We start from the raw sequence: 57,671 nt of genomic DNA on the forward strand, positions 1-57,671 counted from the left end.
TCCACATCATCTTCTAAAACCATTATAGTTTCACCCAGCCTTACACACTCTTGCCAAAGCTTATAATGACTAGCAAAACAGGCTTTTTCTCCATCACTAAGCTCTCTGCCAAATACCCAAGAACCCCACCAAACAAAATGATTTTTAAATTCCAAATGCTCCCCATTTTTAGCATCAACAGCCCTAAAAAAGATAAATTCTAAATCATCTTTCAAGCTAGGATTTTTTTCAAAAAGCTTTTGAATTTGCTCTTGCATTCGCTCTTTTCTTTCCAAAGAACGCTCTAAGTTGATAATGAAAACTTTCATTTTTCATTCCTTATTTTCTCTATAAGCTTAGTGGTGCTAAAACCTTCTTCAAAGTCGATTAATTCAACTCTCAAAACCAAATTTGAACCCACAACAAACTTATCTTTATAATCAGCGCCTTTAACCAAAACATCAGGCTTTAAAAAGCTTATAAGTTCCAAAGGCGTATCTTCATCAAAAATCACTACAAAATCCACAAAATAAAAAGCTGCCAACATACAAGCTCTTTGAAACTCTGAATTTATAGGGCGACTCTCGCCTTTTAGTCTTTTCACACTCGCATCCGAATTTAAGCCCACCACCAAAATATCGCCCAAGCTTTTAGCCTTTTGCAAATAAGAAATGTGTCCAAAATGCACTATATCAAAACAACCATTTGTAAAAACAATCTTTTTATCATTTTGTTCTAAAAGTGCCAAAAGTTCTTCTTTGCTTTTAATCTTGTTTTCAAAATCCCTTCGTTTAAAGCTTTTAATCATTTCAAAGCTCACACTAACACTGCCTATTTTACTTACAACAACCGCAGCGGCTTCATTAGCAAGCTCGCAAGCTTTAAAAATCTCAATCTCATTTGCCAAGCAAAAAGCCAAAACTGCAATCACACTATCGCCAGCTCCTGTTACATCATAAACTTCCAAAGCCTTAGCCGGAGCTATTTTTAAACTCTTATCAAAAAGGGCAATTCCTGCTTCTGAAAGCGTGATAATAGAATAACGCAATGAAAAATCTTCTTTTAATTTTTTAATGCCTTTTTCTAAATTTTCCCCCTCTAAATTTTCCAATTTCAAAGCCTCTAAAGCTTCTTTTTTGTTGGGCGTAAGCAGGGTCGCACCGCTGTATTTGCTAAAATCACTCCCTTTAGGGTCTATTAAAACAGGGATATTTAAGCTCTTAGCCTTAGAAATGATAGCCTTGCAAACCTTACGCGTTAAAACTCCTTTTGCATAATCGCTTAAAACCACAGCCTTAAAAGCTTTAATCTTTTCATCAAACAAAGCTATAAGCTCATTTTCGAGCAAAATCTCACTTGTATCTTCTTCATCCACTCTTAAAACCTGTTGATTGTGTGCCATAATGCGATTTTTAAAAGGGGTTTTGCGTCCTTTTTGGGTTAAAAACTCTCCTTGTAACTTTTCCTTTAAAAATTTTCCACCCTCATCATCGCCCACAACACCCAGTGCAAAAACATCAGAACCTAGACTTTTTAAATTCGCATAAACATTGGCAGCTCCCCCTAGTCTTTTATCTTCTTTTAGGCTTTTAGCTATCAAAACAGGAGCTTCAGGGCTTACACGCGAACACTCACACCAAGTGTAATTATCCACCATAAAATCGCCTATAACCAAAATTTTAGGCTTTTGCTGACTTAAAAACTCAAGCATTTACTTCCTTTTCAAAAAGCCTTTTTATCTCGCTCAAATAATCCCTTATCCCTTCTTCAAGGCTAAATTTGGGCTTATAAGCCCAAGTTGTATCCAAGTTTGCTTCAGTGTGAAATTGATAGGACTTCACATAAGGATTTGGGATATACTCGCAAGGTAAATTGGTCTTTAATTCTTTTTGTAAAATATCGACTATATCCTTAAAAGTCCTTGCCTTGCCACTGCCTACATTATAAACTCCACATTTTGAAGAAAGTGCTGTCAAATTGGCACTTACGACATCTTTGATATAGGTAAAATCCCTATAAATTCGCTCACTTCCTTCAAACAAACGAGGATTTTTCCCAGCTAAAATTTGATGGGCAAATTGCAAAACCATAGAAGCGGTTTTATTCTTAAAAAATTCGCCCTTACCATAGACATTAAAATATCTAAGTCCTACTAAATGGGCTTTATCATAGTATTTTTTTGCTAACTTATCCATCATCAATTTTGAAAAAGCATAAGGATTTTTAGGCTCTTCATCCTTGCCTACGCTTTGAGGGCTTTTTGCAGCTCCATAAACCGAAGCTGAACTTGCATAAACAAGCTTTGCGTGAAGTTTAATGCTTAATTGTATAAAGTCTTTAAAAGTATTTAAATTAGTCTGCAAAACTTGAGTTTGATTAAAAGCCGTTGTATCCGAAATGGCTGCTTGATGAAAAATCACTTCAGGCTTAAAATTCTCAATCTTTTTTAAAACTTTCTCATCGTTAATATCGCCTACAAAAAGCTCTCCATCAAATTCGAGTAAATTTTTAAAATGTCCAAAACTTTGCAAATTTCCATTCTCAAAAGTCGCACTGCTACGCATTTTATCGATGATTAAAATTTCATTTTCTTCTTGTAAATTTAAAGCCAGTTGCGAACCTATAAATCCCGCACCGCCTGTGATTACTATTCTCATTTAAATGTCCTTTTCTTTAAAAAAGTCTAGAATTTCTTTTAAATTTTTAAACTGAGTAAAAAAATCGCCTTCTTTTTTTTCTTCATCTACTAAAATTAAAGTGCCAATGTGAGCCTTCAAACCCGCTTGCATATCGCTTAGATTATCTCCAATAAAAATAGAATTTTTCATATCCAAATCAAACTCATCTTTGGCTTTTAAAAGCATACCCGCTTTAGGTTTGCGGCACTGGCAACCCTCTAAGTGCGGACAATGATAAATTTTATCAATCTTTATGCTTTGTTTTACAAATTCTTTAAGCATAAAATCGCAAAGTTTTAAAAAATCACTCTCTTTATAATAAGCCCTTGCTATGCCTGATTGATTAGTCGCTATAAAAAGTAAATAATCCTTAGCTAAAAAATATCTACAAAGCTCGAAAATTCCATCACAAAATTCAAAATCTTCTATTTTATAGACATATTTTTTATCTATATTAATCACCCCGTCCCTGTCTAAAAATAATGCTTGTCTTTTCATAGAAACATTATAATATAGCTTTTTTAAAAAGAAAATAAACATCAGCTGGGTCTTTAAGAATTTTATTAAAAATAAAAATATATAATACCTAGTAATCTAAATTTTTACTTAAGGAGAAATCAAAATGAAAAAATTACTTGCAGTTTCAGCTTTAGCATGTCTTGGCGTTTCAGCTTTCGCCGCAGATGGTGCTACACTTTTTAAAAAATGTGCAGTGTGCCACGGTGCAAATGCTGATAAAGTTTATCTAAATAAAGTTCCAGCTTTAAAGAGTATTTCTTCTACTGAAAGACTTCAATACATGAAAGAATACTCAGAAGGCAAAAGAAATGCTTATGGTCAAGGTGCCATTATGAAGCTTAATCTTAAGGGTCTAACAGAAGAAGACTTTAAAGCCATTGAAGCTTATATTGAAACTTTAAAATAATTTCAGGCTTTCTTAAGAAAGCCTTTTTTTATCCAAAGCTTCTTTTTTACGCCTCTCAAGCTTAATAGCATCAACAAGACTTTCTTCATCATCATTTAAAATTGTAAATTTATAATCATCGTCAAATTGCTTGTTTTTAATCCCCCAAAGCAGGGTCGCTAAAATAATAAAAAAGGCTAAAATAGAAACCCCTATCATCATCATAATCACAGCATTCATTCTTTAATCCTTAAAGCGTTTAAAACGACTATAATACTACTAAAAGACATAGAAATAGCCGCAAATAAAGGATTTATCATACCCAAAAAAGCTAAAGGTAGGGTAAGGGCATTATAAAGCAAAGAAAAAGCCAAATTTTGCTTGATGATTTTAAAAGTATTTTTAGCTAAGATTATCGCCCTTTTTAAAGAAAATAAATCATTTTTCAAAAGCAAAACATCGCTACTTTCTATGGCTAAATCACTCCCTTCTTTTAAGCTCATAGAAACACTGGCGTATTTTAAAGCCAAAGCATCATTAACCCCATCGCCCACAAATAAGACCCTATGATTTTTGCTTAAATCTTCTACAAAACGCATTTTATCCTCAGGCAAACAAGAGGCTTTGAAATTAGGGATTTTTAGTTCTTTAGCGATTTTTTCCACCGCTTTTTGATTATCGCCACTTAGTATTATAAGCTCTTTTTTTTCCTTTTTAAGATAAGCTATAAGCTCTTTTGCACCTTCTCTTAAAACACTATCAAATTCAAAAAAGGCTAAAATTTTGCCCTTTTTAGCAAAAACAAAATGCGTATGGTTAAATTCCTTAGTCAAAATGCCATTTTCTTGCAAAAACCTTGAACTTCCACCCAATAATAACTCTCCTTTAAAAAAAGCACTCAAACCTTTAGCCTGAATGCTTGAAAGTTTTTCAAAGCTTAAATTTAAATCCTTAGCCCCCTTTTCTTTCAAATACAAAGCTATATTTTGAGAAATGGGGTGTTTAGAAAGTTTAACAAAATTATAAAGCTCGTCTAAATTTAAGCTTTTATCTAAAAAAACTTCCTTAAGTTCTAATTGCACCTTAGTTAAAATACCCGTTTTATCAAATGCCACACAATCACACTTGCTTAAATCTTCTATCACGCTAGAGCTTTTAAATAAAATATGTTTTTTCAAAGCCCTGCCTAAAGCCACGAGATTGCTTACGGGCGTGGCTAAAGCCAAAGCACAAGGACAAGCGATAATTAAAACAGAAATAGCATTAACCAAAGAAAGCTCAAAACTAGCTTCTTTATAAAAAAACCAAAAGGCAAAACAAACAAAAGCCACACACAAAACAGCCCTTGAAAAATAAGCCGCAAGAGAATTAACCAAGCTTTCAAGTTTTGCTTTTTTGGCACTAGCAAGTTCTAAAAGCCCAATGATTTGACTGAGTTTTGAGTCTTTATAAAGCTTTGTTGCTTCGTATTCCACGCTTCCATCAAGCACTATACAAGCTGAAAAAATCGCACCCCCTTTTTGCACAAGCTGGGGAGTGTTCTCGCCATTTAAAGATGAGCTATCTATGCTCGCCTCGCCCCTTAAACAAAGCCCATCAATGAGAATTTTATCCCCCGTTTTAAGCAAAATTCTATCACCCACACAAACCTTTTGCACCTGTTTGGGAGCAAATTCCTTACCATTAAAAACCAAAACTTCATTCTGCAAAAAATCATTCAGTCCATCTAGGGTATCTAAGGCACGCTTTTTGCTAAACATTTCAAGGTATTTGCCTATGAAAACAAAGCAAATTATCATCGCTACTGAGTCAAAATACACCTCACCTACCCTAAAAAACATCGCCCACAAAGAATAAATATAAGCCAAACTCGCCCCGCTAATGACTAGCACATCCATATTTAAACTACGCATTTTTAAGGTTTTAAAAGCACTTTTATAAAAATGAGAACCCGTATAAAAAAGCACAGGAGAACAAAGAATAAATTCAGCAAAGTTTAAAATATCCTTAGTATCCTTATCCATACCGCTAAAAAATCCTGCATATTTTGCCACAGCTATCCACATAATATTCATCACACAAGCTATGGCTACTACAAGCTTAGAATAAAATTCCCTTTTTAGCAAATCCGCTTTTTTAGAAGCCCTACTCGCATCATAAGCACTGGCTTTATAACCTATGCTTTCAATGAGCTTTAAAATTTGCGTCAAGGAAATACTTTGCCCATCAAAAACAATGCGTGCTTTGTGGCTAAGATGATTAATATCAAGCTCTAAAATTCCTTCTTGCTGGGTTAGAATTTTTTCATTAAGCCAAATACAAGCGGCACATTCTATGCCGTGAATCATAAGATAAATTTCACTAAAGCCTTCTTTGGTTTGAGTGATAAATTCATCATAATTTTTCATCGCCTTTTGAAAACTAATGGGATTTAAGGTTTGATTTCCAAGCTTTTCATAAAACTCATCTAATCCACTCTCGTGCAAAATTTCCCAAACACTCTCACAACCCTTACAACAAAAAAATTTTCCCTTATACTCTATCATTTGGGCTTGTTTATAGTCTAATCTGCAATGCTCACATTTCATTATCATTCTTTAAAAAATATTTTTTATAATTATAAACAAATTTGACAAAAAGTGCATTTTTTTACTAAAATCACATTTTACAAAAATATTCTGCTAAATCTTACGAGGACTTATGGAAAAAAAACAACATCAAAGAACCCACATCCCAGTGGAAGGTTATAAAATCGAAGAATTAAAACTGCTAGATTTAGAAAAGCTAGTTAAAATCGCCAATGAATGCGAAATCGAAAATCCACGCGAATTTCGCCGTCAGGAGCTTATTTTTGAAATTTTAAAGGCACAAACTAAAAAGGGTGGTTTTATACTTTTTACAGGAATTTTAGAAATTTCTTCTGAAGGCTATGGCTTTTTAAGGGGTATGGACTCTAATCTTAGCGATAGTGTCAATGACGCTTATGTTTCCAATTCGCAAATTAGAAAATTTGCTTTGCGTGTGGGCGATATTGTTACAGGACAAGTAAGAGAACCAAAAGACCAAGAAAAATACTACGCCCTTTTAAAAATCGAAGCGATTAATTATCTGCCTTTACAAGAAGCTAAAGAAAGACCGCTTTTTGATAATCTTACTCCCATTTTTCCCACAGAAAAAATCAAGCTTGAATATGATGCAATGAAGCTTACAGGACGCGTTCTTGACCTTTTTACCCCCATAGGCAAGGGTCAAAGAGGTCTTATCGTAGCACCCCCTCGCACAGGTAAAACAGAACTGATGAAAGAACTTGCTACTGCCATAGCCAAAAATCATCCCCAAATGCACTTAATCGTGCTTTTAGTTGATGAAAGACCGGAAGAAGTTACCGATATGCAACGCTGTGTAAAAGGCGAAGTTTTTAGCTCAACCTTTGATTTACCTGCTTATAATCATGTGCGTGTAGCCGAGCTTGTCATAGAAAAAGCCAAAAGAATGGTAGAAACGGGCAAAGATGTTATTATCTTGCTTGATAGCATTACAAGACTAGCTAGGGCTTATAATACCGCCACACCAAGCTCTGGCAAGGTCTTAAGCGGTGGGGTGGATGCCAACGCCTTGCATAAACCTAAACGCTTTTTTGGAGCGGCTAGAAATATAGAAAATGGAGGCTCTTTAACCATAGTTGCCACGGCTTTGATTGACACAGGCTCAAGAATGGATGATGTGATTTTTGAAGAATTTAAAGGCACAGGAAATAGCGAAATAGTCCTTGATAGAAATATTTCTGATAGGAGAATTTATCCTGCCATTAATATCATCAAATCAGGAACAAGAAAAGAAGAATTGCTTCAAGGCGTGGCAAATCTTCAAAAAATTTGGGCTCTTCGTTCAGCCATTTCTCAAATGGATGATGTTGAGGCGCTGAAATTTCTTTATTCTAAAATGCTTAAAACCAAAGACAATGAAGAACTTTTATCCATAATGAATGAGTAGAAAATGCTTCAAGCACTAGCGATTAAATACAGACCCAAAACCTTCGATGAACTCATAGGACAAAAAACCATTAGCGTAAGTTTAAAATACGCCTTAAATCATAACCGTTTAGCTCACGCTTATCTTTTTTCAGGGCTTAGAGGAAGTGGGAAAACCTCAAGTGCTAGAATTTTTTCTCGTGCTTTGGTTTGTGAGCAAGGACCAAGTGATACACCTTGTGGCACTTGCAAACACTGCCTTGCAGCCCTTGAAGGCAAACACATAGACATTATAGAAATGGACGCAGCCAGTAATAGAGGGCTTGAAGATATACAAATTTTAATCGAACAAACCAAATACTCCCCTTCTATGGCTAGATTTAAAATTTTCATCATCGATGAAGTGCATATGCTAACCCCCCAAGCTGCCAATGCACTTTTAAAAACCCTAGAAGAACCACCAAGTTATGTTAAATTTATACTGGCTACGACAGACCCTTTAAAACTTCCTGCTACCGTGCTTTCACGCACTCAGCATTTTCGTTTTAAGCAAATTCCTCAAAGTGAAATTTTAAATCATCTTAAAGCCATCTTACTTAAGGAAAATGTTAGCTTTGAAGAAGAAGCTTTGAAATTCATTTCACGCAGCGGTAATGGCTCTTTAAGAGATACTTTAACCTTGCTTGACCAAGCCATTATTTTTTGTCAAAATGAAATCAGCACAAGCAAAATCACTGATATGCTAGGTTTTTTGGACCCTGAAAAAATCAAAGCCTTTTATCAGGCTATTTTAACAAAAGACAAAGAAAAAGTCTTTGAATATTTGGAAGAATTGCAAGACTATGAAGCTTCAAGCGTGATTGATGAAATGCTTTTTTATTTAAAAGAAAGCTTTTTTGCAAAAAGCACAGAATTTTCTACTCTCATTTATGAAAGATTTTTTCGCATTTTATCTAGGGCGAAAAATATGCTCTGCGATGATGATGGTTTTACACTTTGTGTTATGGCTTTTATGATGATGGAAGCAAGTCATTTAAAAGAAATTGACACACAAATCCAAGAAATAAGCACGAGCAAAATCACACCAAAAACAAACCCCAATCCACCAAGCTCTAACTTAAGCTATTCTAAAACACCTGAGAAAAAAACAGAAAAAAATGCCTATGAAATTTTGCTTGAAAGCATTTATGATAGGGATTTTGATTTAGGAGAATGTTTTAAACAAAGCACGAACTTTATCAGCTTTGAAAATAATATTTTAAATATAAGCTCAAACGCACAAGGACAAAACCGCGATACACTCAATAAAGGCTTTAAACTCATACAAGAGCTTTTTAAGGCTAAGTTTGGAGAGTATGCTAAAATTAAAGTGCAAAAAGCACTAGAGCTTGATGAAAACAAACTCCAATCCTTAACTCAAGAACTGCCCAACAATGAAAACAAAAACATAGATATTCAAAGCTCTATTAATAGGCTTAAAGAAGGGGCTAAAAAATTTGACCCACAAGAAGAACTTAAAGAGGCTTTAAAAGATTGTTTTGGAGAACCTAGCATAGAAAAATAAATTATTTAAATATTTTTAAGTCTTAAAGAATTTAACACCACTGCAATAGAGCTAAAACACATAGCAAGTGCTGCTAGATGGGGACTTAGAGTGATAAAAGGCACAAAACCTGCTGCTATGGGAATACAAAGAGCATTATAAATAAAAGCCCAAAAAAGATTTAGTTTAATAATATAGCGTGTTTTTTTAGCGAGTTTAAAACATTTAAAAATAGCCGATAAATCATCTTTTATCAAGATAAAATCCCCTGTTTTTTTAGCCAATTCATTCGCCTTTGAAAAACTCATACTCACACTTGCAGCCGATAAAGCCGCAGCGTCATTAATCCCATCTCCTATAAAAAGAGTGTTTTTAACTTCCTTAATCCTTTGTAATTTTTCTTCACTCTTAAGTTCTGCGTAAAATTCATCTACTTGTAATTCTTTAGCGATTTTTTCTACATTTTTTTCATTATCCCCGCTTAAAATAATCGTTTTAAGATTTTGCTTTTTTAGATTTAATATAAGCTCTTTAGCCCCTTTTTTTAACACATTGCTTAACAAAACACCCCCTAAGCATTGCTTATTTTTAGCAAAATACACTCTAATATATCCCTTAAAAGAGTCAAAAAATGTATCCGTTTTTTGGGTTGTGATTTCATTTTTGTGTAAAAATTCCGCATTTCCTATTAAATACTCATCATCATTTTCTTTATAACTTATGCCTAAACCCATAATTATCTTAGCTTCGCCTTTTAAATCATAAATTTTATTTTGATTTAAGGCTTTGGCTATGGGATGAGAGCTTAAACTTTCGATTTCGCATAATTTTTTAAAATCATTTTCGCAAAGATTGTGTTTAAAAATATTTAAATTTGGGCGGGTTAATGTGCCTGTTTTATCAAAAAAAGCATAGTTGATTAGGGCTAATTTTTCTAAAGCGGCAGGGTTTTTAATCAAAATAAAATTTTTTGCCGCACTAGAGCTAGCCACCACCAAAGCAAGTGGAGTAGCAAGCCCTAAGGCACAAGGACAAGAGATTAAAAGCACCGCACAAGCGTATAAAAAAGCTGTATTTGTATCCGCTCTTATCGCCCAAAAAACAAAAACTAAAAAAGCAAAAAAAATAAGAGTGCCTACAAAGTATTTAGAAACAATATCAGTCAAATTTGCCAAAGGGCTTTTGATATTTCCTGCTTCAAAAACTAGATTTTTAATCTGCTCTAAAGTGCTATCCATAGCCTTTTTATTGGCTCTAATTTTCAAAGTGCCATTTAAAATCACAGCCCCCGCTTGCACCTCATCGCCTTCTTTTTTTAAAACAGGCAAAAACTCCCCATTTAAAAAACTCATATCAAGCTCGGCACTGCCTTTAAGCACCACTGCATCTGCGACTATGCTTTCTCCTTCTTTTACCAAAAGCACATCACCACTTTTGACAAAAGAGCTTGAAATTTCTTCAACTTTTTCATCTGCAAGTAAAATTCTTGCCTTTTTTGTATCTATTTTTTCAAGTTTTCTTTGATAAGCTTGTGCTTTAAGTTTAGCCTTGCTTTCTAAATATTTCCCCAAAAGCACAAAAGAAATAATCATCATCGCACCACTAAAATACAAATCTTCTTCTTTAAAAATTTGCATATACGCCAAAAAAGAATACACAAAAGCACTCAAAGTCCCTAAAGCGATTAGGGTATTCATATCTAAATTTTTGCTTTTAAGACCTAAAAAAGCGTGAATGAAAAAATCCCTACCACAATAAAATATCCCAAAAAAACTAAGCACCATCTGTATATTTTGCGAAAAAGAACTTTTAACAAACATTTCAAAATACATAAGCACCGCACTTAAAACTATGCTTAAAAGCAAATTTTTTCTTAATTGTAAATGTTTTTTTGCCCTGTATTCCATCAAATTTTGCTCATCTTCTAAAATTTCAAAGCCCAAATTTTGAATTTTTGTGATAATATCCTTGCGTTTTTGCATATCCTTAAGCAAAAAAACCCCACTAGAATTCACATAAGAAACACTAACATCTTCAACCCCATCAAGCTTTTTGCAAGCTCTTTCTATGGCATTAGAACAATTGACACAAGTCATTTTTCCTATTTTAAGACGAAATTCTTCCATCATAAACGCTCTACAATTTCAAAACCTAAATCCTGAAATTCTTTTGTAAAATTTGCCTTATCTTCTTCTTTTAAATCTAAGCTTAAAATTTGATTTTCCAAATCCACTTCTATTTTTCCAAATTCATCTTCCAGTGAGTTTTTAATCAGCTTCACACAACTTGCACAATTGACATTTTTCACTCTAAATTGCATTTTTTACTCCTTTAAATTAGGCTGTATGGTAATATGCCCTATATTAAAATGCTCCAAAAGCTCCTTAGAAAGCTCTTTATAAAGCACTTCAAATTCCTTAATGCTCTGTATATTTACCTCTATATGCAAGCTAGCTACAAACATTTTATTTGTAATCTCAACCACATGCAAATCTGTGATTTTTTCTACTTGCTGGTGTTTTAAAATAAGCCTTTCTACACTTTTAATATCCACAGGAGAACTCTCAAGCAAAATATTTATACTCTGTTTTAAAAGCTTTATAGACCATCTTAAGAGTAAAAGAGAGAGTATTAAAGCTAAAAGGGTATCAATATAGAAAAAATTCGTAAAATACATCACCACACCACCTACAATAACCACCAAAGAACCTAGTAAATCGCTTATCATATGTAAAAATGCGGATTTCATATTGACATTATTTAAATTCGCTCCCTTAAACATCAAAAGAGCATTAAAAGCATTGACTAAAAAGCCAATAATTGCAACTATCATCATAGTTTTTACATCAATTTGAACAGGATTAAACAATTTTTCTATGGCTTCATAAATGATAAAAAGAGCGGATAAAATAATGGTTAAAGCATTGATAAAAGCCACTAAAACTTCAAGACGAAAATATCCAAAGGTTTTTTGCTCGTCTTTGAATTTTTCAATAGCAAGTATAGCCAAAAAGCTAAGAGCCAAAGCAAAGACATCCGAAAACATATGCAAGGTATCACTTAAGAGTGCTAAAGAATTTGAAAGTATGGAGTAAATAAACTGCACCAACATCATAGAAAAAGTCATCACAAGCGAAATTTTAAGAATTTTTTTATCCATACTCCTAGCATCAGCGTGATGGTGGTGTTCGTGAGTATGAGTATGCTCGTGGGTGTGTCCGTGAGTGTGTGAATGATTACAAGCTTTGTGATAAAGGGGGGTGTGGGATAGGTATTGGCTCATTCTTATCCTTTTTAATTTTTTTGCGAAATATTAAACTAAAAAGGATAAATCTTAGTTTAAAAGTCAAAAAGCTCGCCCAACCAACTTTCTCTTTTTTTCTTTTTATAATAGCCTTCTTTATAATGACTTTCTTGGTGCTGTGGGCTATAATGATTATAATTTGAGTGTCCTCTTGGAGCTTGGTTTAAATTTGCCCCATTAGAGCGTTCTATGATTTTATCAAGCTCACCGCGGTCAAGCCACACACCACGACATTTTGGACAATAATCAATCTCCACCCCACTCCTATCACTCATAATCAAATCTACGCTACAAACAGGACATAACATACAAATACCTTTTTTTAAATTTTGATTTAAAATTATAAAAAGAAAGATTAAACAAATTTACAACAAGCTTTAATGTTTTTTCAAATGCCTAGTCATCATAAAGCTTTGCTCAAAAAAGATAAGCAAGGTAACACTCACCCCAACAGCTAAAGCTAAAGTTACCGAAAGAGTGGTAAAAAAATAATCAAAAAATTGCACCAAAAATTCAGCCTTAGCTGTCAAATCATCGCTGCGTATAAAAGAAATAAGATATAAAATCGCCTTGTAAGCATAAATTCCCGGTATCATAGGAATAAGAGCAGGAAAGGCTATAATCTCAGCAGGAGTTTTAACAAGCTTGGCTAAAGCTATGCCTAAACAACCTATGAAAAAAGAAGCTATAAAGGTCGCAATGGCTAGGGTTTGAAAATGAAAATACTCCATCAAAGCAAAGCGAAAGCCGTGAGCAATAGCCGCTAAAAGAGCTGATAAAATCAGGGTTTTTAAAGGGGGATTACAAGCATAGGCAAAGCCAAATCCCGCTAAAGCAGCAAAAAACATATCCTTTAAAATCACTTCTATCATTTTAAAATCCCAAAATCCGAAATGCTTAGCGTCATATAAATGCCTAAGGCTATACAACAAACCAAAATTCCCACACTAATAATACGACTAAGCCCCATTAAAATATAATTTTTTAATATATCAATCACGGAATTGATAAAAAATACTCCGGGTATGAGATATAAAATACTCGAACCCAAAGCCACATCAGCAGTGCTTGTATAGCCTCTATCTAGTCCAAAAAACACAAACCAAGAGGAAATAAAAGAACATAGAACATATTGAATTCTTAAATCAATCTTTACCCTAGTAAAAACAAATCTTAAAAATAGTCCTAAAAAGGTCGCAAAAAAGACCAAAATTCCCGCCCCAAAATCTCCACCAAAAAGCCTACAAAAAGCTGAATTTGCCACAGAAACAAATAAAAGATTAAACCAATAAGAATACTTTTTTTGCCTAGAAATTTGCTCAAAAACCCTTTTTGCCTTTTCAAGCTCGTATTTATGGTCATATATAGCCCAGCTTAAGGCACTAAGCTCAAAAATGAGTTTGAAATTAATATGAGCGTGATGATTAGGAATAACATAAGTTCTTTGAATGGAATTATCATTTTTATCTACGACATTTAAAGTGATATGATGAAAAAAGAAATTGATATTTATCTCATAGCCATAAACTTCGGCTATTCTTCCTACACATTTTGCCACTCTAGCTGTGTAAGTTCCAGCACTCAAAAGGGTTGTGGTGTAAAGGATTAAAAAATCAGTGAGTTCTTGTATATAGGGTTTTTGCATAATTAGCTTAAATCTTTTTTAAAAGGTTTTTTGATTTTAATATAAAGCAAACTTGCTAAAAATACAAAAATAACTATAAGGATAAGAATTTGAGTCAAATAAGTTTTAATCAATTCTTCATTTTGCCCTATATAAAAACCTAAAAATACAAGTATAGCTACCCAAATCGCACTTCCAAGAGCGGTAAAAAGTATGAAATTAAAAAGCTTCATTTTTACCAAACCCGCAGGCATAGAGATATACTGACGAATTCCGGGCAAAAGACGGCAAGTAAAGGTTGAAAATTCGCCGTGTTTATTAAAAAAATTCTCAAATTTAGCAAATTTGGCTTCATTTATACCAAAATATTTGCCCCATTTTAAGACAAAATTTTTGCCCCAAAAAAAGCAAATATAATAATTAATCAAAGCTCCCAAAACAGAACCTAAAGTCCCGCTAAGTATGCAAAGAGTCATATCAAGCTCACCTTTGTGGGCTAAATACCCAGCAGGTATCATTACCACTTCACTAGGAAAGGGTATAAAGCAACTTTCTAAGGTCATTAAAATAATAATGCCTAAGTATCCCCAAGCACTAGCACTCTCTACGGTAAAAGAAATAATCTCTTGCATATTAGCCACGACACAATGCGGCGTGAAAACCGCATTTAATGCTATTTACCCGCAACCGAAACTTGGTTTGGATTATCTGCTGCGCGTGCTATCATACACTCTTTTAAAACAGCAGCGTCAGCAGGGTCGCTTACTTTTTTATTAACCCAGCGTTCAACTTGTTTCATTGTTTTTGACTCAGGCTCCGGAGCTTCGTATTTTGCCATCAAACTTGCACAATCAGCCAAAACAAGGCTAGGTAATAAACTTGCAAAAAGTATTTTTCTCATCTTTTGCTCCTTAGAATTTCACATTATACATGAGCATAATATTGTCCGCTCTTGACTTGTCTTTTTTCGCTCCCCCAAATGGTAAGCCACGATTGCCCCAAGTATTTTGAATATTAGTATAACTAAGTCTTAAGAATTGGTATCTATCAAGCTGATAAATCACATAAATATCATGAGCTGTTCCCCTTGTCATTCTTATATTAAGCGGGTCATTGATACTTGGACGACTTAGAGTATACCAGTATCTGCTACCATAGAAAAATTCATAGCCCAATTTCAAAGCCTTAGTAAAATCATATCTAGCACCGATATGTGCAGCATAGCCGTCTTTTTCATTAAATGCCAGTTGAGATTGCACAGGAGCCATTGAGCTTAAAGTGTGAGCATTTGCTCCACTAGAATATCCTAAAGATGCAAACCAGCTTAAATTTGTTCCAAAGGTATTATAGTTTTCAAAATGGATATTGGCTAGGGTTAAGTCGCCTAGATTATAAACATCTGATGGCAATAAAACCATTCCATTCGTTGCAATTTCAGGAATTGGCAAAGAAAAATCTGTCATATGAGCCACATTGAAAATAACAAGATTTTCACCCATACCTTCAATAGGAAGCTCTCCTTCTACTGAAGCATAGTAAAGATTCGCATCGGCATCTTTTTGGTCATCCATCCAGTCTCTTACCTTGCCACTTTCGCTGTCCCATTGATAGGTTTTGCCATAAGCAGCACGAATAGCTACCTTATGCTCTTGTAAATATTCAGGCTTATAGGTTAAAACAGCTGCATCGCCTAAAACATTGATAGCTAAAGCCGGATAAGTTGATTGTCTTAGAGCGTTATTTCTAAGATTGCTTCCGGGTCCATCGGTTCCGGGTTGTCTTCCTATGGTTGCAATCCACTCAGGCGTGATGTAATAATCAAGATAGGCTCTATCCACATACAGCACAGAACCACTTGTTCTAGGATTTCTACCCGCATCCAAATCAAGCGGAGTTCCCGCCCAACCCATTTGAGACCAATTCTTAGCCATAGACAAACGACCATAGAATTTAGTTCTTTCGTTAATATCAGCGTTCATATTTAAATGAAGCTCATTCATCCATTTATTATTTGCACTATAATCAGCCCCACTAATTTTATAATTAGTATTAGAAAGTGCAGTTGAGAACTCAAGCCCAAATTTCACCTTGCTTAAAGCAGCTTGAAATTCAGTCTCATCAGCTCTATCATTAAGGTCAGCAAGCTCAGCTTTTACAGCTTCATTTTGCTTGGTTTGTGCTTCTCTTTCCTTTCTAATTTCTTTCAACTCAGCTTGAATTTGTGCAAGCTGTTTTTGTAGCTTAGTGATTTCATCATCAGTATTTTTAGCAAAAAGTGATGATGAAAGAAGACAAGCACTTAAAATAAGTGAAAACTTGGTTTTCATAGCAAAAACTCCTTGTAATTTTGTTACATTTTATTAAAATAAAAGCTTAATTATAAAGAAAAAAGTTTAAAGTAAAATTATTTGTTAATCCTATTTTGCTAGTTAAATTTATAACTAGCATTTGCAGAATTTGAGAGTTTAAAATTTAAATTTTATCGCAAATTTCAATATCTAAAATTTTATCACCCTGAGTGATGGAGTCTAAGACCTTTAAACTTTCTCTTTCTCTAGGACTGATGCGACCCAATATGGTGTGGATACCATCTAAATGAGGCTGGGGGCTATGACAGATGAAAAATTGCGAACCGCCCGTATCGCGTCCTGCGTGTGCCATAGAAAGTGTGCCTCTTTCGTGCTTTTTGCTCTGATTGTCGCATTCACAAATGATTTCATATCCGGGTCCGCCTACGCCACTGCCGTGTGGGCAGCCTCCTTGCACGACAAAATTAGGAATAACGCGGTGAAAATTCAAATCCTTGTAAAATCCTTCCTTAGCTAAATTCGCAAAATTACAAACATTCTGCGGTGCTTCATCTGCGAAAAGCTCTACCTTCATCGTGCCTTTTTCTGTTTTGATTAGGGCAAATTTATACTCATTTGCCTTGCTTGTGTCTATTGTTTTTATCATCTTTTCTCCTTAATTGATATTGGTATAAACAGCTTGAACATCATCTTCATCTTCAAGCTTATCTAAAAGTTTTTCTATATCTACAAGCTGTTCTTCGCTAAAGCTTACGGGACTGTTGGGTATATACTCAAGCCCTGCTTTTTTTAACACCAAAGCCTTAGTCTCTATCGCCACACTTAGCTCACCAAAAGCTGTATAATCCCCGCTAATTACCAATTCTTCTTCATTTTGTTCTAATTCTTCAAGCCCCGCATCAATCAAATCAAGCTCTAATTCTTCCAAATCCCCTGTGAATTTCTCAAGATGAAAAACCGCTTTTCTAGCGAACATAAAACCCAAAGAGCCATTTTGTAGCACTTCTCCGCCATTTTTACTAAAAATTGCTTTTACATTAGCTACCGTGCGTGTAGGATTATCACTCATACACTCAACTATAACCAAAGCTCCGTGCGGAGCCTTGCCTTCATAATGGATATTTTTTATTTCAAGCCCGTCCTTGCCACTTGCACGCTTGATAGCAGCGTCTATATTGTCTTTTGGCATATTATTTGCTTTGGCTGTGGCTATGGCACTTCTTAGCTTGGGATTCATATCAGGGTCGCTTCCGCCTTCTTTGGCTGCTACTTGTATGGCTTTAGCAAGTTTGGGGAAAAGTTTGCTCATTTTATCCCATCTAGCCTCCTTAGAAGCTCTGCGGTATTCAAACGCTCGTCCCATAAATTTCTCTCTTTCTGTAAATATTTTTAAAATTAAAAGTATAAAATAAAAAGACTAATTAAAGCTTTAAATGCTATGATTTTGGAATTTATTTTTAGGAGTTTTTTTGAATACCATCAAAAAAGAACTTTTTATCGCTTGGTTTTTTTTGCTTGGCGCCATAATTTTTGAAGTTTTAGGAACGAGTTTTTTAAAAATGGAAAATCTTGTTTTGGGCTATTTTTTTATGAGTATTTTCATAGCCTGTTCTTATTTTTTTATGGGTAAAGCCATTCGAAAAATTCAAGTGGGTATAGCCTATGCTGTGTGGGAGCTTTTGGGTATGATACTCATACTTTTGGTTTCTTTTATACTTTTTAAAGAGAGTTTGACTTTAACTCAAATTCTAGGCATTATCCTTTCTATCGTTGGAATTATTATGATTAATATAGGAGAAGTGAAAGAATAATGTATATATTCATCATCATACTCTCGGCTTTTTTGGATATAGTGGCGAATTTATTACTCAAAAAATCCAATGGTTTTAAAAATAAGTTCTGGGGCATAGCGGCTATTATCAATGCTGTGTTGGCTTTTTTCTTGCTTTCTTTTTCTTTGAAATATGTGCCTTTAAGCATAGCTTACTCAACTTGGGGAGCCATAGGCATACTAGGCACTTGTCTTGGGGGTTGGATTTTATATAAAGAAAAATTAAACAAAATAGGAATTTTAGGCATTGTCATTGTGATAATAGCCGTGTTTTTGCTAAATTCCTAATGTTGCATTTTATTTTTTGCTTCAATACCCATTAAATTTAATGCGGTCTTAATGCTTAAAGCCACTAGGGCAAAGAGCTTGAGTAAATCATTCTCATTAGAAGAACCCACAACCTTATTTTCATTATAGAATTTATGAAAATTGGCAGCTAAATTTTTAAGATAATCAGGGATTTTTTGCAAAGCCCTTGCTTCAAAGGCATCATTTAAAACAGCCTTTAAATTTAAAGCTTCAAAGAGCAAATTTACGCCATCTTGATTAAGACTTTGTAAATCAGCCTCAAGCACATCAGAGATTTTTTTTCCAGCCTTGGCAAAAACTTGATGGATTCTAGCGTGAGCGTAGTTGATATAATACACAGGATTAGAGCTATCTTCCTTTTGCAAATCACTCACATCAAATTCCAAATGCGTATCGCATTTTTTACTTAAAAAGATATAACGCAAAGCATCACTTCCTATCTCATCAAGCACATCACTCATTAGGATAAAATTTCCCGCTCTTTTACTCATTTTATAAGGTTCTCCATTCTTAAGCAAGGAAACCATCTGTGCCAAAATAATCTCAAGCTTATTGGGATTAAAACCTAAAAATTCCATAGCCGCCTTCATTCTAGGGATATAGCCGTGATGGTCTGCTCCCCAGATATTAATACACTTATCATAACCGCGACTCATCTTATCCTTATGATAGACAATATCCGCTGCCAAATAAGTCCCACGCCCATCTTCGCGGATAATCACGCGGTCTTTTTCATCGCCTTTTAAAGAAGAAGCAAGCCAAATTTTACCTTCTTTTTCGTAAGTGCCTTGATGCTCTTTTAAGGAGTTTAAGGTCGCATTTAAGGCATCATAATACGAGCTTTCACTGGCATAGCTGTCGATTTTAATTTTTGCTTGTTCTAAATTTTGTTTAATCAAAATAAGCATTTTATCCTTCGCCCAAGTCGCTAAGCTAGGGATATTTTCTTCATTAAAAAATTCTTTATCAAATTCCTCAAAAGCCTCTTTGGCTAAATCCGCTATATACTCGCCTTTGTAATATTGCTCTGGATATTTTACAACTTCTTTTAGGATATTTTCTTTCACACTTAGCAAAATAGAAAGCCCTAGTAAGTAGATTTGATTGCCCGCATCATTGACATAGTATTCGCTGTCGAAATTATAACCCAAATGTCTTGCAAGTCTTGTTAAAGTATCGCCAAAAACAGCACCCCTTGCGTGTCCTATGTGAAGGGGACCTGTGGGATTAGCACTGACATACTCAAGTAAAAAACTTTCTTGTTTTTTTTCTCCTTTGGTAAAATCATTTGGATTTTTCAAAGCTTGTTGTGCTAGTTCATTTAAAAAAGTTTTGGAAATTCTAAAATTTAAATACCCATTTACAGCCTCAACCCTTTCAAAATAGCTATGATTTTGGAATTTAGACGCTAATTCATTAGCTATAAGTATAGGGGATTTTTTCAACTCCTTAGCCAAAGAAAAAGCCAAAGGAGTAGCAAAATGTGCTAAATTTTTATCCTTAGGATTTTCAAGCGTAAAATCACACCCTAAAAGCTTTCTAAGCTCATCAAAAATAATACTTTTCAAAAGAGCTAACCTTAAGCTTTTTTTGTTTCGTCTATATTTGCATCGGCATTTGTGCTTTGACTTGTCTCTTGTTTGCCCTCTATTTTTTGAGCATTTTTTGCTACTTCATCTTCATTATTCATTTCATCTTTAAAGGTTTTAATGCCTTTACCTAAACCCTTTGCAAGTTCGGGAATTTTTTTTGCTCCAAAAAGTAAAACCACAATCAATAAAATAACCAACCAATGACTTGGACTTGACCAACCACCCATTTTATTCTCCTTCATTCCAAATATTTTGAATTTGCTCTAGATTTTGCCCCTTAGTTTTAAATTTATGGGCGATTAAAATCGCTCGCAAGGCTTCATAACTTTGCTCCAACTCATCATTAATGATAAGATAATCATACTCACAAAGTTCTTTCATCTCATCGCTAGCGTTTTGTAATCTTTTTTCTAGTTGCAACATTGTATCAGCATTTCGCTTAATAAGTCTTTTTTTTAGCTCATCTTTATTTTTTGTGGTGATAAAAACCGAAACAATACTATCAGCCATTTTTTCTCTGGCTATTTTAAATCCTTGCACATCAATGTCAAAAACAACTATTTTTCCATTACTCAAAGCGTCTTTAGTATGCTTAAGAGAAGTTCCGTAGAAATTTTCATGCACCCTAGCCCATTCTAAAAATTCACCCCCAGCTATGCCTTGCTGGAATTCATCTTTGCTTATAAAATGATAATGAACCCCATCTTGTTCCTTCTCTCTTGGCGGACGCGTTGTTGAAGAAATGGAAAAATAAAGCTCTTTGTTAAATTCATCAAAAAGTTTTTTTAAAAGAGTTGATTTTCCCGCTCCACTAGGACCTGAAATCAACAAAATAAAGCCTTGCAAACTCAATCCTCTTTAAAGCTAATGTTTATATTTATATTCATATTCATACCCTTAAGAGCCGCCTTTAAGGTATCATCTTTAATACTTGAAGTGATTGCTCCTGCTATGCTTTGACTAAGCTCATTAACTATCTCTTCGCTACTACTTTCATTTTGCACCCTAGTCTCAAGCTTTGGCATATCCCCATCTTCTACCAAAACCTCCTCCCCAAGAGCTTTTTGTATATCACTTTCTTGCAAAGTATCAAAATCATCTAAATTTGGAATAAGCACTTCTTCTTCATCAACTCCTAATTCTTCGTGATTAAAAACTGGCTCATCTTTAAAATCTTTTAAAACCTTGCTACTATTATCGCTATTAATACCATAATCAAGCTCATCAAGCTCTGCTAGTTCTTCCATAATCTGTTCTTGAGTGCTTAAATTAGAACTTAAATTTTCAAGCTCTTCTTGCTCATCTTCTATAATAGGAACAAAGTCTTCTAAAGGCTCTTGCTCTTCTTTTGCTTGACCTAAAAACTCCGCATCTTCGGGTATATCATCAAAATCCATTTCTTTTTCCTGCTCTTCAACCACAGGAAGTTCATCAAAGTCGCTCATCTTAGCTTGCAATTCTTTATTATCTTCCAAATCTTCATCATTATTATCTTCTAACTCATCTAAACTAGACTCAGCATTCAAAGCCGTATGCTCTTGAGTTAAGTCATCTTTTTCGTCTTCACTATTTTCTAGAGTTAAATCTAAATCAGTTTGAATATCTTCTTGAACTTGTTCTTGAGTTGCTTCTTGTTCTAAATTTTCATCTTCTAAATTTTGAGTATTTAAAGCTTCATTTGTATCATTATCATTTTGAGCTTCATCATCAAAACTTAAATCTTCCATTCCATCTGAATTTATATCCAAAGAATTCTCATTAGGCAAATCATCTAAATTTAAATTATCCAAATCTAAACTAATATCAGCATAAGGATTTTCATCATTACCTAATATTGGCGATTCAATAGGCGTATGTTCATTAACATCTTTATTGTTAAGTAAATTTAAAAAATCTGTAGGTAAAAAGGGTTTTTGTAAAATTTGCACATCTATATCTATACTTTGGTTACGTGGAGCTAAAAAAATCAATCTATCGCATTTTGTTTGAAGAATTTTTAAAGGAGCTGGAGTATCGCTATCTACAATAATCACATCATAATAGCCCAAATTTTCATCATAAGCGTTAAGTTCTTCAAATTCATAAGACATTTTTTTTGCGCTCAAGCTTACAAGCCTTGAAACTACGGGGTTTTCATTTAGAAGTAAAATTTTCATCACTTTAATCCTTGAAAAATAATTGCTATTTTATGATAATTTCATTTATCCTTTGCTTAGGTAAAAAAAAGAGTTTGCATGTGAGTAAAAACTTCTAAAATTAAATTTTTAAAATACTGCATCATCACAAGCAAAATCGCCACCAAAACTATAAAACCTAAAGCTATTTTTATAGGATAACCTATGACTAAAAGATTAAATTGAGGCATAGTTTTCATTAAAAGTCCAAAAATAACATCGGCTAAAAGCGAAATAGCCAGTATAGGAAAACTCATTGTAAAACCTATGATAAAAATATTTAGCATACCCATATTTAAATAATGCATTAAATTTTCACTAGGATAAAAGCCACCCAAACTAATATAAGTCAAAGAGTGGCTTAGAAATAAAAGCATTAAGTGATGCCCATCAAAAGCGAGAAAAAACAGCAGGGCGAGTAAATTTAAAATTTGAGAAGTAATAGGCATATTAGTGCCTGAGCTGGGGTCTAAGACACTAGCCATAGTAAAACCCATAGTAAAAGCAATCTGCTCCCCTGCCATCATCACAATAGCAAAAATAATCTGAAGCATTAATCCTGCTATCATTCCAAAAAGCACTTCACTCATAAGCTGCAAGATAAAAAAACTATCTAAATGTAAAGATTCTAGCTTAGCCAAAGGATATAAATACATAGTTAAAAATAAAACTATGGTGCTTTTTATTATCATAGGGATAGAATTATGTGAAAAAAAAGGGAAAAAAACTATAAGACCGCTCATTCTAGCAAGAAGCAACATAAAAGTTACAACATTTTTATCGCCCAAATAATTAACAAATTCCATTAGCGTCTAAAGTATAAGTTTTATCACAAAAACTAGCAAGCTTGCTGTCATGCGTAACAAAAAATAAAGCTGCGTCATTTTCTTTTGCATAAGAGATTAAAAGCTCGATGACATTTTTAGCATTATCAAAATCTAAATTTCCAGTCGCCTCATCAGCAAAAATAATTTTTGGTTTTTTACAAAGCACACGAGCTATACTAACTCTTTGTTGCTGTCCGCCACTTAATTTGCCTATTTTTTGATTTAAAAGTATATCAATACCTAAGCTTTTTAAAATTTTCTCATCCAAATCCTGACCCGATAAAACACTAGCAAGTTCGATATTTTCTAAAGCTGAAAAACCTTTAAAAAGATAATGTGTCTGAAAAATAATACCAAAGTCATAACGGCGCATTTTAAGTCTTTGATTTTCATTAAGCTGATAAAGACTAGAACCTTTAAAAAAAACTTCACCTTTTTTTGGAGCTAACAAAGAAGAAAGTATATGCAAAAGAGTAGATTTACCACAACCGCTACTGCCTTCAATTGCAATGCAGTCTTTTGCCTTTAAAATAAGATTTAAACCCTCAAAAAGCGGATAATCAAAACTATGACTTAAATTCTCCGCTCTTAAGAGTTCCATTTTTCACCGCTTAAAGCTGTGCAGCCACTTCAGCCGCAAAATCTTCGCTTTTCTTTTCTAAACCTTCACCAACCTCAAAGCAAATGAATTCAACAATTTTAATTTTTCCACCAAATTCTTTTTCTTTCTCAGCAAGCACCTGCTCTATGGTTTTTTTATCATCCATTACATAAAACTGACCCATTAAGGTAAGCTTACTATCAAGCTGAGAATTATCCACTATAAAGCTATTCATTTTACCCGGAATAATATTAGCCCAAATTTTTTCAGGCTTGCCTTGAGCCTTAAGTTCTTCTTTGATTTTTTCTTCAGCTTCTTTTAAAATTTCCTCGCTTAATTGTTTGCGACTTGCAAATTTTGGAATTTTATGCTCGGGCTTATTAGGGTCCTTAAGTCTGCGTCTTTCTTCGTTGTCTTTTTCAAGCTCAGCAACTAAAGCTTTGTATTCATTTTCGACAAAAGCCATATCCAAATCTTCATAACTTAAATAACTAGGTCTCATTGCTGCAATATGCATACAAATTTGTCTTAACAAAGCTCTTGATTTTTCAGCCATCTCAGCACTATCACAAGCTGCAGCTATCACAACTCCTACACGACCATTTGTATGAATATAACCATTTACAACACCCTTAGCACCTGCTTTTAAAGTCGCAAATCTTCTTACAACTAAATTTTCCCCTATGGTTGCAATTTGACTTTTGAGATATTCTTCAAATTTAACCCCATTGATTGTGCTTGTATGAAGCTCTTCTACGCTTTGTAAGCTATTATTTTGGATATGAGCTGTAGTGTCTTTTGTTAAAGCGATAAATTGCTCATTTTTTGCTACAAAGTCAGTTTCGGAATTAATTTCACTCAGGGTCGCACTTGTAAAATCATCACTTATTTTTACACTTACCAAACCTTCAGCAGCTAATCTATCAGCCTTTTTAGCAGCCTTGCCTAAACCTTTTTCCCTTAAAAGTTGCACTGCTTTATCAAAATCTCCATTACTCTCGCTTAAAGCATTTTTACAATCCATCATCCCCGCACCTGTGCTTTCGCGGAGTTCTTTTACCATCGCAGCAGTGATTTCAGCCATTATTCTTGCTCCTCACCGAAGTCTTCTTCACTCATCACTTCGTCTAAAACTTCTTTTTTTTCTTCATCGCTAATTTCTTTTTCTTCGCTTGGTAAGGCTTCGCCATCTTGTTCTCTTAAAGCTTTTCCTTCATTAATCGCTTCAGCCATTTCTTGGCAGAAAAGTTGCACTGAACGAATAGCATCATCATTACCCGGAATTGGATAGCTTACCAAATCGGGGTCGCAATTGGTATCGAGTGGAGCTACGACAGGAATTTTTAATCTATTTGCCTCTTGAACAGCGATTTTTTCTTTTACCGTGTCAATAACAAAAATCATATCAGGTTGGGTTTTCATGTAACGAATTCCACCCAAATAAGCTAATAATTTTTCTTTTTTTCTTGTAAGCATTAAAGCTTCTTTTTTGGTTAAAAGCTTAATGCTTCCATCTTCTTCCATTTTTTCAATTACTTCTAATTTTCTAATGGATTGACGAATGGTTCCAAAATTCGTCATCATGCCTCCTAGCCATCTGTGATTAACATAAGGCATACCACATTTTTCAGCAAATTCTTGTATGGCTCCACCGGCTTGTTTTTTTGTTCCAACAAAAAGTATAGTTTTTCCTTCAGCAGCAGCGTCACGGACTATATTATAGGTATATCTAAAATATCTTAAGGTTTTTTGTAAGTCAATAACATAAATGCCTTTTCTTTCGCCAAAAATGAATTTTTTCATCTTCGGATTCCAGCGTCTTGTTTGATGCCCAAAATGCACACCACATTCTAGCAAATCTCTCATACTAACCATGAGTCTCTCCTTGTAAATTTAGCTTTATTCCTCCACATCCCTTAATTTACACAAGCTAAAAAGGATTGATGTGTGTGAAATGAAGCTAGGATTCTATCAAATTTAAGTTTAGTTTTTACTTATACAGAGTTGAAATATAGCTATAAAACTTTTAAGAGAGATTAAGATTTTGCCACTTTGCAGTGGCAAAAATTAATGCAGTTTAGACCAAATAGAACGCTTCCAAGCTATAGCAAAAACACTTAAAATTACAAAGAATATCATCACATAAATTCCTGTGCTTTCTCTTTCTTCTTTTTTGCTATCGCCCACCTTACTTATATAAGAAACCACCTTAGCTTGAGCTTCTTCTGTAAGACCCACTCTTGGCATAGCCGTTCCTTGAAGTAATTTTTGGGTATTGTTGATAAAATCGTGAAGATACTGCTCACCACGAGAGCGAATCATCATAGATAAATCAGGCGGAGTTGAACCCAAGTAAGTAAGTAAATCATTATGGTTTGAAGGGGTGAAAAAGCTATCGTATTTCATATCATGACAACGACCACAAGCTTCGATAAAAGTGGCCTTATTTTTAGCAAAAGCTATATCTTTTTCCATCAAAGCTGTTTTTTGTGTGCTATCTTCCATATTGGCATATTTAGCTTCAACTTCTTTTTTAATAGCGGCGTCTTCATTGGCTTCAAATTTAACGCTCACATCTTTAAGATAAGCAATCACATTGGCTATATTTGCATTTGTAATCTCTTCACTTTCTCCGGAAGTTTCACTATTATAAGCTGTCATAATGAAAGCATCGCCAAATTTATGATCTACTTTCAAAGCAAGTGCAGGATGCATAATCAAAGCGGCTAAAAACTTCTCATCATAAATCGCACCCGCTGAACTAAGGTCAGGTGGAATTACCCCCAAAGAAGAATCCGTAATATTAGCCGCAATTCCATCTTCTTTTACCCCGTGACACGCAAAACAATTATTTTCAAAAAATTCCTTGCCTTTTAAGGCGTCGCCTTTGGTAAAATCTATTTTCGCAACATCTGCCCAAAGGCTTTCAACTTTGCTTAAATTTTCTTTAGCCATATCTAAAGCCTTAGTTGCATTTTGAATTTGAACCTCATTGCCTGCTTTTTGTGCTTCGTTTAAAAGTGCTTCTTTTTCGCTAATCACACTCTTAGCAAAATCCACATCTTCCTTAGCAAAATCAAAATTCGCTGGAGCCACATGAGGTTTCATCACTGAATGCGCATAAGGCTCTACACCCCAATACACAAGTGCAGTAAAAACTGCAACGACTAAAAATATTTTTAATTCTCTCATTGTTTAGCTCCTTTTCTTTCCATAATTGTAATAACAGGTAAAACGACAATAAGTAAAAGTAAAAATATAATAGAAGCATAAAATCCAACCCAAGCATTTACGCCAGTTGGTGGCAATTTTCCATAAATGGTTAAAACAATTAAATCCACAAGCAATACCCAAAACCAAATGAAAAATAAAGGTCTTTCATGAGCTGGTTTTACAACATCACTTCTATCTAGCCAAGGAAGTAAAAAGAAAATCACTTGAGCAATTCCAAAAGCTACCAAACCTATATCAAAGGCTTTAATGCCCGCAATATCAAAGAAAAAGCCCCTTAAAACTTCATAACTCCATAAAAAATACCACTCAGGATAAATATGTGCTGGGGTTTTAAGAGCATTAGCGGGGTCAAAATTGATAGGGTCCATTGCAAAATCAAATTTAAAACATACCAAATAGAAAAAGAATATCATAAAAAAGCTTATATACATAAAATCTTTTGATAAAAATCCCGGCCAAAAAGGAATGACCTTAGAACCTTTAGTATCACCTGCCATATATTTTTCAGATTCCAAATCAAAATCCAACTCTTCAGCAATCTCGTTATTAACATGAGGAATTCTTAAAGAATAAAAATGAAAGGCTATAATAGCAATAATCACAATAGGAAGCAAACATACATGAAGCATAAAAAATCTTGTTAAAGTCGGATCAGAAACCGCATAATCTCCACGAATCCAAATCACAAGCTCAGGACCGATAAAGGGAATTCCACCAAAAAGATTGGTAATCACTTGAGCCGCCCAATAACTCATTTGCCCCCAAGGAAGCATATAGCCACTAAAAGCTTCAGCAGAAAATACAACAAATAAAAGCATACCACTAACCCAAATCATCTCACGACCCTTTTTATAAGAACCATAATAAATTCCCGTTAGCATATGGATATAAATAATCAAAAACACAACAGAAGCAGCAACGCCGTGCATATGACGCCAAAGCCAACCATAATCGACTTCTTGCATAATAGTTTTATTCACACTATCAAAAGCAAGAGCAGTGTCTGGTTTATAATACATCACAAGCAAAAGCCCTGTAACAAAAAGCACCGCAAAAAGAGTTGTTAAAATAACCCCCATCGCCCAAAGAAAATTAATCTGCTTTGGTATCCAATACTTCACCATCAAAACATCAAGTAATTTATGAACCGCAAGCCTTTGGTCAAGCCAATCCACTATGCCATTAGCTTTTCTAATCTGTGCCATCTTAAGCCTCCGCTATCATTTTTTGATATTCAGGACCTTCTTCGCCTAAAACAAGCTTGGTTCCATCGATTTTAAAAGGGGGAATTTCAAGGGGTGTTGGAGGAGGTCCAAAGACATTTTTTCCACTCGCGTCAAATTCCCCGCCATGACAGGCACATTTAAACAATTGCTCACTTGCTTGATAAGCAGGTATGCAACCTAAATGTGTGCAAAGTCCTATGACCACGGTGTAAGCGGCATTGGCTACCACAACATCGCGTTTTTCATCTTTTGACATACTCGCATCTTTTTTTAATATAAAAATAGGCTTCTTACGCCATTCTATGGTTCTAAGCTCTCCATCTTGCATTCCTGTTAAATCCACTGTAGTAAAGCCCGCAGCCTTGACACTTGGAAGCGGGTCCCAAGTTTTTTTCATTGCAACAAGCGAAAAAACACCACCTACAGCAGCTACGCTTCCAAATGCAAAACCCATAAAGCTTCGTCTACTTTCAGATGTAGCCATAACTTGTCCTTTCGATAAATTTATTTTTAACCAAAGCAAAAGTTTATCTAAATTAAAATAAATTTTTTCTTTGTTTTATTAAGTTTTGTTTTAGAGACACAGCAAAACTTAAAAAGGATTACTTCAGCCTTAAGGCTTTGTAATAACAGGAGTAGCTGGAACGCTTTTTGCTTACTAAATTTAAAAAGGAGTAAAAATGTATATTGATAATAATACCAATGCAATTCATCCACTAAGCACTAAAGCAGAAAAAAATGGCTATACTCACTTCCAAAAAACCTTAGATAAAGTGCAAAATTCCAAACAAGAAATAAAAGCAGACACAACACCTTATTCCAAACTAAAGCCCGAAGCTATGGCACAAAGTGATTTTGAAATGGCTCTTAAAGCTTTGGATAAGCTTGTAGATTATAAGACGGGTGAAAGCGTTGATTTTGATAGTCTTAATGAAAAGCAACAAAAGCATTTACTAGAACATTTAGCTTCTAATCTAAATTTCGCTCAACACTATTATGATGATAGATTAGAGTATTCTAAAATCTACATTGCAAGAGAAGAAAAATACATATGGGCTTATTTTGATTATCAAAATTCCAAAGGCGAAGCTGTGGATGTGGGCAAAGATATTTTTAAGCTTGAAGATTGTCAGCTTGGCACTTTACCTTTAGGCGATGATGACGCTAGAAGGGAGTTGTGGGACTTGGCTAAGGATTATGTAGATGGCAATACGGATAATTATTTTGGCTTTTTGAAAAGAACAAGGGGTGAAAATGATACGGGATTAAATTTAAAAGATTTGCGTGATTTAGAGCAAACTATAAGGGATATGAAAAAAGAAGCACAAGAGAAAGGCTTAGACGAGAAAAGCTACCTAGCCCTGCCTTTTATCAGGCTAGAACCTAGTGCTAGTGGGGTGCTTTATCATAAGGCTTTAGATACACTTATAGAACGCTTTTTTGAGCAAAAAAAGCTTTTAAGAGAAAATTTACTCCTAAATAATTATGAAAGAGAGCTTAAAAACCAAAATCCTAAAAAGACAAATGAAATTATCAACGAAGCTTTAAATGCTGTGTGAAAAATAATTTAATGGGTCTTTGTTTGTATAAAAATTTAGCGACTATAAAGGGAATGGAAAAGCTTCTTTTTGAAAAAGAATTTGCAAAATAAAAGCGTGGATATAAGAGTGTGAGAATTATGGTGTCATTACGAGCTTGCGCCCTAAAGCGTGGTAAGCTTCGTTATCATAAAGAATGCTCATTTTCGTCATTGCGAGAAGCTGTCAAGCTTTGTGGCATTGCGTCTGCTCTTAAATTTAAAGAGATTGCTTCAATTTGATTAACCAAATTTCGGGGTGACAATGCTATCCGTTATTACCAGTGAAACGAAACAAACTATACTAAAAATTAAAGCAGATTACTTCTTTTTAATAACGAGAGCAGTTGGAATACTTTTTGCTTGTTAAATTAAAATTTCAAAAAAGGAGTAAAAATGTATGTGAGCAATAATACCAATGCAATTCATCCACTAGGCACCAAAACAGAAAAAAGTGCCAATACCGACTTCCAAAAAACCTTAGATGAAGTGCAAAATTCTAACTGGGATATAGATAAGCTTAATCCCAAAAACTTAGCCAATGATAATTTTTCTAAAATTAGCAAGGCACTAGATAATATCATCAATCCCAAAACAGGCGAAAAGGTGTCTTTAGACCTTTTAAGTGAAAACGAGCAAAGAAATTTAGCAACTTTTGCTGCTGATTATCTTTATATGTTTCAAAATGATTTTAAAACCCAAGATATTAATGTCAAAATAGAATTAGAACCCCAAAGTATGAAAGCTCTTGTTTATTTTGAAGATAAGCAGGGCAGGGTTCTTGATTTGCTTAAAAATATGGGCTTAGAAAAAGCAGGCATTGATACCACTCAATTTTTAAAAATGGAAAGAAGTTTAAAGTCGACAAATAACGATGATGAGCCTTTGATTTCCTATGAAGGTGGGGCGATGTTTATAGACCCAAAACTCATTGACAATCCCTTCCTTGAATTTGAACTTGTTGATGGTAAATTGAGTGAGAATTTAAAAGATAAAACAAACCAAACTGAGGAGCTTGATTTGAGAAAATTAAGGTCTGATGGAGCTTCTCTACACTATAAAAATTATGTTCAAACTATGGATAGGCTTGTTGATAATTTGCTAGAAACTCAGTATAAAAATGCGGGAGTGGTTTGAATTTAAGCAGTTTGCTTCGTTTTATCCGTAATGACAACACTTTTGTCATTACGAGCTTTTATCTTGCAAAAGCGTGGTAAGTTAAATTTTAAGCCGTTTTTATAAGACTGGCTAATGCTTGTAAAAATTTAAATTTTTAAGATTTTTTTAAAATATAAATTATATAATCTTTGCATATTATAAAAATTATTTAGAAGAAGAAAATATGAAAAACTTAGTAAAGACTTTTCTTTTACTTTCTGTTTTTGCGGTGAGTGCTTTTGCCCACGATTCTTATGAGCCTTATACTTGTTCTTTGCAAAATCTTTTTAAGCCAAATAGTTGCAGACCCGATTTGGTGCCTAATGATGAGTATGGTTGCTATGCTTTGCCTAATGTTAGAGTAGGCGGCGAACCTGTTTGTGTGAAGTATTATTGATGTCTATTTTAGTAAATTCAATAGATACTTTTTATTCTACCAAAAATGAGGCTGTATTTTCAGCTTCTAAAAGTGAAAATATCAAAAGAAATATAAGTGATTTTCACCCTGATAAAAATACAAAAAATTCCATTCATTTTTTCAGTGATAATAAAGAAATTGCTTTAAATTTAAGTGATAAAAGCATAGAACTTTTAAAAAGTCATTTTAGTGAAAATGATTTTTTAAAACTTTCTAATGGCAATATAGGTTTAAGTGGAAGTGCGGCTGCCTTTGTAGAAGGCTGGTATAAGGATATTATAGTCAATAGAGATTTTTTAAATGCAGATATGGATAAAAACGGCAAAATAGAAAAAAACGAATACCTTGTCTTAAAAAATTCAGTCCAAGATGTCGCCGAAAATCAAAATTTAAGCAAGAGCTTTGGAGCAGTGGTTCTAAGAGAAGCTAAAAGCACTACAGGTTATGTGGGAAGTAAGATAAGCGATAAAAGTCTAAGCATTGAAGAGCTTATGGATGAAACCCTAAAAAGCGATAGAAATTTTGATGGAAGCATTAGTAGACTTGAGTATTCTGCCAAAGGTGGCACAGATATGCAAGGCTATACGAATTGGGCTGTAGATGCTTTAAATGATATTTTAGATGAGAGTGATAAACGCCAGAAAATTCATTTGGTTGTCGACCCTACTGGCGAAATTTGGAGTTCTTATGCTGGAAAAACCTTAAATGAAATTAAGGCTTACTATGATAGCCCTTTTAGAGCGATGAGTGGAAGTTCTGTTTCTGGTTTTAGTGATTTGGTGATTGAAAGTCCAAAAGTTTTGCCAAGCCAAGCTTCCAAAAGTCAAAAAGAACAATTGCTTGATGAATTCCCTGAATTTAGAGCCTTGATACAAAACAATCCTAATATCACAAAAGAAGAACTTCTAAGACTTAAAAACCAGCAAAGAATCACACAAAATTATCAAAACCATCAAAAACAAGATTTACAAAAAGAATTCACACAAAAATTTTTCCAAACAGACCTTAAAGTTTAAATTTTTTAAAACATTTACCAAAATCAAATATTTAACTTAAAAACAAGAGACTTTTATACCCTGAAATTTTGTTAAAAAATTCAATTTTAAGCTTTTTTCTTTTGCATTTTAATATAAATTTGCAAAATATCAAGTGCCGCAGGGGTAATGCCACTGATTTGACTGGCTGCAAAAATAGTAGGGGGTTTGTGATGATTAAGCTTTTCTACCACCTCATTGCTTAAACCACTCACGCTTTTAAAATCAAAATTTTCAGGGATTTTAAGCTCGCTTAGGCTCTTCATTTTTTCCACCTGAGCCTTTTGCATACTGATATAGTGATAATACTTAGCCTCGTTTAAAATTTCCCTTAAGGAATAATCATCCATATTTTCAAACATCAAATCAAGCTTTCTTAATTTTTCTATATCAAAACTTGCTCTTGCAACGATTTTTTGAAGAGAAACTATGGAAGAAATTTTATCTTCGCCTAAGTTCTCTAAAAAAGCGTTATTTTGATTATTGGGCGTGAATTCTTTAGAGAGTAAAAACTCAAGTCCCTTTTGAAGATTATTTGCGATATTTTGTATGTAAGCGAAATCTTGTTTGCTTAAAAGTCCTAAATCATAGCCATATTTTCCAAGCCTAAGTATGGCATTTTCTTCCCTTAAAAGCAGTCTAAATTCAGCCCTTGAAGTAAACATTCTATAAGGCTCTTTTGTGCCTTTGACTACCAAATCATCGATTAAAACCCCTATATAAGCCTCATCGCGTCTTAAAACCAAAGGCTCTTTTTCATCTATACTTAAACTTGCATTAACCCCAGCCATAAAACCTTGTGCCGCAGCTTCTTCATAGCCCGTTGTTCCATTAATCTGCCCCGCACAATAAAGATTTTTAATCTTTTTAAGCTCTAAAGTATGTTTAAGCTCAGTTGGCTCTATATAATCATATTCTATGGCATAACCAAAACGGGTAATTTTAGCATTTTCAAAACCTTTTACAGAACGCAACATTTGAATTTGCACCTCATAGGGCAAAGAAGTAGAAAAACCATTGATATAATACTCAGTCGCTTCAAAGGTTTGAGGCTCGATAAAAAGATGGTGGCTGTCTTTATCGCTAAAACGATTGATTTTATCCTCTATGGAAGGACAATATCTTGGTCCCACACCTTCAATCTGTCCTGTAAAAAGCGGAGCACGGTAAAAATTATTCCTAATAAGCTCATGCGTTCTAGCATTAGTGCGGGCTATATAGCAAGGAAGTTGCTTGGGCTTAAAATTTTTTGAGCGAAAGCTAAAGGCTTTAGGATTTGCGTCCCCTTCTTGAATTTCAAGCACACTAAAATCAATGCTTTTTGCATCCACTCTTGGACAAGTTCCTGTCTTTAAACGCCCCATTTTTAAACCTAAAGCTTGCAAATTATCGCCCAATTTTACCGAAGCGAGTTCGCCTACTCGTCCAGCCCTAAGTTTGTTTTCTCCTATGTGGATAAGCCCATTTAAAAAAGTTCCCGTCGTAAGAATAATTTTTTTGGCAAAATATATATTTTCTAAATTTGTTTTAACGCCTTTAACTTCATCATTTTCTATAATCAAAGCACTCACTTGTTCTTGAGAAAGTTCTAAATTGGGAAGTTTCAAAAGTCTATTGCGCGCGATAATGCGGTATTTATCCATATCAATTTGCGCCCTGCTTCCTTGAACAGCCACGCCTTTGCTTTCATTTAAAATGCGAAATTGTATCCCCGCTTCATCGCTAATTTCACCCATAAGTCCGCCCATAGCATCAAGTTCTTTTACCAAATGCCCCTTAGCGAGTCCGCCTATGGCTGGATTACAACTTGCTGCTCCTATTTGTTCTATTAGCGTGGTTAAAAGTAAGGTTTTTTTACCCATTCTAGCAGTGGCTGCACTGGCTTCAATACCCGCATGTCCCCCACCTACAACAATAACATCAAACATATTTTGCCTTGAAAAATTGTGAATTTTTAAAGATGGATTATATAATATTTAGACTTAAAACAAAGTCGCTTTAAGTCTAAACCGGTCCTATTTGGCTTCTTGGAGAGAAAAAATCAGCTCATTATAAGTTTTACCCGCACTTTTGCAAAAATTTTCTAGCGTTTCAATACCCTTATTTAAACCTTGTTGTTGCTCAACGCTTAAAATATTCTTATAGAGTTTTTCTATCGTGGAAATAGCACTTTTATTTGGCATACGGCGAACCGAATAATAGCCTATTATATTATCATTCATATCCATTGAAGGCGTTACATTGGCAAAAACCCAGTAATAATTACCTTCCTTAGTCTTGTTTTTCACATAGGCAAAAATTTCCTTACCCTCTCTCATATAATCCCACAAATACTTAAAAACGGTTTTTGGCATATCATCGTGCCTTACTATATTGTGAGACTTGTGTAAAATTTCTCCCATAGTATAACCTGCGTATTTTAAAAAATCATCATTGGCATAAACTATATGACCCTTTAAATCTGTTTTAGAAGTAATCAAACTATCCTTTTGCAAAAAAATTTCCCTTGACATTTATTGCCCCTATATTTTTAATTTGGTTAAAATTTCAGCACTTCTTTGCTCAAGCGATTTAATATCACTGACTATGGTATCGTAAGCCTTTTGGTCTATATAAGCTTGGCTTGATTCTTCTATGGCTTTTTTAGCGTTGCTTTTTATAAATTCCTTAGCCAAATCAAGCTCATCACTCGAACTTAACTCCTCAATCACGCTCTTAGCTCTTTCATCTTGGCAAAGATTAGAAATAGCATCCACACATTCAAGGTCAAAATTTTGCGCCCCATTTAAATTTAAGTAGATATTGGATTTATAAAGAATATGGTCGATTTTAACCACGGATAAAATAAGTCTTTTTGCAAAAGAACCAAAATTTACTCCTAATGTAGAGCTGTTTTCTTCCAAACGCCTAAAGGCTTGAGAGAATTTGTTAATTCTTTCTTCAGATTCACTGACTATATTAAAAACTTGCTCACTACCGCTTTGGATATTGACAAAATCTTGTTGCATAGTTTGAATGGCAACGGAAATTTCGCTGGTAGATTTTTGCGTTCTTTCGGCAAGTTTTCTAACCTCATCAGCCACCACAGCAAAGCCCCGTCCGTGTTCTCCCGCTCTTGCTGCTTCAATGGCAGCATTTAAGGCTAAAAGATTGGTTTGGTCGGCTATATCGCGTATCACTTCAACCACTGAAGTGATATTTTGAGAATTGGCTACGAAAGTTTGCACCGTTTCTTTGCTTGAATTAACCACTTCCATTAGCGAACCCATAGCGTTTTGCAAAGAATCTACTTCAGAGCCGTTTTCTGTGGCTGTATGAGTGATGGCATCGACTGTGTCATAGACATTTTTCATTACACTGATGTCTTGATTTAAGGAGTTAGAAATTTGAGACATATCTTTATTTTGATTTCCCAAGCTTAAATCCATCAAGGTTCTTGATAAAGCGTTTTTAAAAGTGGATTTTGCGGTTACTTCTATATTGGCTAGGGCTTTGTTGATAAATTCAATATTATGAGCGAAAATCCCTTTCAAGCCTTCAGGCAAAGCTTTGCGGTAAAATTCGCCCTTTTGAGAACAAGAAATAGAAGTGTTAATCTCTCTTAAATAAGCCTCAAGTCCATCAATGGTATTGTTGAGATTATCGGCTATCTCGGCTAAATTTTTACTCTTTGTTTTCACATAGATAATTCTATTGTCAAAATTGCCTTCTTTTAGCTCCCTACAAAGAATTAAAAGCTTATTTATCATTATTTGCTCATCTTTGTATTGATTTAACAAATAAATCATCAAAGCAATAGTCGCAACAAAAATAACTGCCCCGATATAACTATGGACAAGAATGGTAGTCAAAATACCAACTATACTCAAAAAAATAGCTGACAATAAACCATTTTTCATCACAAATTAACTCCTCATTTTGTCTTAAAAATTTTCAAAAACTCTTAAACAGCTCTAAAATTTTATAAAAGCGGGAATTATATAATAAATAAGGTTAAACACATCTTATTTTAGCTATTCTCTTGCAAGTTGAATATAAATTCATTGTAACTCATCTTATAAGAATCTACAATATCCATTAAAGCCAAAACTCCAGCTCCAATACCTTCTTTTTGCTCTTTTTCTAATAAAATTTTATAGACCTCTTCGATGATAGCAAGAGCTTTTCTATTAGGCGCACGACGCACGGAGTAATAATTAATAATATTACCATTAATATCAAAAGAAGCACTTACATTTGCAAAAACCCAGTAAAAACTACCATCTTTAGCCTGATTTTTTACAAAAGCAAAAATTTCATCTCCTTTTTGAATAAAATCCCAAAGACATTTAAACACCACTTTTGGCATATCTTTGTGTCTTACTATATTGTGAGGCTTGTGTAAAATTTCTCCCATAGTATAGCCTGCGTATTTTAAAAAATCATCATTAGCATAGATAATATTTCCCTTAATATCTGTTTTAGAAGTAATCAAAGCATTTTTGGATAATACTATTTCTTTCACAACTTAAAACCTCGCTAAAAAATAAACTAAAATAAAATTATTATTAATAATAAATAACAAAAAGTAAATTAAATTATAAAATATAAATTTTTTAAAAAAATATTTTAATTTTTATTAATAAATAATGAGAAATTTTGTAACATTCAAGTAAAAAATATTTTTATATCTTGGCAAGAAAATATTTTTATTATTTATTTTTTTGTTAAAATTTAGAAATATGATTATTTTATTAAAATTATATTTAAAATTAACAAAAATAAAAAGGAGCGAATCAGCTTGGAAACTTTAAGTCAAACTTTTGCTCAAAGGAAACCTCCTTTATATAAGCGTGTTATAAAGAGTCTTGGATTTTGGGTAATTATAGGCATTGTGGCAGGTATTTTGCTTGGCTGTATAGATAAAGAATTGGCCATCGCTAGTAAGCCGGGTGTTGATTATTTCATTGGAGCTTTGAAAGTTCTTATAGGTCCTATTATTTTTGTTACTTTAGTTTTAGGAATCATCAGTCTTGAAAGCTTAAAAAAAGTAGGTAGTATTGGTGCTAAAGCGGTAATTTATTTTGAAGTTGTAAGCACTTTAGCACTTGCTATAGGTATTTTTATGGCAAATGTCATGCAACCAGGTCATGGAATGAACCTTGACCCAAGTCAGCTTGATACTAAAAGCGTGCAAAAATATGTTTCTCAAACCACAGAAGTAAGTGCAAGCTCAGAAATTATGCATATTTTAAAAGACGCTATGCCTACTGATATTATTACCCCTTTTACAGAAGGAAAAACTATACAAGTTTTAGTTATTGCTATTGTTACTGCTTTGATTATTTCTTTAATGAGAGTAGAAGATAAACAGGCAATTCAAAGGGTTTTTGAAGTGGTGCAAAATTTTGTTTTCAAAATTTTACAAATTATTATGTATTTTAGTCCTATTGCCGCCTTTTCAGCAATGGCCGTGCTTATAGCTCAATACGGAATTAGCTCTTTAATCAATTTAGCCTACTTGCTTTTGGTTATGTTAATCTCGTGCCTTGTGTTTATATTTGGAATTTTAGGTCTTATTTGTTATTTTGCAAAAGTAAATATATTTAAATTTATGAGATTTATCTCAAGAGAAGTTTTGATTGTTTTTGCAACCAGCTCAAGCGAATCTGCTCTTGCCCCTTTGATGCGTAAATTAGAAAAAGCAGGGCTTTCTAAAGCAACCGTTGGACTCGTTCTACCCACAGGATATAGTTTTAATCTTGATTGCACCAATATCTATCTAGCAATGAGTCTAATCTTTCTAGCACAAGCTTTCAACGTAAATTTAAGTCTAGCCCACGAAATCAGTATTTTAATAGTGTTAATGATAGCTTCAAAAGGAGCTGTGGGTGTAACTGGTTCTGGTTTTATAGTGCTTGGAAGCACTCTAGCAGCCTTAGGCAATATGGAAATTTCTGAAGCAAATGCGACTTTAGCACAAGTTTTACCCGTAGCTGCCATAGGTGTTCTTTTAGGAGTTGATAAATTTATGTCTGAAATGAGAGCAGTTGGAAATCTTTGTGGAAATTCAGTAGCAGCTTTAATTGTTGCAATCTGGGATAAACAAATTGATTGGGAAAAATTCCGCTACGCTATGGATAATCCAGAAAAATTCCACAATGCTGGTATGAATTAATGCGTTCTTTGGAGGAAGTCGTATCGATTAACCTCCTCTAAAGTATTGTTTTTTCTTCTAAATTGCTTCAAAAAACCTTCATTAAAATTAAAACTAAATCCAACTTGGACAATGGTATCATCAATGCTCTCTCTTGTACTATAATTACGACGTAATAAATTTAAATTAAATACACTATAAGGAGAATAAGACACTTGATAATTTGTTTTCTCATCATCTTTACTAACATCAAAAACAAAAGCTGTATAGCTAGGAATTACAAAACTCATTCCAAGTTGTAAATTTCTTTCTGCTTCGTTAGGGATATAATAATTACTATAAGCCTTTATAAATTTACTATAACCAAATTCCGCACCAAAACTTTTAGTATCTTCTTGTTCTTTTTGCTTATCAACAAAACCATTAACCCCAAACAAAAAATCATCTTTTTCGTAGCGATTGATTAACCCGCCTGAGTAATTATAATTATCCTGAGCTACAAAAAGCTCCTTTTGAAAAAGCAAAGAATTATGCTCGCCTTCATAAAGAGAACTCAGACTTTTAACTTGTGCATTTTCATTTTGAAAATCTAAATTTCCATCTGTTTTATCTATGCCATTATCATTTTCTAAAGTGTTTGAAAGTAAGCTATCAAAAGTGCTTTGAAAATCCACACTTTCTTCTTGAATTTTTGGAGCTTCTTTAATGTTTTGATAGTCAAAATGGTCCCAAGAGGTTTGATTATTATTTTTTGCCAAAGCCTTGCTAAGCTCATCGGCATCGAGCAAAGAAAAAAGTATCATTATATAAAAAATACTTCTTATCATTCCTTAGTATCCTTATCTTTTATGGAATGTTTATTATAAAAAAATAATATAAATAAACCCTACCTTTAACCCATATACTTAAAAATAAAATTAGCAGATTTAAAGTATAATCAAAAGAAAAAAGGTTTATAAATGCAAAAAGACAACCTAATCGCTTTTATTATTTTCATTATCAGCACTATAGCATTTGTTATTTGGGGCTTTGGCTATATTTCACAACACCAATTAATTCTTTTTATTCTCGCTTCTATATTTGGTATTTTTATGGCATTTAATATAGGTGGAAACGATGTGGCTAATTCCTTTGGAACAAGCGTTGGAGCAAAAACAGTAACAATCAAACAAGCTTTAATCATCGCAGCTGTTTTTGAGCTAAGCGGAGCTATCTTTGCGGGTGCGGAAGTAACTAAGACCATACGCAGTGGCATTGTTATTTTTCCCAATTCTCTTGACCCTATGCTCTTTGTCATCATTATGCTTGCAGCACTTTTAAGCTCTGGGGTTTGGATTTTTATTGCAACCAAAAAAGGGTTGCCTGTATCAACAACACATAGCATTGTCGGTGGAATTGTGGGTGCTAGTATTATGATGGGACTTTTGAAATTTGATGGGGTTCAAACGCTTTCTATGGTTAAGTGGAGTGAAATTTTAAGAATAGCTATTTCTTGGGTAGCATCTCCGCTATTAGGTGGAGTTGTAGCTTATACCATTTACTCTTATATAGACAAGAAAATTTTAAAGCCATCGGAAAAACTGAGTGATGATTTAAAAAATATCAAAAAAGAAAGAAAGAAATTCAAAGAAGAGTATTTTTTAAATTTAAAAACAAAACCCCAAGAAGAACAAATCAAAGAACTTTCGGCCATAGTTTTAGACGATGAAGAACAAGAAAATAGCTCTTATAGAAATAAATTAAAAGAATTTAAAGAAAAAGAAAAAGATATAGATATTTATTCTATTTTAAAAACCCATATGCCAATCATTGCTTGTATTGCTGCTACTATCATTTCTGCGATGTTTTTATTTAAAGGTTTGAATAATGTTAGCACTTTAGACATTTTACAAAACTTTTGGATTATAGGAATTCTTGGAACCATAAGTTACGTTGTAACATTTGCCATAGTCAAAATCGTCAAAAAAACAGAACTTAACAAAACCACAGATAGGCTTTTTTCGTGGTTTCAAATCTTTACAGCTTCCAGCTTTGCCTTTTCTCACGGAGCTAATGATATTGCTAATGCTATTGGACCTTTTGCAGCTATCTTAGATGTCTTAAAAAATGGCACAATCAATGCAACTTCCCCTGTGCCTTTTGCAGCTTTGGCAATGTTTGGAGTTGCTTTAGTTGTAGGACTTTGGTTTTTAGGCAAAGAAGTGATTACCACAGTGGGTTCGAAACTTGCAACCATACGTCCTACCACTGGATTTTCAGCAGAATTAGGAGCAAGTATAGTTATACTCTTAGCTACACAATTTGGAATTCCCGTTAGCTCCACTCATATACTCATAGGTGCTATCTTAGGTATAGGAGTGTATAATAAAAACGCAAATTGGACTATGATGAAACCTATAGGATTAGCTTGGATTATCACTTTACCTGCTGCAGGAATTATGGCAGCACTTGTGTTTTTAGGATTTAAATTATCTTTAGGAATTTAGCAAATTTTTAAAACATTTCTCCCACCAATCATATGCATTTTAAGCTTTCCAAAAAGCTTATCCCTTGCATAAAGTGAGCTTTTTGGGACAAAAAGCTCTTCATTCTCATCAAAAAGCACAAGATTAGCTTCCTTGCCTACTTCTATAATTCCACTATTAAGACCTAAAAATTCGCTAGGATTTTTACTTGTAAATTGGCAAAGCTCTTGCCAAGTTAAAAATCCTTCTTTGATTAAAAAAGTATAACAAAGACTTATAAATTCACACACGCTATGAATTCCAAAAGCCGCCTCATCAAAAGCTAAATCTTTTAAGACAAGAGATTTAGGACTATGCAAAGAAGTTAAAAAGCTTATTTTACCTTCTTTTAAAGCTTGTTTTAAAGCTAAGACATCTTCTTTGCTTCTTAAAGGTGGCATAAGTTTTGCAGCGGTATTAAAGTCTTCACAAGAACTATCATCCTTGATAAGATGATGAATGCTTACAAGTTTTAAATCCTCAGCACCCAGCAATGCCAAAGAATCTTTTAAACTCAAAAGCTCAAACAGTGCTTTATTTTTATAAAATTTAACCAATTCTTTCATCTTAGCCACTTGAGTGGTCTCAGCGATTTTACTCATACCTACAAGCCCCAGCTCAAAACTCATTTGACAATCATTCATCACCCCATTATCATCAAAATCCTTATCATAACAACGCACAAAAATCGGGGAGTCTTTCATCAAAGCATATTGTAAGCTGACTTTTAAAGTATTGGCATCTAAAGAACTATCAAGCTCTAAAGCACAAGCACCCTTATTTAAAAGAGTGGCTAAATTTTTAAGTTTGCCCTCTGTATCCTTCACACGCACACTTGAAAAAATTTGCATTTTTCTTTGGGCTAAATTTTGCAAAAACAAAGCAAAGCTTTCTTCATCAAAATCCATACAATCACGCAAAACTATACTAGAAATTCCTCCTTTTAAGCACTCATTTTCTAAAAGTTCTAAATGAGCTAAAGAAAATTTATCGTTTTTCAAACTCACGCACAAATCTACAAAAGATGGAAGCAAGGTCATAGCCTTAGCATCAAAAATTTCTTCCCCTTGTAAATTAGAACCAATATGAGTGATTTTACCTTCTTTAATCTCTATATCCTGTAAAGAAGCTCCGTAAATTTTTGCATTTTTAATTATCACAATTTTTCTCCATCATTTTGCTTTAATAAATTTTGTGTGGCTTCTTGCGCACTTTTACCCTTAAAAATTGCCACCACCTCATTTACAATAGGCGTATAAATTCCCTTCATTTTGGCTAGTTTTTCAATCGCATAAGCTGTTTTTACCCCTTCGGCTACTTCTTTAAGTTCGGTTAAAATGCTATCTAATTTTTGATTTTGTGCTAGTTTTAAGCCCACTCTATAATTTCTTGATAAAACACTGCTCGCACTCAAAAACAAATCCCCTGCTCCGCTAAGTCCTAAAAAAGTTTCTTCCTTAGCTCCAAAAACCTTGCCAAAACGATGCATTTCTATAAGCCCCCTTGAAATCAACGCCGCCCTTGCATTATTGCCAAGTTCTAAACCATCGCTAATCCCACTTGCAATAGCCAAGACATTCTTATAAGCACCACAAATTTCAGCCCCACGCACATCATCATCAATATAAGTTTTAATAAAACTAGGAAAAAAGCTTGAAAATTCCTTACAAAGCTCTTGATTTATTCCACTAATCATCAAAGCAGTAGGAAGCTTTTGCATTACTTCAGCCGCAAAAGAAGGACCACTTAAAACACAAAAATTTTCCCTATCCACAAAGTTTAAAAAAATCTCATCTAAAAACTGACAAGTGCTATCTTCAATACCTTTTGAAGCGATTAAAATTTTTTGCTTTTGATAGACAAAATTTTTCTCAAGCCAAGCCCTTAAACCCTGCGAACTTAAAGCAAAAATCAAATACTCACATTCTAAAGCTTCTTTTATGCTAACAAAATCTTCTAAATCACGCTGATGGGGAGAGCTGATAAAGCAAGTATGCTTTTCTTTGAAGGCTAAGTGCAAGGCACTGCCCCATTTTCCCGCACCAATAACCGCTATACTCATTAGCCAAGCTTTGCTTTTAAAATTTCATTGACCTTTGCAGGATTAAAAGCCCCTTTGCCTTCTTTCATCACTTGTCCCACAAAGAAGCCAAAGAGCTTGTCCTTACCGCTTTTATATTCAGCGACCTTATCCGTATTTGCACTTAAAATTTGCTCAATTACCGCTTCAATAGCCGAGTCATCACTTACTTGTTTAAGTCCTAATTTTTCTATGGCTTCATCAATGCCTACGCTTGTATTTTCAAAAACAAAGGCTAAAACATCTTTAGCTGCCTTTGCACTGATAAGTCCTTCTTCTATGCGTTGAATCAAAATTCCAAGTTTTTTCGCATCCACAGGGGAATTTTCTATATTAAGCTCTCCCTTTAAAAGCCCCATCAATTCGGTATTTAGCCAATTTACGCAAAGCTTAGGGCTTAAATTTTGAGAAATAAGACTTTCAAAAAAACGACTCATTTCTAGTGAGCTAATTATCACCTCAGCATCACTTTCTTTTATACCCAACTCGCTGACAAAACGCATTTTTTTCTCATCAGGAAGTTCAGGGATTTTGATTTGCAAAAACTCATCTTTTAACAAAACAGGAAGCAAGTCAGGGTCTGGAAAATAACGATATTCAGCCGCTTCTTCTTTGCCACGCATACTTCTTGTAACTAAATTTGTAGTGTCAAAAAGTCTTGTTTCTTGCACCACTTCTTGCTCATAAGTGCCATCTTCCCAAGCTTCGCTTTGTCTTTTGACTTCAAAATCTATGGCTTTTTGAATAAAACGAAAAGAATTAAGATTTTTAATCTCCACCCTAGTGTAAAGCTTGTTATCGCCTTTTGGACGGATACTTACATTCGCATCACATCTAAAACTTCCTTCTTGCATATTGGCATCTGAAATATCTAAAAAACGAATAATAGAATGAAGCTTTTTAAGATAAGCCACCGCTTCATCGCTACTTCTAAGCTCAGGCTCACTTACTATCTCAAGCAAGGGTGTTCCTGCACGATTTAAATCCACTTTAGAAACATTATTTTCGTGGATATTTTTACCCGCATCCTCTTCTAAATGCGCCCTTGTAATGCCTATGCGTTTATTTTCGCCATTGACATTAATAAAAAGCTCACCCTTTTGCACTATGGGAATGTCAAATTGTGAAATTTGATAAGCCTTAGGCAGGTCCGGATAAAAATAATTTTTGCGGTTAAAAACACTTTTTTTATTAATTGTTGCATTCACAGCCTTTCCAAAAGCTATGGCTTTTTTTACCGCTTCTTCGTTTAAAACAGGCAAAGCACCCGGTAAGGCTAGGCAAGTGGGACAGACATTGGTATTTGCAAGTTCTCCAAAAGAAGTCGCACAAGAGCAAAAGATTTTTGTTTTGGTATTAAGCTGAGTATGAACTTCAAGCCCTATAATTACTTCAAACATTGAATTTTCCTTAAAATTTTAAAATGCTTTATTTTAGCTTTTTTTCTTTTAGAAAGGCTTTAAATATTAACTTTAAATGCTATAATCCCTAACCCAATTTCATATTTTAAGGAGTTAAAATGCCATTATTAGATAGTTTTAAAGTTGATCATACCAAAATGCCAGCTCCTGCTGTGCGTCTAGCCAAAACAATGAAAAGCCCAAAAGGCGATGATATTAGTGTGTTTGATTTGCGTTTTTGTGTGCCAAATAAAGACATTATGAGCGAAAAAGGCACGCATACCCTAGAGCATTTATTTGCGGGTTTTATGAGAGAACATTTAAACTCAAATGCCGTTGAAATCATCGATATTTCGCCTATGGGTTGTCGCACGGGTTTTTATATGAGTTTGATTGGAACACCCGATGAAAAAAGCGTGGTTAAGGCTTGGGAAAATTCTATGCAAGATGTGCTTAAGGTAAAATCCCAAGAAGACATACCCGAGCTTAATATTTATCAATGCGGCTCTTGTAAATTACACTCCCTCGATGAAGCAAAGCAAATCGCTCAAAAAGTTCTAAATTCAGGCATAGGCGTGATGAATAACGCTGAATTAAAGCTTGAAAATCTTTGAAATTCTAAAATCCTTGCTTTGTCAAGGATTTAAGTTTTATTTAATATATTTTTTTATATACTCTCGCAATTTTATTTTCAAGGAGAAAAAATGAAACTGATGTGCCAGATGTGTAGTATCTAGTGCGTCCTTTGGCTTGACTTTATGTTTCCAAAGGTCCAAAGGTGGATAAGGAGATATAAAGTGAAGTCAAACTTAAGTTAAAAAATCAAAAAATCATTTTTTCAACTTTAAAAGCTCACTAAATTTTCACAAAAAATTAAATCCAAACTTATCTTCTTATCCTTAAAATATAGTTTTAAGGAATGAAAAATGAATTTACCTATACTTGATTTGCAAGATTACGAAAAAGATAAAAAAACTTTTCTTAAAAATTTAAGAGAAATTACTTCCAAAATAGGCTTTTTTTATCTCACTAATTTTGGAGTGGATAGAAAGCTAAACAAGCATTTATTCAAACTTGGCAAGGATTTTTTTAATCTTCCTAGAAGCTCTAAAGAGCTTATTTCTATGGTGCATTCGCCCCAATTTAGAGGCTATACAAGCGAGGGTTTTGAATACACCGCAGGGGCTAAGGATTATAGAGAACAACTTGACATAGGCACAGAAGCTAATGTTTTAAAATGGGACTTAAACTCGCCCCTATGGAAAAGACTAGAGGGTCCTAATCTTTGGCCTAAAGAAATACCAGAGCTAAAAAACACCTTTCTAGCTTGGCATGAGCAAACTAAAAAAGCTTGTTTGAAGCTTTTACAAGCCTTTGCTGAGTGCCTTAGTTTGCCCAGCGATGCTTTTAACCAGCTTTATGGCGTGAATTCTTACGAGCATTGTAAAATCCTGCGTTATCCTAAAAGCTCTCCAAAAAGTAAGCAAGGAGTAGGCTCACACAAAGACGGCGGGTTGATTACCTTTGTTTTTCAAGAAGAACAAAGCGGACTTGAAGCCTTTATAGATGGCAAATGGCTTAGCATACCACCCCTTGAAGATAGTGTAGTGGTAAATATAGGGGAATTTTTAGAACTTGCCACTAATGGCTATTTAAAAGCCACTATACACCGTGTTAATTTAAGCTCAAAAGAACGCTTTAGCATAGCTTATTTTTTGGGTGTTCAGCTAGATAAGGACATACCTGTTTTTACCTTAAGCCCCGAACTAGCAAAAGAGAGCAAAGGTGTGGATACTGACCCTAAAAATCCACTTTTAAGAAATGTCGCTAGTAATTATTTTAAGAGAATGATACGCTCCCATCCTGATGTGGCACGCATTTATCATAGCGATTTAATAGAAAAATTCAGTTTTGCATAAGGAGAAACAATGACTTTATTTACCAAAGCTTTTTGTATCACTACACTTTTTACAGGTTTTGCTTGGGCAAATGAAGAGCTAAAAGTTGGCTCATCTATTATCCCACACGCAGAAATTTTAAGGTTTATCAAGCCTACGCTAGAAAAACAGGGCTATGATTTAAAGGTTTATGAATTTAATGACGGGGTTATCCCTAATGTTATGGTAGAAAATGGGGAATTAGACGCTAATTACTTCCAGCACGAGCCTTATTTAAAGGAATTCAATCAAAGAAAAGGCACGCACATAGTAAAAGCAGCTAGCATACACATTGAGCCTATGGCGGTGTATTCTAAAAAGCATAAGGATTTTAACCCCAAAGAAGGAGCTAAAATTTCCTTGCCTAATAACCCTACTAATGAAAGCCGTGCCTTGCGTATAGTGGCTAGTGCAGGGCTTATAGAAGTAAAGGATAATGAGCTTATAACCGCTGTGGATATTACCAAAAATCCACGAAAAATCGAATTTGTGGAATTAAAAGACGCCCAGCTTCCAAGAAGCTTAGATGATGTTGATTATGCTCTTATTAATAGTAATCACGCTATACTAGCAGGTCTAAACCCTGTTAAAGATGGGCTTTACACAGAAAGCAAGTATAGTCAATACGGCAATATCATAGCCGTAAAAGAAGGCAATGAGGAGCTTCCTAAAATCAAAGCTTTAATCAAGGCTTTGCAAAGCGAGGAGGTTAGGGAATTTATACAAGAAAAATATCAGGGTGCTTTAGTGCCAACATTTTAAACAAGGAGAATTTATATGCAAACTTCAATCATTTCTTACCCAAGAATAGGTGCAAATAGGGAGCTAAAATTTGCTATTGAAAAATATTTTAAAAAACAAAGCTCAAAAGAAGAGCTTTTAGAATGTGCTAAAAGCTTAAGAGCTAGACACTGGAGCGAAATCAAAGAAGCAGGTATTGACTTTATCCCAAGCAATGACTTTTCTTTTTATGATAATGTTTTAGATACAGCTGTGCTTTTTAATATCATCTCTAAGCGTTATAAGGCTTTAAATTTAGACCCGCTAGAAGAATATTTTGCCCAAAGCCGGGGCTATCAGGGCGAAAAAGGCGATACCACAGCCTTAGCTATGAAAAAATGGTTTAATACAAATTACCATTATCTAGTGCCAGAATGCGATGACGCAGAGCTTATAGCCTTAAGCGGGGATAAAATTTTCAAAGAATACCTTGAGGCAAAGGAACAAGGTATAGAGAGTAAGCCTGTTTTAATAGGGATTTTTACTCTTTTTAAACTCATAGCCTTTAAGGATGAAGCCACCCAAAAGCTGGCTCAAAAAAAGCTTTTAAAAGCCTACATAGAGCTTTTTGAGAAATTAAACTCTTTAGGGGTGAAGTGGCTAGAACTTGATGAGCCTTATTTGGTCTATGATTTAGAGCCAAAAGATTTGGAGCTTTTTGAAGAATTTTATAAAGAGCTTTTAACACACAAAAAAAATCTTAAAATTCTACTTCAAAGCTATTTTGGGGATTTAAGGGATATTTATCCTAAGCTTTTAAACTATGATTTTGATGGTTTGGGACTTGATTTTGTAGAAGGCAAACAAAGCTTGGCTTTGGTTCAAAAATATGGCTTTGCTAAAGATAAAATCCTTTTTGCAGGCTTAATCAATGGCAAAAATATTTATGCTAATGATTATGCTAAAAGTCTAAAACTTGTAAAAGAGCTTCAAAAATACACCCAAAATATCGTCTTAAACACTTCTTGTTCGCTTTTACATGTGCCTTATAGCACTGAATTTGAAAGCCGATTGGATTCAACTTATCTCAAACTTTTCGCCTTTGCAAAGCAAAAGCTAAAAGAGCTTAAGGATTTAAAAGAAATCTTAAATTCTAGTGAAGAAAATCCGCTTTTTAAAGCCAATCAAGAGCTATTTAAAAACATCCCTAATCGCTTAGATGAAAGCGTTAAAGCAAGACTTAAGTCTTTAAAAAAAGAAGATTTTGTGCGTCAGCCTGAATTTAAAGAACGCATACAAATTCAAAAAGATTTTTTAAAACTCCCTTTACTGCCTACCACAACCATAGGTTCTTTTCCGCAAAGTGCTGATGTGCGTTCAAACCGCCTAGCCTTTAAGCAGCAAAAAATTTCAGCCCAAAACTACACTGAATTTAATCAGCAAAAAATCAAAGAATGCCTACAAATTCAAGAAGAAATAGGACTTGATGTTCTAGTGCATGGGGAATTTGAAAGAAATGATATGGTGGAGTATTTTGGAGAGAATTTACAAGGCTTTTTATTTACCCAAAATGGCTGGGTGCAAAGCTATGGGACAAGATGCGTCAAACCTCCTGTAATTTGGGGCGATGTATCTCGCACTAAGCCCATCACTCTATCTTGGTCAAAATTCGCTCAAAGCCTGAGCCAAAAAATCGTAAAGGGTATGCTAACAGGTCCTGTAACCATACTCAACTGGTCCTTTCCAAGAGAAGATATTAGCCTTAAAGAAAGCACCGAACAAATCGCTTTGGCTATACGAGATGAAGTTTTGGATTTAGAAAATGCGGGTATAAAAATCATACAAATTGACGAGGCAGCCCTAAGAGAAAAATTGCCTTTAAGAAAGAGTGATTGGCATAGCGAGTATTTAGACTGGGCTATCCCTGCTTTTAATCTTGTCCATAGCGGAGTAAAAGCCACAACCCAAATTCACACCCATATGTGTTATAGTGAATTTAATGATATTTTAAAAGAAATTGATGCCTTAGATGCAGATGTGATTTCTTTTGAAGCAAGCCGTTCGAATTTAGAGCTTTTAGATACGCTTAAAGCGGTTCATTTTAAAACCCAAGTGGGACCGGGCGTTTATGATATACATAGCCCTAGAGTTCCAAGCGAAGAAGAAATTCAAGCAACCCTAGAGAAAATTCTAAGTAAATTGCCTAAGGAGCAAATTTGGATTAATCCAGACTGCGGACTTAAAACAAGGGCTTATGAAGAAGTCATAGCCTCTCTTAAAAATTTAGTGTCTGCTACGCAAAAAATTAGAGAGAAATTGTAAGGAGTTTTTATGTGCAGCTTTTCCTTTGAAGTTTTTCCACCTAGAAAAGATGAAAGTATTAAAAATCTCGGTGCTATTTTAGATGATTTAGGACAATTAAGTCCTAATTTCATCAGCGTAACCTTTGGTGCTGGGGGTTCGATTAATTCGCAAAATACCCTAGAAGTAGCAAGTCTCATTCAAGAAAAATACCAAATTCCCAGCATAGTGCATTTGCCCTGCATACACTCAAGCAAAGAAAAAATTTCATCCATACTCCAACAATGCAAAGAAAGAAAACTGGATAAAATCCTAGCTCTTAGGGGGGATTTGTGCGGGGATTTGCCAAAAAGCAAGGATTTTTCCTATGCAAGTGATTTAATCGCCTTTATCAAAGAGCAAGAAGGCTTTGAAATTTATGCGGCTTGCTATCCTGAAAAGCACAATGAGGCTAAAAATTTCATCGAAGACATCCATTATCTTAAAGATAAAGTTAATACTGGCACAGACAAACTCATCACTCAGCTTTTTTACAATAATGAAGATTTTTACACCTTTAAGCAAAATTGTGCCTTAACGGGCATAAAGGTGCCTATTTACGCAGGGATTATGCCCATTACCAACAAAAGACAAATTTTAAAAATTTCTCAACTTTGCGGAGCTAAAATCCCAAGCAAATTTAGCAAAATTTTAGAAAAATACGAGAATAATACCCTAGCCCTAGAAGACGCAGGAATAGCCTATGCCATAGACCAAATCGTTGATTTAATCACTAGTGGGGTGGATGGAATTCATCTTTATACTATGAATAAATCCAAAGCGGCTATAAGAATTTATGAAGCTGTGAAATATTTACTTAAAGAAGAACTTCAAGCTTAAAAAAATTAAGCTTGATTTTTAAGCTCATAATTTTTTATAAGCAAGATAAAAATCAAACTTAAAGCAAGACCCGGCAAACTTGCCAAGCAAAGATATAAAAGTGAATTAAATTTTAAAGAAGCCAAAAAGATTCCAAAAAACACTAGAGCCAAAGAAGCACCTTTAAAAAATTCTAAAATATAAATCAATGACCTTCCTCAACCACGGTCGCACCCGCTAAATACACATAGCTTAAAATCATAAAAATAAAAGCCTGTAAAAATGCCATAAAGGTCAAAAGCACATAAGCAGGTAGGGGTGCTATATAAGGAACCAAAGCTAAAATTACCATCAAAAATAAATCATCGCCCTTGATATTTCCAAAAAGACGAAAAGATAAAGAAATCACACGGGAAAGATGAGAAACAACTTCTATGGGAAACATTAAAGGAGCTAAAAGCTTAATAGGTCCCATAAAATGGGCAAAATACTTTACAAAACCCTGAGTTTTAATGCCTTCAAAATGATAATACACAAAAACAATAAGGGCTAAAGACAGGGTCAAATTTAAACTCGCCGTTGGGGCGTGAAAACCCGGTATAATACCTATAATATTGCTAAAAAATACTATAATCCCTAAGGTCGCAACAAGCGGAAGATACTTTCTTGCACCCTTTTCGCTTCCCATAGTATCCTTACCCATAGACAAAACCCCTTCTAAGAAAGCTTCGCCTAAATTCTGCATACCACGCGGAACAAGCTGCATAGAACGAGTAGCCATTATAGCAATAACAACGGCTATTAAAGCCACTAAAGCCAAATGAAAAAAATAAGAAAAAGTATGACTTGGGTCGATTAAAGAGCTAAATAAGAATAAATCTTTCATAATTTCCTCAAAAATTTTATTTTAAAGCCTGATTATACTCAATTCTTGCTTATACTTTAATGAAAAGCTACATCCATTCTAAAACTTGAGTGATTTCCTTTGCCACAAAGCATTTAAGCCCCATATCTTCTAAAGGTTTAGCTGGGACAATGGCATTTTTAAATTTTTGCATTTTAGCTTCTTTTAAACGCGTATCAAGGCTAAAAACTTCTCTAATTTCTCCATTTAAACTCAGCTCTCCTATAAAAATACTATCCTTACTCAAAGGGCGATTTTTAAAACTAGAAATAATAGCCGCAACCACAGCCAAATCCGCCGCTGTTTCATTGATTCTAACCCCGCCGCTAATATTTACAAACACATCATAATGTCCCAGTGGAAGCTCAAGCTTTCTCTCTAACAAAGCCAAAAGCATATCAAGGCGATTTTTCTCATAGCCTGTGGCACTGCGTTTTGGATAAGAGCTTTCACAAACTAAAGCCTGCACTTCTAAAACCAAAGCACGAGAACCTTCCATCACGACCCCCAAAGCACTTCCTGAAGTCGCTTTGGCACGCGTGAAAAAACGATTGGCTAAATCCTTAGCACTCACCAAGCCCTTAGCTGTCATTTCAAAAATTCCCACTTCACTTGTGCCGCCAAAACGATTTTTAAACCCCCTTAGAATCCTAAGCTCTTTAGTAGCATCTCCTTCAAAATAAAGCACCACATCGACCATATGCTCTAAAACCCTAGGACCTGCGATAGAGCCTTCTTTAGTGATATGTCCTATGATAAAAGTGCTGATATTAAAAGCCTTACTTAAACGCATAAGCTCAAAAGTGATTTCACGCACCTGGGTGATGCTGCCTGCGGCTGAAGTAATTTTATTTGAATATAAAGTTTGTATAGAATCAATAATAAGAATACTATAATCATTTTTATGCAATTGTCCTAAGATATTTTCAAGACAAAGCTCAGTGAGTAAAAATAAATTTGGCGTATTAGCCTCAAGGCGGTCGGCTCTTAGCTTGATTTGTGCCTTGCTCTCTTCGCCGCTTACATAAAGGACTTTTTTGCCTTGTTTGGCTAAATTTGAAGCAATTTTAAGCAAAAGAGTAGATTTACCCACACCCGGACTTCCCCCAATCAGCACCAAAGAGCCTTCAACAAGCCCACCCCCTAAAACCAAATCAAGCTCCTCATCATTCGTGCTGTTTCGCAAAAAATGTTCAAGCTCCACATCTTCAATACAAACAGCCTCGCTAGAGGGTAAGCTAGCCACTTCTTTTAAAAGCTTAATTTGCTCAGCTTTTAATTCTACAAAACTATCCCAAGAGCCACATTCTGGGCATTTTCCAAGCCATTTTCTTTGCTGATTTCCACAGGCTTGACATTCAAATAAAACTTGTTTTTTAGCCATCAAACTACCTAAATTTTTAAGAAATTATATAAGAATTAGCCTTTAATTTTCTTTTCATAAGTTCTTTTGTTAGGGGGGCTAAGTGATTTTGAATTTTTTCTTTTAATAACTTGATATTGGCTATTAAAACTTCAAACAAAAAAATATGGTCTTTAATCCAAGTTAAATTTTTATCCAACCATTCCTTTTCATTTCTAGGATTAATCACATAAATTCGGGCTAAATTAAGCTCAAATTGACTTAAAAAGGGGTTAATGCACTCATAAAATATACCAAAACAATATTTTTCTATTTGAGTTTTAAACTCATCAAGCTTTAATATAGTGTCTTTTATATCTTCTTTAGCTTTAGAAAATTCACAAGAATTTTGTATTTTTAGCAAAGCCTTAGTGAGTGTATTTAAATGCTCTGTAAAATTAAGAATAAATTCATCACAATGCGAGTTTAAAAATTCGATTTTTGCATAAACTTTTAATAATAACTCATCTTGCACATGCTTTTCTAAATTTTTTGGATATAAAAAGGGCTTAGACAAAGTCTTATCGGCTAAGTCTTCACAACACTGCTTAAAAGACTTTTCTAGGGTGCCTTTAATGAACGCTCCGCCTTCTGTGGCATTGTAAAAACAAAAATGATTTTTAGTGCTGATAAAATTTTCCATAGTAAGCCTAAAAATATTCCACAAATTATGAGTTTGAACATATTTTTTACCCCCATATCCTAAAACTTGAATTTTTTCATTGCTATATTCGCTTTCAAAATCATAGCCATAAATATAATTCTTAGCGTGAGAAGCCCCGTCCTCACTAAATGCCAAATCCTGACCTATAAAAACTATATTTTCGTGGTTTAAAGCACAAGCAAGTTCCAAAGCATTTAAGGCAACGGTGTTACCTGAGGTTAATTGCCCAAAGTCCTCCAAATTTAAATCCTTTAAAAACTCCGTAGGATAGGGAACTAAAATATATTTTCTATTTGTTTGTTCTAAACACTTTATAGCCGATGGATGCACTAAGGCAAGGAGTATAAAAACTATATCCTTATCTATATTTTCATAATTTTGCTCTATGAGTTTAGAAGTAACTTCACTCCTTTCACTCATCAAAACATAATCAGGCTTTATATTTTCCCTTGCAAGTATGCTATAAGCACTATCAGCACAGAATATACTAAAATAAGCTTGATATTTTTTAAGCAAAGGAAGCTGCTTGGTAAGAGAAGGTCCAGTTGAAACTATAATAGCCGTTTTTGATTTAAAATTTCTTTCCATCCATAGCTTTTTTAAGGGTGGATTTTCTATCATTTTAGGAAAATTATAGATAAATTGAGAAATTCCAGTCAAAGCATCTTCTAAATCATTTCCCAGACCAAAAACTATGGTTTTGATTATATTTGAAATTTTTTGATTAAGCTTTATGATATTTTCCCCATAACACTCATAATACTCACTATGCAAATGAATATCATAAACTCTTAAAAAATCATAAAAGGGTTTGGTTCGAAAAAGTGTCGTTAAATCTAAATCTGAAATTTCGCTATTTAAAATTATAATTTTACGCTCTCTTAATTCGGCTGAAAAATCTATATGATGAAGAACGCAAAATAACAATTCTATCTCATCTTCAAAGACAACTATATGCTTTAAATTTGAATTCTTAAGCAAGGCTTTATATAAAATTCCACTTCCAAAACCATAAAAATAAAGCACAGGATATAAAAAATATTGACTTTGAAAAAATTCTAATTTTTCTTGTAAATTTGCTTGTGGATTTTCATAGATACAAAGCTTATTTTTTCTATGTCTAAAATTAAATCCCCCCCCCCCATTGTCAATTTTTTCAAAGCTATTTTCTTTTAAATTTGAAAGCTTATGAGCTAGATAAGGATTATTTAAAGAATTAAGATTGTTTAAAAAGATATTCATCATTCACTCTCAAAGATAGGCTCTAGTAGAGTATCCAAATAAAGCTCTGCACTAAATTCTTGCAAATGGGTCATTTGCTCACCCACACCCACATAGAGTATAGGCAACTCAAGCTCTCTTGCTATACTAAAAAGTGCTCCACCCTTAGCCGTGCCATCAAGCTTAGTAATAATCACACCATCAAGCTTTACAAGCTCATTAAATGCTTTTGCTTGCAAAATTCCCGCATTTCCCTGAGTTCCATCTAGCACCAAAATTTTTCTATGAGGCGCACCTTCTAAAGCCTTGTTTGAAATTCTTATGATTTTTTCAAGTTCGTTGGCTAAATTTTTTTGATTTTGCAAACGCCCTGCTGTATCGATAATAACCCTATCAAAACCTTTAGCCACAGCCTTGCTAATCGTATCAAAAGCCACAGCTGAAGGGTCGTGTCCTTGTCTTGTAAGCACGGACTCTACTCCTATTTTCTCCGCCCAAAGTCTTAATTGCTCAATCGCACCCGCCCTAAAGGTATCACAAGCTCCTAAAATCACCTTTTGATTTTGGCTTTTATAAAGATAAGCGAGCTTGGCTATGCTTGTAGTTTTGCCCGCTCCATTTACTCCTAAAATAAGCTCTACAAAAGGTTTTAAAGCCCTATTTTGAGGCTTTTCATAAAGAAAATAAGAACCCATTACGCGTTTTAAATCTTCTTTTTTCACTTCATTTTGCGGGGGTAAATAATAAATAATTTCCTCCACTATCTCATAACTCACATCCGCTTCAAGCAAAAGCTCTTCAAGCAAATCTTTGCTTATTTTTTTATTTGCTCCCTTGATACTTACAATATTTTCAAGGGTTTTTGCCAGTGATTTTTTAAAAAAATTAAACATTAAAGTATAGCCTTTTGTATATCGATTTCAAGCATTTCTTCAGGGATAAGCCCAAGGTATTGATTGATGAGCTTAGAATGTTTATTGTAAAGAAACATAGTAGGAATTCCATTTACTCCACCTAAAGCCTTAGCTAGAAGATAGTTGTTTTCACCACTAGCAAGTTTATAGGATATTTTGTATTTTTCTATAAATTTTCCAAGCTCATCCTTACTCTTGTCTTCTAATAAAACCCCAATTATATTAAAATCATTTTTATATTTTTCTTGCAATTTATTAAGATGGGGAATTTCAGCAATACAAGGAGCACACCAAGTGGTAAAAAATACAAATAAAGTCGCCTTATCTTCATCATAAAAATCCATAAGCGAATTTTCCTTTTTCACAGAAAAAGAACCGCCATCTATTAAACTAAGCTTAAAATTTACATCATCACTTTGACTTATACTAGCTTGTGTGCTCAAATTGGCATCATTTTCTTGCTTTTCTTTGTCATTAGAACAAGCAAGAAATAAACAAGATAGCACAAGCAAAAGAAATATTTTTTTAATCCACATAATTCTTATCCTTTTTTGCAAAAAATGCTAAAATTATACCACAACTAAGCTAATTAAAGGCATATAAATGAAAAAAACAGATTTTAGGACCTTACAAAAAATACGCCTCTTAAAACATTCAAAACTCAATTTCAAACAAGATTTTAAAGTATTTAAAGAATGTTTAAAAATAATAAAACAACTCAAGGCTAAAAATATTTTAATTTTCATTCCCTTATCTTACGAGCCTAATTTAGTGAAATTTCGCCCTATTCTTAATAGAAATTGCAAACTTTTTGTTCCATTTATGCAAGATAAAAGTTTAAAAATTGTAAAATTAAGATTGCCTTTTGTTAAAAAAAGCTTTGGGGTTTTAGAGCCTAAGAATTCTTTTTTTAAAGCAAAAATTGATTTAGCTATTGTGCCTGTAATAGGTGTCGATAAAAATTTAAAAAGAATAGGACACGGGCAGGGTTTTTATGATAGATTTTTTGAAAATTTATCTTACAAACCTTATATAGTATTTGTCCAAAGTATAGATGCTTTAAGCTTGGAAAATTTAACGCAAAAGCACGATATTTCAGGAAAAATATATTTAAACCCTTATAAAAAATATTACAAGAAAGAAAGAAAAAATGATAGAAGCACTTATCGCACTTATAGCCGCTATAATGGGGCTGGGTATAGGGTATTTAGTCGCAAAAAAAATCAATGATGCCAAATATGAAATTTTCGTAGAACAAGCCAAAGCTAAGGCTAAAGCCATAGAATACGAAGCTGAGCTTATTTTAAAGGATGCAAAAAATTCCATTCTCAATGCAGAATTAGAAGTCAAAAAAAAATACGAAGAAAAAAGTCATAAAATTCAAAAAGATTTTAATCAAAAACTTGATGAATTTTCTAAAAAAGAACAAAAACTAAAGCAAGAACAAGAAAAATTAGAAAATGACAAAGAGCAGGTTTTTAAATCCCAAAAACACATTCAAGATTTGCAAGCAGATGTGGATAAATTGCAAGTGCGTTATCAAGAAAAACTTAATGACACTTTGAAAATTTTAGAGCATACTGCTGGACTTACCCAAGATGAAGCCAAAGAGCTTATCCTTAAAAAAGTAGAAGAAAATTCTCGCAAACAAATCGCACATATAGTAAGAAAATACGAAGAAGAAGCCAAAAACGAAGCTAAAAGAAAGGCTAATTTTATCCTAGCTCAGGCTACTTCTCGTTTTGCAGGGGAATTTGCAGCTGAAAGGCTTATTAATGTCGTTAATATCAAAAGCGATGAGCTTAAAGGGCGTATCATAGGCAAAGAAGGGCGTAATGTCAAAACCCTAGAAATGGTTTTAGGCGTGGATATTATCATCGATGATACTCCGGGTGCTATTATAGTCAGTTGCTTTAATCTTTATCGCCGTGCTATTGCGACTAAGGTTATAGAACTTTTAGTTGAAGACGGTCGAATTCAACCTGCGCGCATAGAAGAAATTTATGAAAAAGTTTGTAAAGAATTTGATAGTGCTATTTTAGAAGAAGGACAAACCATAGCAATGGATTTGGGACTAAGCAAAATACATCCTGAAATCATCAAACTCATAGGAAAGCTAAAATACAGAGCTAGTTACGGACAAAATGCCCTAGCACACTCTTTAGAAGTGGCACACTTAGCAGGAATTATCGCAGCTGAGTGCGGCGGGGATGAAAATTTAGCCCGTCGGGCAGGGATTTTGCACGATATAGGAAAGGCACTTACTCATGATTTTGAAGGCTCTCATGTGGATTTAGGTGCAGAACTTTGCAAAAGATATAAAGAACATCCCGTTGTG

59 protein-coding genes and 1 pseudogene (2 of these 60 cut by a window edge) are annotated in these 57,671 nt (G+C 34.1%); 18 read left to right on the top strand and 42 right to left on the bottom strand.

All coding sequences use genetic code 11. The features are described from left to right. The 4 genes in view from ACLL8X_RS01135 to ACLL8X_RS01150 are tightly spaced (each overlapping or abutting the next) and all read right to left on the bottom strand, a layout consistent with a single transcriptional unit that may run on beyond the window. A protein-coding gene (locus ACLL8X_RS01135; RefSeq protein ID WP_411989113.1) for a glycosyltransferase family 25 protein crosses the window boundary here: on the bottom strand, positions 1-308 show its start. Its footprint begins 448 nt before the window's first position; 308 of the gene's 756 nt are visible here — the first part of the coding sequence; the start codon lies at positions 306-308; its stop codon lies off the left edge, out of view. Further along, complete coding sequence (gene rfaE1 / locus ACLL8X_RS01140) at positions 305-1,690, bottom strand: D-glycero-beta-D-manno-heptose-7-phosphate kinase (RefSeq protein WP_411989114.1); 1,386 nt, start codon at positions 1,688-1,690, stop codon at positions 305-307. Before rfaE1 ends, ACLL8X_RS01135 begins: the two co-directional genes overlap by 4 nt. Continuing rightward, on the bottom strand, positions 1,683-2,636 hold the full coding sequence (rfaD, locus tag ACLL8X_RS01145) for an ADP-glyceromanno-heptose 6-epimerase (protein WP_411989115.1): 954 nt from the start codon (positions 2,634-2,636) through the stop codon (positions 1,683-1,685). The genes rfaE1 and rfaD overlap by 8 nt, the downstream gene beginning before the upstream one ends. Further along, a complete protein-coding gene (locus ACLL8X_RS01150) occupies positions 2,637-3,197 on the bottom strand; it encodes a D-glycero-alpha-D-manno-heptose-1,7-bisphosphate 7-phosphatase (RefSeq protein WP_411989116.1) in 561 nt (186 codons plus the stop codon). A gap of 82 nt (positions 3,198-3,279) precedes the next feature. Between ACLL8X_RS01150 and ACLL8X_RS01155 the strand changes: the two genes are divergently transcribed. Next, positions 3,280-3,582 carry a c-type cytochrome gene (locus ACLL8X_RS01155; protein WP_411989117.1) on the top strand — a complete coding sequence of 101 codons (303 nt, stop codon included), beginning with the start codon at positions 3,280-3,282 and terminating at the stop codon, positions 3,580-3,582. 12 nt (positions 3,583-3,594) lie between these two features. Here the strand turns inward: ACLL8X_RS01155 and ccoS are convergent, their stop codons facing one another. Together ccoS and ACLL8X_RS01165 are read right to left on the bottom strand one after the other, a co-directional pair. Next, positions 3,595-3,801 (bottom strand): cbb3-type cytochrome oxidase assembly protein CcoS, encoded by a 207-nt coding sequence (gene ccoS, locus ACLL8X_RS01160; protein WP_411989118.1) that lies wholly within the window; start codon positions 3,799-3,801, stop codon positions 3,595-3,597. Next, complete coding sequence (locus ACLL8X_RS01165) at positions 3,798-6,155, bottom strand: heavy metal translocating P-type ATPase (RefSeq protein WP_411989119.1); 2,358 nt, start codon at positions 6,153-6,155, stop codon at positions 3,798-3,800. The genes ccoS and ACLL8X_RS01165 overlap by 4 nt, the downstream gene beginning before the upstream one ends. A gap of 106 nt (positions 6,156-6,261) precedes the next feature. Between ACLL8X_RS01165 and rho the strand changes: the two genes are divergently transcribed. Both rho and ACLL8X_RS01175 read left to right on the top strand, forming a co-directional pair. Next, entirely contained in the window at positions 6,262-7,554 is a 1,293-nt protein-coding gene (gene rho / locus ACLL8X_RS01170) for a transcription termination factor Rho (protein ID WP_411989120.1), read from the top strand. Positions 7,555-7,557: 3 nt separating this feature from the next. Continuing rightward, a complete protein-coding gene (locus tag ACLL8X_RS01175) occupies positions 7,558-9,096 on the top strand; it encodes a DNA polymerase III subunit gamma/tau (RefSeq protein ID WP_411989121.1) in 1,539 nt (512 codons plus the stop codon). A gap of 5 nt (positions 9,097-9,101) precedes the next feature. Here ACLL8X_RS01175 and ACLL8X_RS01180 read toward each other — a convergent pair whose 3' ends face one another. The 11 genes from ACLL8X_RS01180 to ACLL8X_RS01230 all read right to left on the bottom strand — a co-directional run bounded on the left by ACLL8X_RS01180 (position 9,102) and on the right by ACLL8X_RS01230 (position 17,675). Beyond that, positions 9,102-11,201 (bottom strand): heavy metal translocating P-type ATPase, encoded by a 2,100-nt coding sequence (locus ACLL8X_RS01180; protein ID WP_411989227.1) that lies wholly within the window; start codon positions 11,199-11,201, stop codon positions 9,102-9,104. Continuing rightward, positions 11,201-11,395: a heavy-metal-associated domain-containing protein gene (locus ACLL8X_RS01185; RefSeq protein ID WP_411989122.1), complete on the bottom strand. Its 195-nt coding sequence runs from the start codon at positions 11,393-11,395 to the stop codon at positions 11,201-11,203. The genes ACLL8X_RS01180 and ACLL8X_RS01185 overlap by 1 nt, the downstream gene beginning before the upstream one ends. Before the next feature lie 3 nt (positions 11,396-11,398). After that, positions 11,399-12,358, bottom strand: a complete 960-nt coding sequence (locus ACLL8X_RS01190) for a cation diffusion facilitator family transporter (RefSeq protein ID WP_411989123.1) — start codon at positions 12,356-12,358, stop codon at positions 11,399-11,401. A 56-nt stretch (positions 12,359-12,414) separates the two neighbouring features. Continuing rightward, on the bottom strand, positions 12,415-12,687 hold the full coding sequence (locus ACLL8X_RS01195) for a TFIIB-type zinc ribbon-containing protein (RefSeq protein ID WP_411989124.1): 273 nt from the start codon (positions 12,685-12,687) through the stop codon (positions 12,415-12,417). A 69-nt stretch (positions 12,688-12,756) separates the two neighbouring features. Further along, entirely contained in the window at positions 12,757-13,251 is a 495-nt protein-coding gene (locus tag ACLL8X_RS01200) for a threonine/serine exporter family protein (protein ID WP_411989125.1), read from the bottom strand. Beyond that, positions 13,248-14,024 (bottom strand): threonine/serine exporter family protein, encoded by a 777-nt coding sequence (locus ACLL8X_RS01205; protein WP_411989126.1) that lies wholly within the window; start codon positions 14,022-14,024, stop codon positions 13,248-13,250. Before ACLL8X_RS01205 ends, ACLL8X_RS01200 begins: the two co-directional genes overlap by 4 nt. A 2-nt stretch (positions 14,025-14,026) precedes the next feature. Beyond that, the gene (locus ACLL8X_RS01210; RefSeq protein ID WP_411989127.1) at positions 14,027-14,635 is read right to left on the bottom strand and encodes a DedA family protein; all 609 of its coding nucleotides are present in this window, start codon (positions 14,633-14,635) and stop codon (positions 14,027-14,029) included. 41 nt (positions 14,636-14,676) lie between these two features. Beyond that, positions 14,677-14,904, bottom strand: a complete 228-nt coding sequence (locus tag ACLL8X_RS01215) for a hypothetical protein (protein ID WP_411989128.1) — start codon at positions 14,902-14,904, stop codon at positions 14,677-14,679. A 10-nt stretch (positions 14,905-14,914) separates the two neighbouring features. Then, positions 14,915-16,330, bottom strand: a complete 1,416-nt coding sequence (omp50, locus tag ACLL8X_RS01220; RefSeq protein WP_411989129.1) for an outer membrane tyrosine kinase — start codon at positions 16,328-16,330, stop codon at positions 14,915-14,917. A gap of 145 nt (positions 16,331-16,475) precedes the next feature. Then, positions 16,476-16,958 carry a peptidylprolyl isomerase gene (locus tag ACLL8X_RS01225; protein WP_411989130.1) on the bottom strand — a complete coding sequence of 161 codons (483 nt, stop codon included), beginning with the start codon at positions 16,956-16,958 and terminating at the stop codon, positions 16,476-16,478. Positions 16,959-16,967: 9 nt separating this feature from the next. Further along, a complete protein-coding gene (locus ACLL8X_RS01230; protein ID WP_411989131.1) occupies positions 16,968-17,675 on the bottom strand; it encodes a YebC/PmpR family DNA-binding transcriptional regulator in 708 nt (235 codons plus the stop codon). A gap of 106 nt (positions 17,676-17,781) precedes the next feature. Between ACLL8X_RS01230 and ACLL8X_RS01235 the strand changes: the two genes are divergently transcribed. Together ACLL8X_RS01235 and ACLL8X_RS01240 are read left to right on the top strand one after the other, a co-directional pair. Continuing rightward, positions 17,782-18,123: a DMT family transporter gene (locus tag ACLL8X_RS01235; RefSeq protein WP_489671742.1), complete on the top strand. Its 342-nt coding sequence runs from the start codon at positions 17,782-17,784 to the stop codon at positions 18,121-18,123. Next, a complete protein-coding gene (locus ACLL8X_RS01240) occupies positions 18,123-18,431 on the top strand; it encodes a DMT family transporter (protein WP_411989132.1) in 309 nt (102 codons plus the stop codon). Before ACLL8X_RS01235 ends, ACLL8X_RS01240 begins: the two co-directional genes overlap by 1 nt. Here ACLL8X_RS01240 and argS read toward each other — a convergent pair. The 11 genes from argS to petA all read right to left on the bottom strand — a co-directional run bounded on the left by argS (position 18,428) and on the right by petA (position 28,590). Then, complete coding sequence (gene argS, locus ACLL8X_RS01245) at positions 18,428-20,020, bottom strand: arginine--tRNA ligase (protein ID WP_411989133.1); 1,593 nt, start codon at positions 20,018-20,020, stop codon at positions 18,428-18,430. The two genes, ACLL8X_RS01240 and argS, sit on opposite strands and share 4 nt — an antisense overlap. Before the next feature lie 11 nt (positions 20,021-20,031). Further along, positions 20,032-20,271 (bottom strand): Sec-independent protein translocase subunit TatA/TatB, encoded by a 240-nt coding sequence (locus tag ACLL8X_RS01250; RefSeq protein WP_411989134.1) that lies wholly within the window; start codon positions 20,269-20,271, stop codon positions 20,032-20,034. Position 20,272: 1 nt separating this feature from the next. Beyond that, positions 20,273-20,896 carry a guanylate kinase gene (gene gmk / locus ACLL8X_RS01255; protein ID WP_411989135.1) on the bottom strand — a complete coding sequence of 208 codons (624 nt, stop codon included), beginning with the start codon at positions 20,894-20,896 and terminating at the stop codon, positions 20,273-20,275. Further along, positions 20,893-22,200, bottom strand: a complete 1,308-nt coding sequence (locus ACLL8X_RS01260; RefSeq protein ID WP_411989136.1) for a coiled-coil domain-containing 22 family protein — start codon at positions 22,198-22,200, stop codon at positions 20,893-20,895. Before ACLL8X_RS01260 ends, gmk begins: the two co-directional genes overlap by 4 nt. 56 nt (positions 22,201-22,256) lie before the next feature. Beyond that, positions 22,257-23,024, bottom strand: coding sequence for a flagellar biosynthetic protein FliR (gene fliR / locus ACLL8X_RS01265; protein ID WP_411989137.1), 768 nt, complete (start codon positions 23,022-23,024; stop codon positions 22,257-22,259). Further along, positions 23,011-23,646 (bottom strand): ABC transporter ATP-binding protein, encoded by a 636-nt coding sequence (locus tag ACLL8X_RS01270; protein WP_411989138.1) that lies wholly within the window; start codon positions 23,644-23,646, stop codon positions 23,011-23,013. The genes fliR and ACLL8X_RS01270 overlap by 14 nt, the downstream gene beginning before the upstream one ends. Before the next feature lie 10 nt (positions 23,647-23,656). Next, positions 23,657-24,730 carry a translation elongation factor Ts gene (gene tsf / locus ACLL8X_RS01275; RefSeq protein WP_411989139.1) on the bottom strand — a complete coding sequence of 358 codons (1,074 nt, stop codon included), beginning with the start codon at positions 24,728-24,730 and terminating at the stop codon, positions 23,657-23,659. Further along, on the bottom strand, positions 24,730-25,521 hold the full coding sequence (gene rpsB / locus ACLL8X_RS01280; protein ID WP_411989140.1) for a 30S ribosomal protein S2: 792 nt from the start codon (positions 25,519-25,521) through the stop codon (positions 24,730-24,732). Before rpsB ends, tsf begins: the two co-directional genes overlap by 1 nt. Positions 25,522-25,713: 192 nt before the next feature. Next, positions 25,714-26,838: a c-type cytochrome gene (locus tag ACLL8X_RS01285; protein WP_411989141.1), complete on the bottom strand. Its 1,125-nt coding sequence runs from the start codon at positions 26,836-26,838 to the stop codon at positions 25,714-25,716. After that, positions 26,835-28,085 carry a cytochrome b gene (locus ACLL8X_RS01290; protein ID WP_411989142.1) on the bottom strand — a complete coding sequence of 417 codons (1,251 nt, stop codon included), beginning with the start codon at positions 28,083-28,085 and terminating at the stop codon, positions 26,835-26,837. Before ACLL8X_RS01290 ends, ACLL8X_RS01285 begins: the two co-directional genes overlap by 4 nt. A gap of 1 nt (position 28,086) precedes the next feature. Beyond that, positions 28,087-28,590 carry a ubiquinol-cytochrome c reductase iron-sulfur subunit gene (gene petA, locus ACLL8X_RS01295; protein WP_411989143.1) on the bottom strand — a complete coding sequence of 168 codons (504 nt, stop codon included), beginning with the start codon at positions 28,588-28,590 and terminating at the stop codon, positions 28,087-28,089. A 196-nt stretch (positions 28,591-28,786) separates the two neighbouring features. Here petA and ACLL8X_RS01300 point away from each other — a divergent pair, with 196 nt between their 5' ends. From ACLL8X_RS01300 to ACLL8X_RS01315, 4 genes and pseudogenes are all read left to right on the top strand, one after another. Beyond that, positions 28,787-29,665, top strand: coding sequence for a hypothetical protein (locus ACLL8X_RS01300; RefSeq protein ID WP_411989144.1), 879 nt, complete (start codon positions 28,787-28,789; stop codon positions 29,663-29,665). A 413-nt stretch (positions 29,666-30,078) separates the two neighbouring features. Next, a complete protein-coding gene (locus tag ACLL8X_RS01305) occupies positions 30,079-30,819 on the top strand; it encodes a hypothetical protein (protein WP_411989145.1) in 741 nt (246 codons plus the stop codon). Between the two features lie 205 nt (positions 30,820-31,024). Then, positions 31,025-31,237: a hypothetical protein gene (locus ACLL8X_RS01310; RefSeq protein WP_411989146.1), complete on the top strand. Its 213-nt coding sequence runs from the start codon at positions 31,025-31,027 to the stop codon at positions 31,235-31,237. Then, a pseudogene (locus ACLL8X_RS01315) lies at positions 31,237-31,967 on the top strand (hypothetical protein). Before ACLL8X_RS01310 ends, ACLL8X_RS01315 begins: the two are co-directional and overlap by 1 nt. A 393-nt stretch (positions 31,968-32,360) precedes the next feature. Here the strand turns inward: ACLL8X_RS01315 and mnmG are convergent. From mnmG to cetC, 4 genes are all read right to left on the bottom strand, one after another. Continuing rightward, entirely contained in the window at positions 32,361-34,220 is a 1,860-nt protein-coding gene (gene mnmG, locus ACLL8X_RS01320) for a tRNA uridine-5-carboxymethylaminomethyl(34) synthesis enzyme MnmG (protein ID WP_411989147.1), read from the bottom strand. An 87-nt stretch (positions 34,221-34,307) separates the two neighbouring features. Then, on the bottom strand, positions 34,308-34,805 hold the full coding sequence (cetB, locus tag ACLL8X_RS01325) for a bipartate energy taxis response protein CetB (RefSeq protein ID WP_411989148.1): 498 nt from the start codon (positions 34,803-34,805) through the stop codon (positions 34,308-34,310). 9 nt (positions 34,806-34,814) lie between these two features. After that, on the bottom strand, positions 34,815-36,191 hold the full coding sequence (gene cetA, locus ACLL8X_RS01330; RefSeq protein WP_411989149.1) for a bipartate energy taxis response protein CetA: 1,377 nt from the start codon (positions 36,189-36,191) through the stop codon (positions 34,815-34,817). A 110-nt stretch (positions 36,192-36,301) separates the two neighbouring features. Then, positions 36,302-36,796 carry an energy taxis response protein CetC gene (cetC, locus tag ACLL8X_RS01335; RefSeq protein WP_411989150.1) on the bottom strand — a complete coding sequence of 165 codons (495 nt, stop codon included), beginning with the start codon at positions 36,794-36,796 and terminating at the stop codon, positions 36,302-36,304. Positions 36,797-37,072: 276 nt separating this feature from the next. Here cetC and ACLL8X_RS01340 point away from each other — a divergent pair, with 276 nt between their 5' ends. Then, positions 37,073-38,449, top strand: a complete 1,377-nt coding sequence (locus ACLL8X_RS01340; RefSeq protein ID WP_411989151.1) for a cation:dicarboxylate symporter family transporter — start codon at positions 37,073-37,075, stop codon at positions 38,447-38,449. On the opposite strand, the gene ACLL8X_RS01345 is transcribed toward ACLL8X_RS01340, so the two are convergent. After that, a complete protein-coding gene (locus tag ACLL8X_RS01345) occupies positions 38,446-39,252 on the bottom strand; it encodes an inverse autotransporter beta domain-containing protein (protein ID WP_411989228.1) in 807 nt (268 codons plus the stop codon). The genes ACLL8X_RS01340 and ACLL8X_RS01345 overlap by 4 nt on opposite strands. Positions 39,253-39,387: 135 nt before the next feature. Between ACLL8X_RS01345 and ACLL8X_RS01350 the strand changes: the two genes are divergently transcribed. Next, a complete protein-coding gene (locus ACLL8X_RS01350) occupies positions 39,388-40,914 on the top strand; it encodes an inorganic phosphate transporter (protein WP_411989152.1) in 1,527 nt (508 codons plus the stop codon). On the opposite strand, the gene ACLL8X_RS01355 is transcribed toward ACLL8X_RS01350, so the two are convergent. The 3 genes from ACLL8X_RS01355 to gatB are packed head-to-tail and all read right to left on the bottom strand — an operon-like array spanning position 40,911 to position 44,412. After that, complete coding sequence (locus ACLL8X_RS01355; RefSeq protein ID WP_411989153.1) at positions 40,911-42,092, bottom strand: metal-dependent hydrolase; 1,182 nt, start codon at positions 42,090-42,092, stop codon at positions 40,911-40,913. The genes ACLL8X_RS01350 and ACLL8X_RS01355 overlap by 4 nt on opposite strands. Beyond that, on the bottom strand, positions 42,089-42,994 hold the full coding sequence (locus tag ACLL8X_RS01360) for an NAD(P)H-dependent glycerol-3-phosphate dehydrogenase (protein WP_411989154.1): 906 nt from the start codon (positions 42,992-42,994) through the stop codon (positions 42,089-42,091). Before ACLL8X_RS01360 ends, ACLL8X_RS01355 begins: the two co-directional genes overlap by 4 nt. Beyond that, positions 42,994-44,412 (bottom strand): Asp-tRNA(Asn)/Glu-tRNA(Gln) amidotransferase subunit GatB, encoded by a 1,419-nt coding sequence (gatB, locus tag ACLL8X_RS01365; RefSeq protein WP_411989155.1) that lies wholly within the window; start codon positions 44,410-44,412, stop codon positions 42,994-42,996. Before gatB ends, ACLL8X_RS01360 begins: the two co-directional genes overlap by 1 nt. A gap of 119 nt (positions 44,413-44,531) precedes the next feature. Between gatB and luxS the strand changes: the two genes are divergently transcribed. The 5 genes from luxS to metF all read left to right on the top strand — a co-directional run bounded on the left by luxS (position 44,532) and on the right by metF (position 50,249). Next, a complete protein-coding gene (luxS, locus tag ACLL8X_RS01370; RefSeq protein ID WP_411989156.1) occupies positions 44,532-45,026 on the top strand; it encodes an S-ribosylhomocysteine lyase in 495 nt (164 codons plus the stop codon). Between the two features lie 312 nt (positions 45,027-45,338). Next, complete coding sequence (locus ACLL8X_RS01375; protein WP_411989157.1) at positions 45,339-46,331, top strand: isopenicillin N synthase family dioxygenase; 993 nt, start codon at positions 45,339-45,341, stop codon at positions 46,329-46,331. Positions 46,332-46,340: 9 nt separating this feature from the next. Further along, positions 46,341-47,111 carry a MetQ/NlpA family ABC transporter substrate-binding protein gene (locus ACLL8X_RS01380; protein ID WP_411989158.1) on the top strand — a complete coding sequence of 257 codons (771 nt, stop codon included), beginning with the start codon at positions 46,341-46,343 and terminating at the stop codon, positions 47,109-47,111. A 15-nt stretch (positions 47,112-47,126) separates the two neighbouring features. After that, positions 47,127-49,391, top strand: a complete 2,265-nt coding sequence (gene metE / locus ACLL8X_RS01385) for a 5-methyltetrahydropteroyltriglutamate--homocysteine S-methyltransferase (RefSeq protein ID WP_411989159.1) — start codon at positions 47,127-47,129, stop codon at positions 49,389-49,391. 9 nt (positions 49,392-49,400) lie between these two features. Continuing rightward, complete coding sequence (gene metF, locus ACLL8X_RS01390; protein WP_411989160.1) at positions 49,401-50,249, top strand: methylenetetrahydrofolate reductase [NAD(P)H]; 849 nt, start codon at positions 49,401-49,403, stop codon at positions 50,247-50,249. 5 nt (positions 50,250-50,254) lie between these two features. Here metF and ACLL8X_RS01395 read toward each other — a convergent pair whose 3' ends face one another. The 6 genes from ACLL8X_RS01395 to ACLL8X_RS01420 form a co-directional block, all read right to left on the bottom strand. Beyond that, entirely contained in the window at positions 50,255-50,437 is a 183-nt protein-coding gene (locus ACLL8X_RS01395; protein WP_411989161.1) for a hypothetical protein, read from the bottom strand. Then, positions 50,434-51,114 carry a F0F1 ATP synthase subunit A gene (locus tag ACLL8X_RS01400; RefSeq protein WP_411989162.1) on the bottom strand — a complete coding sequence of 227 codons (681 nt, stop codon included), beginning with the start codon at positions 51,112-51,114 and terminating at the stop codon, positions 50,434-50,436. The genes ACLL8X_RS01395 and ACLL8X_RS01400 overlap by 4 nt, the downstream gene beginning before the upstream one ends. A gap of 67 nt (positions 51,115-51,181) precedes the next feature. Then, positions 51,182-52,516: a DNA repair protein RadA gene (gene radA / locus ACLL8X_RS01405; protein ID WP_411989163.1), complete on the bottom strand. Its 1,335-nt coding sequence runs from the start codon at positions 52,514-52,516 to the stop codon at positions 51,182-51,184. A 16-nt stretch (positions 52,517-52,532) separates the two neighbouring features. Then, positions 52,533-54,440, bottom strand: a complete 1,908-nt coding sequence (locus ACLL8X_RS01410; protein WP_411989164.1) for a motility associated factor glycosyltransferase family protein — start codon at positions 54,438-54,440, stop codon at positions 52,533-52,535. Beyond that, positions 54,440-55,312 carry a signal recognition particle-docking protein FtsY gene (ftsY, locus tag ACLL8X_RS01415; protein WP_411989165.1) on the bottom strand — a complete coding sequence of 291 codons (873 nt, stop codon included), beginning with the start codon at positions 55,310-55,312 and terminating at the stop codon, positions 54,440-54,442. Before ftsY ends, ACLL8X_RS01410 begins: the two co-directional genes overlap by 1 nt. Beyond that, entirely contained in the window at positions 55,312-55,869 is a 558-nt protein-coding gene (locus ACLL8X_RS01420) for a TlpA family protein disulfide reductase (RefSeq protein WP_411989166.1), read from the bottom strand. Before ACLL8X_RS01420 ends, ftsY begins: the two co-directional genes overlap by 1 nt. Before the next feature lie 67 nt (positions 55,870-55,936). Between ACLL8X_RS01420 and ACLL8X_RS01425 the strand changes: the two genes are divergently transcribed. Both ACLL8X_RS01425 and rny read left to right on the top strand, forming a co-directional pair. Continuing rightward, complete coding sequence (locus ACLL8X_RS01425; RefSeq protein ID WP_411989167.1) at positions 55,937-56,563, top strand: 5-formyltetrahydrofolate cyclo-ligase; 627 nt, start codon at positions 55,937-55,939, stop codon at positions 56,561-56,563. Then, positions 56,484-57,671: the 5' portion of a ribonuclease Y gene (gene rny / locus ACLL8X_RS01430; protein WP_411989168.1), read on the top strand. Its footprint extends 366 nt past the window's final position; the window shows 1,188 of its 1,554 coding nt (coding positions 1-1,188); the start codon lies at positions 56,484-56,486; its stop codon lies off the right edge, out of view. The genes ACLL8X_RS01425 and rny overlap by 80 nt, the downstream gene beginning before the upstream one ends.

The organism is Campylobacter parajejuni (assembly GCF_046764905.1).
Lineage (GTDB): Bacteria > Campylobacterota > Campylobacteria > Campylobacterales > Campylobacteraceae > Campylobacter_D.

Coding starts and splice junctions, on each gene's coding strand:
- rfaE1 (WP_411989114.1), bottom strand. CDS start 1,690: ATGCTTGAGTTTTTAAGTCAGCAAAAGCCTAAAATTTTGGTTATAGGC.
- rfaD (WP_411989115.1), bottom strand. CDS start 2,636: ATGAGAATAGTAATCACAGGCGGTGCGGGATTTATAGGTTCGCAACTG.
- ACLL8X_RS01150 (WP_411989116.1), bottom strand. CDS start 3,197: ATGTTTATTTTCTTTTTAAAAAAGCTATATTATAATGTTTCTATGAAA.
- ACLL8X_RS01155 (WP_411989117.1), top strand. CDS start 3,280: ATGAAAAAATTACTTGCAGTTTCAGCTTTAGCATGTCTTGGCGTTTCA.
- ccoS (WP_411989118.1), bottom strand. CDS start 3,801: ATGAATGCTGTGATTATGATGATGATAGGGGTTTCTATTTTAGCCTTT.
- ACLL8X_RS01165 (WP_411989119.1), bottom strand. CDS start 6,155: ATGATAATGAAATGTGAGCATTGCAGATTAGACTATAAACAAGCCCAA.
- rho (WP_411989120.1), top strand. CDS start 6,262: ATGGAAAAAAAACAACATCAAAGAACCCACATCCCAGTGGAAGGTTAT.
- ACLL8X_RS01175 (WP_411989121.1), top strand. CDS start 7,558: ATGCTTCAAGCACTAGCGATTAAATACAGACCCAAAACCTTCGATGAA.
- ACLL8X_RS01180 (WP_411989227.1), bottom strand. CDS start 11,201: ATGGAAGAATTTCGTCTTAAAATAGGAAAAATGACTTGTGTCAATTGT.
- ACLL8X_RS01185 (WP_411989122.1), bottom strand. CDS start 11,395: ATGCAATTTAGAGTGAAAAATGTCAATTGTGCAAGTTGTGTGAAGCTG.
- ACLL8X_RS01190 (WP_411989123.1), bottom strand. CDS start 12,358: ATGAGCCAATACCTATCCCACACCCCCCTTTATCACAAAGCTTGTAAT.
- ACLL8X_RS01195 (WP_411989124.1), bottom strand. CDS start 12,687: ATGTTATGTCCTGTTTGTAGCGTAGATTTGATTATGAGTGATAGGAGT.
- ACLL8X_RS01200 (WP_411989125.1), bottom strand. CDS start 13,251: ATGATAGAAGTGATTTTAAAGGATATGTTTTTTGCTGCTTTAGCGGGA.
- ACLL8X_RS01205 (WP_411989126.1), bottom strand. CDS start 14,024: ATGCAAAAACCCTATATACAAGAACTCACTGATTTTTTAATCCTTTAC.
- ACLL8X_RS01210 (WP_411989127.1), bottom strand. CDS start 14,635: ATGCAAGAGATTATTTCTTTTACCGTAGAGAGTGCTAGTGCTTGGGGA.
- ACLL8X_RS01215 (WP_411989128.1), bottom strand. CDS start 14,904: ATGAGAAAAATACTTTTTGCAAGTTTATTACCTAGCCTTGTTTTGGCT.
- omp50 (WP_411989129.1), bottom strand. CDS start 16,330: ATGAAAACCAAGTTTTCACTTATTTTAAGTGCTTGTCTTCTTTCATCA.
- ACLL8X_RS01225 (WP_411989130.1), bottom strand. CDS start 16,958: ATGATAAAAACAATAGACACAAGCAAGGCAAATGAGTATAAATTTGCC.
- ACLL8X_RS01230 (WP_411989131.1), bottom strand. CDS start 17,675: ATGGGACGAGCGTTTGAATACCGCAGAGCTTCTAAGGAGGCTAGATGG.
- ACLL8X_RS01240 (WP_411989132.1), top strand. CDS start 18,123: ATGTATATATTCATCATCATACTCTCGGCTTTTTTGGATATAGTGGCG.
- ACLL8X_RS01250 (WP_411989134.1), bottom strand. CDS start 20,271: ATGGGTGGTTGGTCAAGTCCAAGTCATTGGTTGGTTATTTTATTGATT.
- ACLL8X_RS01260 (WP_411989136.1), bottom strand. CDS start 22,200: ATGAAAATTTTACTTCTAAATGAAAACCCCGTAGTTTCAAGGCTTGTA.
- fliR (WP_411989137.1), bottom strand. CDS start 23,024: ATGGAATTTGTTAATTATTTGGGCGATAAAAATGTTGTAACTTTTATG.
- ACLL8X_RS01270 (WP_411989138.1), bottom strand. CDS start 23,646: ATGGAACTCTTAAGAGCGGAGAATTTAAGTCATAGTTTTGATTATCCG.
- tsf (WP_411989139.1), bottom strand. CDS start 24,730: ATGGCTGAAATCACTGCTGCGATGGTAAAAGAACTCCGCGAAAGCACA.
- rpsB (WP_411989140.1), bottom strand. CDS start 25,521: ATGGTTAGTATGAGAGATTTGCTAGAATGTGGTGTGCATTTTGGGCAT.
- ACLL8X_RS01285 (WP_411989141.1), bottom strand. CDS start 26,838: ATGAGAGAATTAAAAATATTTTTAGTCGTTGCAGTTTTTACTGCACTT.
- ACLL8X_RS01290 (WP_411989142.1), bottom strand. CDS start 28,085: ATGGCACAGATTAGAAAAGCTAATGGCATAGTGGATTGGCTTGACCAA.
- petA (WP_411989143.1), bottom strand. CDS start 28,590: ATGGCTACATCTGAAAGTAGACGAAGCTTTATGGGTTTTGCATTTGGA.
- ACLL8X_RS01300 (WP_411989144.1), top strand. CDS start 28,787: ATGTATATTGATAATAATACCAATGCAATTCATCCACTAAGCACTAAA.
- ACLL8X_RS01305 (WP_411989145.1), top strand. CDS start 30,079: ATGTATGTGAGCAATAATACCAATGCAATTCATCCACTAGGCACCAAA.
- ACLL8X_RS01310 (WP_411989146.1), top strand. CDS start 31,025: ATGAAAAACTTAGTAAAGACTTTTCTTTTACTTTCTGTTTTTGCGGTG.
- mnmG (WP_411989147.1), bottom strand. CDS start 34,220: ATGTTTGATGTTATTGTTGTAGGTGGGGGACATGCGGGTATTGAAGCC.
- cetB (WP_411989148.1), bottom strand. CDS start 34,805: ATGTCAAGGGAAATTTTTTTGCAAAAGGATAGTTTGATTACTTCTAAA.
- cetA (WP_411989149.1), bottom strand. CDS start 36,191: ATGAAAAATGGTTTATTGTCAGCTATTTTTTTGAGTATAGTTGGTATT.
- ACLL8X_RS01350 (WP_411989152.1), top strand. CDS start 39,388: ATGCAAAAAGACAACCTAATCGCTTTTATTATTTTCATTATCAGCACT.
- ACLL8X_RS01360 (WP_411989154.1), bottom strand. CDS start 42,994: ATGAGTATAGCGGTTATTGGTGCGGGAAAATGGGGCAGTGCCTTGCAC.
- gatB (WP_411989155.1), bottom strand. CDS start 44,412: ATGTTTGAAGTAATTATAGGGCTTGAAGTTCATACTCAGCTTAATACC.
- luxS (WP_411989156.1), top strand. CDS start 44,532: ATGCCATTATTAGATAGTTTTAAAGTTGATCATACCAAAATGCCAGCT.
- ACLL8X_RS01375 (WP_411989157.1), top strand. CDS start 45,339: ATGAATTTACCTATACTTGATTTGCAAGATTACGAAAAAGATAAAAAA.
- ACLL8X_RS01380 (WP_411989158.1), top strand. CDS start 46,341: ATGACTTTATTTACCAAAGCTTTTTGTATCACTACACTTTTTACAGGT.
- metE (WP_411989159.1), top strand. CDS start 47,127: ATGCAAACTTCAATCATTTCTTACCCAAGAATAGGTGCAAATAGGGAG.
- metF (WP_411989160.1), top strand. CDS start 49,401: ATGTGCAGCTTTTCCTTTGAAGTTTTTCCACCTAGAAAAGATGAAAGT.
- ACLL8X_RS01400 (WP_411989162.1), bottom strand. CDS start 51,114: ATGAAAGATTTATTCTTATTTAGCTCTTTAATCGACCCAAGTCATACT.
- radA (WP_411989163.1), bottom strand. CDS start 52,516: ATGGCTAAAAAACAAGTTTTATTTGAATGTCAAGCCTGTGGAAATCAG.
- ACLL8X_RS01410 (WP_411989164.1), bottom strand. CDS start 54,440: ATGAATATCTTTTTAAACAATCTTAATTCTTTAAATAATCCTTATCTA.
- ftsY (WP_411989165.1), bottom strand. CDS start 55,312: ATGTTTAATTTTTTTAAAAAATCACTGGCAAAAACCCTTGAAAATATT.
- ACLL8X_RS01420 (WP_411989166.1), bottom strand. CDS start 55,869: ATGTGGATTAAAAAAATATTTCTTTTGCTTGTGCTATCTTGTTTATTT.
- ACLL8X_RS01425 (WP_411989167.1), top strand. CDS start 55,937: ATGAAAAAAACAGATTTTAGGACCTTACAAAAAATACGCCTCTTAAAA.